Annotated in this window: 58 protein-coding genes, 12 tRNA genes and 1 other RNA gene (1 of these 71 only partly in view); 28 read left to right on the top strand and 43 right to left on the bottom strand. The window is 44.7% G+C overall.

The window, feature by feature from the left end; translation table 11 throughout:
• Positions 1–637 precede the first annotated feature (637 nt).
• Positions 638–1,033: a DUF2391 family protein gene (locus tag ATB74_RS13230; protein ID WP_017060180.1), complete on the top strand. Its 396-nt coding sequence runs from the start codon at positions 638–640 to the stop codon at positions 1,031–1,033.
• Positions 1,034–1,377: 344 nt separating this feature from the next.
• Here ATB74_RS13230 and ATB74_RS13225 read toward each other — a convergent pair.
• The 16 genes from ATB74_RS13225 to mutY form a co-directional block, all read right to left on the bottom strand.
• Positions 1,378–1,453: transfer RNA gene (locus ATB74_RS13225), tRNA-Asn, on the bottom strand.
• Between the two features lie 29 nt (positions 1,454–1,482).
• Positions 1,483–1,558, bottom strand: a tRNA-Thr gene (locus ATB74_RS13220).
• 36 nt (positions 1,559–1,594) lie between these two features.
• Positions 1,595–1,670, bottom strand: a tRNA-Asn gene (locus ATB74_RS13215).
• Positions 1,671–1,694: 24 nt separating this feature from the next.
• Positions 1,695–1,770: transfer RNA gene (locus tag ATB74_RS13210), tRNA-Thr, on the bottom strand.
• 56 nt (positions 1,771–1,826) lie between these two features.
• A tRNA-Phe gene (locus ATB74_RS13205) sits at positions 1,827–1,902 on the bottom strand.
• Positions 1,903–2,137: 235 nt separating this feature from the next.
• Positions 2,138–3,763: a methyl-accepting chemotaxis protein gene (locus ATB74_RS13200; protein ID WP_061018839.1), complete on the bottom strand. Its 1,626-nt coding sequence runs from the start codon at positions 3,761–3,763 to the stop codon at positions 2,138–2,140.
• A gap of 382 nt (positions 3,764–4,145) precedes the next feature.
• Positions 4,146–4,221: transfer RNA gene (locus ATB74_RS13195), tRNA-Asn, on the bottom strand.
• Positions 4,222–4,277: 56 nt separating this feature from the next.
• Positions 4,278–4,353 (bottom strand) — tRNA-Phe (locus ATB74_RS13190).
• A gap of 7 nt (positions 4,354–4,360) precedes the next feature.
• A tRNA-Thr gene (locus ATB74_RS13185) sits at positions 4,361–4,436 on the bottom strand.
• A 71-nt stretch (positions 4,437–4,507) separates the two neighbouring features.
• Positions 4,508–4,583, bottom strand: a tRNA-Asn gene (locus ATB74_RS13180).
• A gap of 56 nt (positions 4,584–4,639) precedes the next feature.
• Positions 4,640–4,715, bottom strand: a tRNA-Phe gene (locus tag ATB74_RS13175).
• A 7-nt stretch (positions 4,716–4,722) separates the two neighbouring features.
• Positions 4,723–4,798, bottom strand: a tRNA-Thr gene (locus ATB74_RS13170).
• Positions 4,799–4,872: 74 nt separating this feature from the next.
• Positions 4,873–4,948, bottom strand: a tRNA-Phe gene (locus ATB74_RS13165).
• A 103-nt stretch (positions 4,949–5,051) separates the two neighbouring features.
• A complete protein-coding gene (gene mltC, locus ATB74_RS13160; RefSeq protein WP_048615689.1) occupies positions 5,052–6,185 on the bottom strand; it encodes a membrane-bound lytic murein transglycosylase MltC in 1,134 nt (377 codons plus the stop codon).
• 69 nt (positions 6,186–6,254) lie between these two features.
• On the bottom strand, positions 6,255–6,527 hold the full coding sequence (locus ATB74_RS13155) for an oxidative damage protection protein (RefSeq protein ID WP_010435637.1): 273 nt from the start codon (positions 6,525–6,527) through the stop codon (positions 6,255–6,257).
• Positions 6,528–6,555: 28 nt separating this feature from the next.
• Positions 6,556–7,617, bottom strand: a complete 1,062-nt coding sequence (gene mutY, locus ATB74_RS13150) for an A/G-specific adenine glycosylase (protein ID WP_061018837.1) — start codon at positions 7,615–7,617, stop codon at positions 6,556–6,558.
• Between the two features lie 165 nt (positions 7,618–7,782).
• On the opposite strand from mutY, the gene trmB reads away from it, so the two are divergent.
• Positions 7,783–8,502, top strand: coding sequence for a tRNA (guanosine(46)-N7)-methyltransferase TrmB (gene trmB, locus ATB74_RS13145; RefSeq protein ID WP_061018835.1), 720 nt, complete (start codon positions 7,783–7,785; stop codon positions 8,500–8,502).
• Positions 8,503–8,851: 349 nt separating this feature from the next.
• Entirely contained in the window at positions 8,852–9,772 is a 921-nt protein-coding gene (glsB, locus tag ATB74_RS13140) for a glutaminase B (RefSeq protein WP_048611451.1), read from the top strand.
• Positions 9,773–10,084: 312 nt separating this feature from the next.
• Here glsB and hemW read toward each other — a convergent pair whose 3' ends face one another.
• The 7 genes from hemW to ATB74_RS13105 form a co-directional block, all read right to left on the bottom strand.
• Positions 10,085–11,272 (bottom strand): radical SAM family heme chaperone HemW, encoded by a 1,188-nt coding sequence (hemW, locus tag ATB74_RS13135; protein WP_061018833.1) that lies wholly within the window; start codon positions 11,270–11,272, stop codon positions 10,085–10,087.
• Positions 11,272–11,871 (bottom strand): XTP/dITP diphosphatase, encoded by a 600-nt coding sequence (locus ATB74_RS13130; protein WP_060982718.1) that lies wholly within the window; start codon positions 11,869–11,871, stop codon positions 11,272–11,274. Before ATB74_RS13130 ends, hemW begins: the two co-directional genes overlap by 1 nt.
• A gap of 46 nt (positions 11,872–11,917) precedes the next feature.
• The gene (locus ATB74_RS13125) at positions 11,918–12,349 is read right to left on the bottom strand and encodes a DUF4426 domain-containing protein (RefSeq protein WP_061018830.1); all 432 of its coding nucleotides are present in this window, start codon (positions 12,347–12,349) and stop codon (positions 11,918–11,920) included.
• A gap of 28 nt (positions 12,350–12,377) precedes the next feature.
• Positions 12,378–12,668, bottom strand: coding sequence for a DUF167 family protein YggU (yggU, locus tag ATB74_RS13120; RefSeq protein ID WP_009847703.1), 291 nt, complete (start codon positions 12,666–12,668; stop codon positions 12,378–12,380).
• A 29-nt stretch (positions 12,669–12,697) separates the two neighbouring features.
• Positions 12,698–13,255 (bottom strand): YggT family protein, encoded by a 558-nt coding sequence (locus ATB74_RS13115; protein ID WP_017067798.1) that lies wholly within the window; start codon positions 13,253–13,255, stop codon positions 12,698–12,700.
• 57 nt (positions 13,256–13,312) lie between these two features.
• On the bottom strand, positions 13,313–14,131 hold the full coding sequence (gene proC, locus ATB74_RS13110; RefSeq protein ID WP_061018828.1) for a pyrroline-5-carboxylate reductase: 819 nt from the start codon (positions 14,129–14,131) through the stop codon (positions 13,313–13,315).
• Positions 14,132–14,213: 82 nt separating this feature from the next.
• Positions 14,214–14,918: a YggS family pyridoxal phosphate-dependent enzyme gene (locus ATB74_RS13105; RefSeq protein ID WP_060982715.1), complete on the bottom strand. Its 705-nt coding sequence runs from the start codon at positions 14,916–14,918 to the stop codon at positions 14,214–14,216.
• Between the two features lie 26 nt (positions 14,919–14,944).
• Between ATB74_RS13105 and ATB74_RS13100 the strand changes: the two genes are divergently transcribed.
• Together ATB74_RS13100 and ATB74_RS13095 are read left to right on the top strand one after the other, a co-directional pair.
• Positions 14,945–15,982 (top strand): type IV pilus twitching motility protein PilT, encoded by a 1,038-nt coding sequence (locus ATB74_RS13100; protein WP_061018825.1) that lies wholly within the window; start codon positions 14,945–14,947, stop codon positions 15,980–15,982.
• Positions 15,983–15,996: 14 nt separating this feature from the next.
• Complete coding sequence (locus ATB74_RS13095; protein ID WP_060982713.1) at positions 15,997–17,106, top strand: PilT/PilU family type 4a pilus ATPase; 1,110 nt, start codon at positions 15,997–15,999, stop codon at positions 17,104–17,106.
• A 70-nt stretch (positions 17,107–17,176) separates the two neighbouring features.
• Here ATB74_RS13095 and ATB74_RS24285 read toward each other — a convergent pair whose 3' ends face one another.
• The 9 genes from ATB74_RS24285 to metK all read right to left on the bottom strand — a co-directional run bounded on the left by ATB74_RS24285 (position 17,177) and on the right by metK (position 24,226).
• Positions 17,177–17,335, bottom strand: coding sequence for a hypothetical protein (locus tag ATB74_RS24285; RefSeq protein WP_179946917.1), 159 nt, complete (start codon positions 17,333–17,335; stop codon positions 17,177–17,179).
• Positions 17,336–17,433: 98 nt separating this feature from the next.
• On the bottom strand, positions 17,434–17,856 hold the full coding sequence (gene ruvX, locus ATB74_RS13090) for a Holliday junction resolvase RuvX (protein ID WP_048659417.1): 423 nt from the start codon (positions 17,854–17,856) through the stop codon (positions 17,434–17,436).
• A gap of 60 nt (positions 17,857–17,916) precedes the next feature.
• Positions 17,917–18,480: a YqgE/AlgH family protein gene (locus ATB74_RS13085; RefSeq protein WP_048611435.1), complete on the bottom strand. Its 564-nt coding sequence runs from the start codon at positions 18,478–18,480 to the stop codon at positions 17,917–17,919.
• A 116-nt stretch (positions 18,481–18,596) separates the two neighbouring features.
• Complete coding sequence (gshB, locus tag ATB74_RS13080; RefSeq protein ID WP_061018824.1) at positions 18,597–19,547, bottom strand: glutathione synthase; 951 nt, start codon at positions 19,545–19,547, stop codon at positions 18,597–18,599.
• A gap of 9 nt (positions 19,548–19,556) precedes the next feature.
• The gene (gene rsmE / locus ATB74_RS13075) at positions 19,557–20,288 is read right to left on the bottom strand and encodes a 16S rRNA (uracil(1498)-N(3))-methyltransferase (protein ID WP_060982711.1); all 732 of its coding nucleotides are present in this window, start codon (positions 20,286–20,288) and stop codon (positions 19,557–19,559) included.
• Positions 20,289–20,441: 153 nt separating this feature from the next.
• Complete coding sequence (locus tag ATB74_RS13070) at positions 20,442–21,173, bottom strand: endonuclease (protein WP_061018822.1); 732 nt, start codon at positions 21,171–21,173, stop codon at positions 20,442–20,444.
• Positions 21,174–21,324: 151 nt separating this feature from the next.
• Entirely contained in the window at positions 21,325–21,825 is a 501-nt protein-coding gene (locus tag ATB74_RS13065; protein WP_061018820.1) for a SprT family zinc-dependent metalloprotease, read from the bottom strand.
• Between the two features lie 80 nt (positions 21,826–21,905).
• On the bottom strand, positions 21,906–22,703 hold the full coding sequence (locus tag ATB74_RS13060; protein WP_017067802.1) for a DUF2189 domain-containing protein: 798 nt from the start codon (positions 22,701–22,703) through the stop codon (positions 21,906–21,908).
• A 368-nt stretch (positions 22,704–23,071) separates the two neighbouring features.
• On the bottom strand, positions 23,072–24,226 hold the full coding sequence (metK, locus tag ATB74_RS13055; RefSeq protein ID WP_017062234.1) for a methionine adenosyltransferase: 1,155 nt from the start codon (positions 24,224–24,226) through the stop codon (positions 23,072–23,074).
• A gap of 357 nt (positions 24,227–24,583) precedes the next feature.
• On the opposite strand from metK, the gene tkt reads away from it, so the two are divergent.
• The 5 genes from tkt (at position 24,584) to mscS (ending at position 31,648) form a co-directional block, all read left to right on the top strand.
• Positions 24,584–26,578 (top strand): transketolase, encoded by a 1,995-nt coding sequence (gene tkt, locus ATB74_RS13050; RefSeq protein ID WP_061018818.1) that lies wholly within the window; start codon positions 24,584–24,586, stop codon positions 26,576–26,578.
• Between the two features lie 213 nt (positions 26,579–26,791).
• On the top strand, positions 26,792–27,841 hold the full coding sequence (gene epd, locus ATB74_RS13045) for an erythrose-4-phosphate dehydrogenase (RefSeq protein ID WP_061018816.1): 1,050 nt from the start codon (positions 26,792–26,794) through the stop codon (positions 27,839–27,841).
• Between the two features lie 166 nt (positions 27,842–28,007).
• Positions 28,008–29,171, top strand: coding sequence for a phosphoglycerate kinase (locus ATB74_RS13040; protein WP_048659410.1), 1,164 nt, complete (start codon positions 28,008–28,010; stop codon positions 29,169–29,171).
• Positions 29,172–29,326: 155 nt separating this feature from the next.
• A complete protein-coding gene (gene fbaA / locus ATB74_RS13035) occupies positions 29,327–30,403 on the top strand; it encodes a class II fructose-bisphosphate aldolase (RefSeq protein ID WP_060982706.1) in 1,077 nt (358 codons plus the stop codon).
• 378 nt (positions 30,404–30,781) lie between these two features.
• Positions 30,782–31,648, top strand: coding sequence for a small-conductance mechanosensitive channel MscS (gene mscS / locus ATB74_RS13030; RefSeq protein WP_061018814.1), 867 nt, complete (start codon positions 30,782–30,784; stop codon positions 31,646–31,648).
• Between the two features lie 95 nt (positions 31,649–31,743).
• Here the strand turns inward: mscS and ATB74_RS13025 are convergent, their stop codons facing one another.
• Positions 31,744–32,373 carry a LysE/ArgO family amino acid transporter gene (locus ATB74_RS13025; protein ID WP_061018813.1) on the bottom strand — a complete coding sequence of 210 codons (630 nt, stop codon included), beginning with the start codon at positions 32,371–32,373 and terminating at the stop codon, positions 31,744–31,746.
• Positions 32,374–32,515: 142 nt separating this feature from the next.
• On the opposite strand from ATB74_RS13025, the gene ATB74_RS13020 reads away from it, so the two are divergent.
• A complete protein-coding gene (locus ATB74_RS13020; protein ID WP_061018810.1) occupies positions 32,516–33,412 on the top strand; it encodes a LysR family transcriptional regulator ArgP in 897 nt (298 codons plus the stop codon).
• A 110-nt stretch (positions 33,413–33,522) separates the two neighbouring features.
• Positions 33,523–34,236, top strand: a complete 714-nt coding sequence (locus ATB74_RS13015; protein WP_061018808.1) for an oxidative stress defense protein — start codon at positions 33,523–33,525, stop codon at positions 34,234–34,236.
• Between the two features lie 111 nt (positions 34,237–34,347).
• Here the strand turns inward: ATB74_RS13015 and serA are convergent, their stop codons facing one another.
• From serA to zapA, 5 genes are all read right to left on the bottom strand, one after another.
• On the bottom strand, positions 34,348–35,577 hold the full coding sequence (serA, locus tag ATB74_RS13010; protein WP_017059058.1) for a phosphoglycerate dehydrogenase: 1,230 nt from the start codon (positions 35,575–35,577) through the stop codon (positions 34,348–34,350).
• 261 nt (positions 35,578–35,838) lie between these two features.
• Positions 35,839–36,495, bottom strand: coding sequence for a ribose-5-phosphate isomerase RpiA (gene rpiA, locus ATB74_RS13005; protein WP_048605825.1), 657 nt, complete (start codon positions 36,493–36,495; stop codon positions 35,839–35,841).
• 102 nt (positions 36,496–36,597) lie between these two features.
• Positions 36,598–37,197: a 5-formyltetrahydrofolate cyclo-ligase gene (locus tag ATB74_RS13000; RefSeq protein WP_060982701.1), complete on the bottom strand. Its 600-nt coding sequence runs from the start codon at positions 37,195–37,197 to the stop codon at positions 36,598–36,600.
• 6 nt (positions 37,198–37,203) lie between these two features.
• Positions 37,204–37,387: non-coding RNA, 6S RNA (gene ssrS, locus ATB74_RS12995), on the bottom strand.
• An 11-nt stretch (positions 37,388–37,398) separates the two neighbouring features.
• On the bottom strand, positions 37,399–37,707 hold the full coding sequence (gene zapA, locus ATB74_RS12990; RefSeq protein ID WP_004735366.1) for a cell division protein ZapA: 309 nt from the start codon (positions 37,705–37,707) through the stop codon (positions 37,399–37,401).
• Positions 37,708–38,015: 308 nt separating this feature from the next.
• Here zapA and ATB74_RS12985 point away from each other — a divergent pair, with 308 nt between their 5' ends.
• The 3 genes from ATB74_RS12985 to ATB74_RS12975 are packed head-to-tail and all read left to right on the top strand — an operon-like array spanning position 38,016 to position 41,029.
• Positions 38,016–38,591: a YecA family protein gene (locus ATB74_RS12985; protein ID WP_050052683.1), complete on the top strand. Its 576-nt coding sequence runs from the start codon at positions 38,016–38,018 to the stop codon at positions 38,589–38,591.
• A gap of 24 nt (positions 38,592–38,615) precedes the next feature.
• Positions 38,616–39,794, top strand: coding sequence for a 2-octaprenyl-6-methoxyphenyl hydroxylase (gene ubiH / locus ATB74_RS12980; protein ID WP_061018805.1), 1,179 nt, complete (start codon positions 38,616–38,618; stop codon positions 39,792–39,794).
• 11 nt (positions 39,795–39,805) lie between these two features.
• Positions 39,806–41,029, top strand: coding sequence for an FAD-dependent 2-octaprenylphenol hydroxylase (locus tag ATB74_RS12975; protein WP_048605817.1), 1,224 nt, complete (start codon positions 39,806–39,808; stop codon positions 41,027–41,029).
• A 111-nt stretch (positions 41,030–41,140) separates the two neighbouring features.
• Here ATB74_RS12975 and ATB74_RS12970 read toward each other — a convergent pair whose 3' ends face one another.
• From ATB74_RS12970 to ygfZ, 3 genes are all read right to left on the bottom strand, one after another.
• Entirely contained in the window at positions 41,141–41,347 is a 207-nt protein-coding gene (locus ATB74_RS12970) for a DUF1107 domain-containing protein (protein ID WP_009847660.1), read from the bottom strand.
• Between the two features lie 562 nt (positions 41,348–41,909).
• The gene (locus ATB74_RS12965; protein WP_061018848.1) at positions 41,910–42,371 is read right to left on the bottom strand and encodes an aminoacyl-tRNA deacylase; all 462 of its coding nucleotides are present in this window, start codon (positions 42,369–42,371) and stop codon (positions 41,910–41,912) included.
• A 4-nt stretch (positions 42,372–42,375) separates the two neighbouring features.
• Positions 42,376–43,347 (bottom strand): tRNA-modifying protein YgfZ, encoded by a 972-nt coding sequence (gene ygfZ / locus ATB74_RS12960; RefSeq protein ID WP_061018802.1) that lies wholly within the window; start codon positions 43,345–43,347, stop codon positions 42,376–42,378.
• A gap of 167 nt (positions 43,348–43,514) precedes the next feature.
• Here ygfZ and ATB74_RS12955 point away from each other — a divergent pair, with 167 nt between their 5' ends.
• Together ATB74_RS12955 and ATB74_RS24500 are read left to right on the top strand one after the other, a co-directional pair.
• Positions 43,515–43,775 (top strand): succinate dehydrogenase assembly factor 2, encoded by a 261-nt coding sequence (locus tag ATB74_RS12955; RefSeq protein ID WP_004735374.1) that lies wholly within the window; start codon positions 43,515–43,517, stop codon positions 43,773–43,775.
• Positions 43,723–44,142, top strand: coding sequence for a protein YgfX (locus ATB74_RS24500; protein WP_347876249.1), 420 nt, complete (start codon positions 43,723–43,725; stop codon positions 44,140–44,142). Before ATB74_RS12955 ends, ATB74_RS24500 begins: the two co-directional genes overlap by 53 nt.
• A gap of 135 nt (positions 44,143–44,277) precedes the next feature.
• Here ATB74_RS24500 and nadB read toward each other — a convergent pair whose 3' ends face one another.
• The gene (gene nadB, locus ATB74_RS12950) at positions 44,278–45,894 is read right to left on the bottom strand and encodes an L-aspartate oxidase (protein ID WP_017059049.1); all 1,617 of its coding nucleotides are present in this window, start codon (positions 45,892–45,894) and stop codon (positions 44,278–44,280) included.
• Between the two features lie 389 nt (positions 45,895–46,283).
• Here nadB and rpoE point away from each other — a divergent pair, with 389 nt between their 5' ends.
• The 11 genes from rpoE (at position 46,284) to acpS (ending at position 55,703) form a co-directional block, all read left to right on the top strand.
• Positions 46,284–46,862, top strand: coding sequence for an RNA polymerase sigma factor RpoE (gene rpoE, locus ATB74_RS12945; protein ID WP_008223963.1), 579 nt, complete (start codon positions 46,284–46,286; stop codon positions 46,860–46,862).
• 26 nt (positions 46,863–46,888) lie between these two features.
• The gene (locus ATB74_RS12940) at positions 46,889–47,512 is read left to right on the top strand and encodes an RseA family anti-sigma factor (protein ID WP_061018799.1); all 624 of its coding nucleotides are present in this window, start codon (positions 46,889–46,891) and stop codon (positions 47,510–47,512) included.
• Entirely contained in the window at positions 47,509–48,471 is a 963-nt protein-coding gene (gene rseB, locus ATB74_RS12935) for a sigma-E factor regulatory protein RseB (RefSeq protein WP_060982693.1), read from the top strand. The genes ATB74_RS12940 and rseB overlap by 4 nt, the downstream gene beginning before the upstream one ends.
• Positions 48,468–48,938, top strand: a complete 471-nt coding sequence (locus ATB74_RS12930) for a SoxR reducing system RseC family protein (protein ID WP_048605807.1) — start codon at positions 48,468–48,470, stop codon at positions 48,936–48,938. The genes rseB and ATB74_RS12930 overlap by 4 nt, the downstream gene beginning before the upstream one ends.
• A 137-nt stretch (positions 48,939–49,075) precedes the next feature.
• Positions 49,076–50,869: a translation elongation factor 4 gene (gene lepA, locus ATB74_RS12925; RefSeq protein ID WP_048615653.1), complete on the top strand. Its 1,794-nt coding sequence runs from the start codon at positions 49,076–49,078 to the stop codon at positions 50,867–50,869.
• 245 nt (positions 50,870–51,114) lie between these two features.
• The gene (gene lepB / locus ATB74_RS12920) at positions 51,115–52,011 is read left to right on the top strand and encodes a signal peptidase I (RefSeq protein ID WP_017066013.1); all 897 of its coding nucleotides are present in this window, start codon (positions 51,115–51,117) and stop codon (positions 52,009–52,011) included.
• A gap of 26 nt (positions 52,012–52,037) precedes the next feature.
• Complete coding sequence (gene rnc, locus ATB74_RS12915; protein ID WP_017059043.1) at positions 52,038–52,715, top strand: ribonuclease III; 678 nt, start codon at positions 52,038–52,040, stop codon at positions 52,713–52,715.
• Entirely contained in the window at positions 52,708–53,679 is a 972-nt protein-coding gene (era, locus tag ATB74_RS12910; RefSeq protein ID WP_017059042.1) for a GTPase Era, read from the top strand. The genes rnc and era overlap by 8 nt, the downstream gene beginning before the upstream one ends.
• Before the next feature lie 102 nt (positions 53,680–53,781).
• The gene (gene recO, locus ATB74_RS12905; RefSeq protein WP_048659398.1) at positions 53,782–54,510 is read left to right on the top strand and encodes a DNA repair protein RecO; all 729 of its coding nucleotides are present in this window, start codon (positions 53,782–53,784) and stop codon (positions 54,508–54,510) included.
• Entirely contained in the window at positions 54,507–55,244 is a 738-nt protein-coding gene (gene pdxJ / locus ATB74_RS12900) for a pyridoxine 5'-phosphate synthase (protein WP_048605801.1), read from the top strand. The genes recO and pdxJ overlap by 4 nt, the downstream gene beginning before the upstream one ends.
• A 78-nt stretch (positions 55,245–55,322) precedes the next feature.
• Complete coding sequence (gene acpS, locus ATB74_RS12895) at positions 55,323–55,703, top strand: holo-ACP synthase (RefSeq protein WP_048659396.1); 381 nt, start codon at positions 55,323–55,325, stop codon at positions 55,701–55,703.
• Positions 55,704–55,825: 122 nt separating this feature from the next.
• Here acpS and barA read toward each other — a convergent pair whose 3' ends face one another.
• On the bottom strand, positions 55,826–56,165 hold the final stretch of the coding sequence (gene barA, locus ATB74_RS12890; protein ID WP_060982691.1) for a two-component sensor histidine kinase BarA. Its footprint extends 2,474 nt past the window's final position; only the last 340 of its 2,814 coding nucleotides appear in the window; the start codon falls outside the window, past its right edge; it ends in the stop codon at positions 55,826–55,828.

Genomic DNA, 56,165 nt, shown 5'->3' with positions numbered 1-56,165 from the left:
TAGCTAACAGCCCTTCGCCGAGGAAACCTGACTTCTGTCCTGTCAGTGAATCTGGAGGATAGTTCTGATGTGTAATTAGGGTTCTATCTTGGAGCTTCCAGCTAAGAACGCTAGAGCCCTTAATAAGTCGACTTGATGCTTTTGTTGTGCATTATGCTAAAACCACTCTCAATAGCATCAAGCGCTTTGTTCGAAGCATTCCAAAGGGGAAGGTGTGCCTGATTCACTTTGAAGGTGAGAGTCGCAGGTTGTGCTCCAAAGTTGTGCTTAAGGGATATATAAGCTAAGAAATAAAGCATCCCTCGTATCCGTGCCTACACGTGCAGTGAGGTTCACCCCCCAACTGATTGCGATGTTCTCTGGTTCTAGAGGATGGTATTTTAGGATGTTTACCGGTCTGTCTTCGATTCTGATGTGCTTGTTGACTCGATATGAATTAGTTGTTTGACCACTTAGCTCTGAACATATTGATTTCTTGTTGGTTAGTTCAAGCTATGTTTTGGTTATTGCGACTAAGATGAGCTAGAAGGTCACTACTGTTTGCTTAGTAAGAATAGAAAATCCCCGAAACCATCGGCGGATAGTTTTGTGATTATTTTAAGAGCTGGATAAAGCCTTAAACCTAATGGGTCGAATTATGAAATTGAGTTTTAACTTTGAAGATGCGAGCCAGATCTTTGTGGGATCTTTTGCCTTGGCCGTGCCGATTTCTTTTTCTGAAGAGGCTTGGAAGTTAGGGGAGACTTTACCTACCGCTAATCTATTGCTGCTATTTTTACTGTCTGCGGTGTTCTTAGGCTTCTATACGTATGAGAGTGTCTTTCAAAAAGATGTTGTTGCTCGGTTGCCGGTGTTTATTTTCAGAATAGTGATTGCTTATGTTATGACGGCATTGGTCGTTGCTTTGGTACTGACTTGCCTAGACAAATTACCTCTATTGAGTGATCCCGTCGTATCGATCAAAAGAGTGATTGTTATTTCAATGCCAGCCTCTATGGGCGCTATTGTAGTGGATAGTTTTGATAAAGAGTAACCTGTGTGTCATTTAGATTGAAGTGCCTTACAGAGCTTTTCTAGCGCTTATTTGATTTGTTATTTAGCTTTCTCATTTCTAGGCTTAGCATTGATTTTTTTCAACCGATCTTCTCAATAATAAATGAGTAGTAACGTACTATGAGTGACTCTTACGTGAATGTCTCGTTTGTTGTTGGGCGATTTTGAAGAGAGTTAAGTCGCGAAGATTTGTAGCCTTGGATAGATATAAAAACGGTTGGTTTTTGAATTGAATATGATATTTGAAATGTGAGGGTAGTTGTATTGAGAAGTTATGATCTTTAGATGCAAAAAAGCCGCATCAATGATGCGGCTTCTTTTAATTGGCTCCCCTTGCAAGACTTGAACTTGCGACATACGGATTAACAGTCCGCCGTTCTACCAACTGAACTAAAGGGGAATTGATTGTTTAGTCTCTAATCAAGAGAATGGTGCCGACTACCGGAATCGAACTGGTGACCTACTGATTACAAGTCAGTTGCTCTACCTACTGAGCTAAGTCGGCATCATGAATCAAAAAGCTTATGCTTGATGATTAACTTGGCTCCCCTTGCAAGACTTGAACTTGCGACATACGGATTAACAGTCCGCCGTTCTACCAACTGAACTAAAGGGGAATTATTCTTAAAGCTTTAAAGAAATGGTGCCGACTACCGGAGTCGAACTGGTGACCTACTGATTACAAGTCAGTTGCTCTACCTACTGAGCTAAGTCGGCACATAATATTTCTTTGTGCTTTACTGTTGTTGTCTAGGACACCAACAAATAAATTGTGGTGCCCGGAGGCGGAATCGAACCACCGACACGAGGATTTTCAATCCTCTGCTCTACCGACTGAGCTATCCGGGCGACGAGGTGTATTAAACGTGTTTTCGCGTTCTGGGTCAACATTAAATTGCAAAAAAAGTATCGTTTGATGTTTTTCTATACTTAGTGGGTTGTTTTTGCTCATTTGGGGTGAAAAACCTAGGTCTAGCATGCCCTAATAGATAGTAAAACTACGGTTAACTACACTGAATGGGCGCCGAAATAAAAAAAGCACGTATGAAAACGTGCTTTTTTATTTAAAAAATTTCTAGAGAGTTTAGTGTTTTACTTCAAACCTATTAACCCAAGCTTCTAATTCATTAGAAAGGGAGGCGAGAGTTTGGGTACTGTTATGACTTTCTGTCACGACATTGCTCAGTTGGTTGCCGCTCTCTTCGATCATGTTGATACGCTTCGATATATCATCGCTCACCTGAGTCTGCTCAGCGGCCGCTGTTGCGATTTGATGACTCATTGATGAAATCGACTCTAATGCGACAACAATCTGTTGCAGTGCTTCAGAGGCGTTTTGAGACTCTGTTACGGTGCTTTCACTGGTCGCGGCACAAACTTCCATAGTTTGAATTGCGTTGCGAGATCCGTCTTGAAGGTTATTAATCATTAACTGAATTTCTTTAGTGCTTGATTGTGTTCGACCTGCAAGGTTACGAACCTCATCTGCTACAACCGCAAATCCACGGCCTTGTTCGCCAGCTCGAGCTGCTTCAATGGCTGCGTTAAGTGCCAACAGGTTAGTTTGCTCCGCTATATCACCAATCACATCTAATACTTTCGCAATGTTGTTTACATCGTTATCTAGGTTAGCGACAGCTTCGCTTGCTGTGCCTAGTTGGCCTGCTAGGCCTTGGATGTTGTCTACTGTGTTGTGAATCAGTTGTTGGGTATGCTGGCTCTGTTTATCGGCCTCGTCGGTGTTGCGGGCAGTATCGCTAGCTGAATCAGCAACGTTATTGGCTGAAGAGGCCATCTCGGTCATTGCTGTCGCAATCATCTCTGTTGATTGCTGTTGGGTCTCTGTTAGTTGAGCAATTGACCCAGCACGGTCTTCTACGCGCTGCAGTTCTCCCCTTAATGCCAGCATTGAAGCGTCCAGGTTTGATACCAACTCAGCCAGTGACTTACTCATTTGTTGTACGGCGTGGTAAATACTGCCGTCTGTCGCCTGAGTTTCGAAAGAGGTTTGAATTCGACCTTGTGCTACGGCTTGTACAGCTTCTCTTACATCTTTAGGTTCGCCACCAAGAAGCGCTAGCATGCGTTTAATAGATACAATTAGGCTCGATAGAATAAGACCAGCAATCACGACACAAAGGAACAGCTGCCATTGAGCGGTAGACCAGAAACGAGCGTTAACTTCATTGAACCCGATACCTGTGCCGACAACCCAGCCCCAATGTGGTGTTTTCTCTGCTATAGACAGTTTTTCTTCAATCGTTCCATCTGGCAGTTTTTGTGTCCAGGTGTACTCAATGATCTGCCCAGTACGATTACCAAGTACTCTTTGGATTAGCTGACCAACACTATTCCCGTTGCCATCTTTAAAGTCGTTAAAACTGGTTCCGTGTAGTTGAGGATCTAATGGTGTCGCGACAAACGTCATGTTCTCATCGGCTACGTAAACATATTCATTATCTTTATAGATGTTGTTGCGAAGAAGGCGAGTAGCCAGTTGCTTAGCTTGCTCTTCTTCTAGAGTGCCATCAATCGCCATCTTCTCGACTTCAGTAAGGATGCTGTATGCACTCTTAAATAGCTCGGTCACGCGAGCCTTGTTGTCCATATTGCTAGCGACTCTCAATGTCCATAAACCAGTGGCCGTCAGTGCTAGCAGGGCGATCAAGATGATGCCGGATAATAAGTAAGCTTGCGTTTTTAGTTTCATATTTCCCCGCGCAGCGATTCAATAATTAGTATTAGGTATAATTCATCGAATCTTAATCTAAGTGGTGTAAGGCAGATATTAGAAAGATATCAAAGTATGATAGAGATTAAATTTTCGAAGAAAAAAAAGTAACAAAACTTGGTTCTGTTTGTTTTAATGTGAAGATTAGCGGGTCATGAACTTTGGAAGGAGTTGGTTCTGTTGGAATGTATATGCTTTATAGAACTTAGAATCAACTGCTGTAGTAAGAGTACTAGAAGGAGATAACTCAATTTATCGAGACTGATTAAGAGTTAGTGAGGAGCTGATGTGTATATTGAATAGAGTTTGTTTTTATCCAAACGAAAAAAAGCCAAGTCTTTCGACTTGGCTTTCTTGAATGTGGCTCCCCTTGCAAGACTTGAACTTGCGACATACGGATTAACAGTCCGCCGTTCTACCAACTGAACTAAAGGGGAATTACTTGTCTCAACATCAGGTCTATAAAGACCATTATTTGTTAAGTACCAAATAATGGTGCCTCGAGGCGGAATCGAACCACCGACACGCGGATTTTCAATCCGCTGCTCTACCGACTGAGCTATCGAGGCAAAAGAATGGTGCCGACTACCGGAGTCGAACTGGTGACCTACTGATTACAAGTCAGTTGCTCTACCTACTGAGCTAAGTCGGCACACTAAATTCTTTGCTTAAAGAGTTAAACTCTTCAATTAAAACCTCATATAAAATGAAGTCCTTTAAAAATGGCTCCCCTTGCAAGACTTGAACTTGCGACATACGGATTAACAGTCCGCCGTTCTACCAACTGAACTAAAGGGGAATTACTTGTCTCAACATCAGGTCTATAAAGACCATTATTTGTTAAGTACCAAATAATGGTGCCTCGAGGCGGAATCGAACCACCGACACGCGGATTTTCAATCCGCTGCTCTACCGACTGAGCTATCGAGGCAAAAGAATGGTGCCGACTACCGGAGTCGAACTGGTGACCTACTGATTACAAGTCAGTTGCTCTACCTACTGAGCTAAGTCGGCACACTAAATTCTTTATGCTTTTGTCCGTGCTGCTACTCCCTGTTAAAGAGTGTTGACACCAACAAATCAAATTGTGGTGCCCGGAGGCGGAATCGAACCACCGACACGAGGATTTTCAATCCTCTGCTCTACCGACTGAGCTATCCGGGCAACGGAGCGCTATTAAACGGATTTTCTTCATAACCGTCAACACCTTTTTTGAAAATAATTAAAAAAAACGTTCGTTAGTTGTTTTTTTATTCAAAAGTGAGGCTTACGTTTTACCTTGGTTAAAATCTTTCTTGAATTTTGTTACTTTTTCTAAGTATCGGCGCGACTCTTTGTTTGGGTGCTTTTTAGTAAGTGCCCAGTACGCTTGGCTAGGTTGCAGCGAGTTTAGGTCTCGCATTGCTCGCTTTCTGTCCTTACTGAAGGTATTGAGTACGCCACCTGTGCCGCCGTTGTATGCTGAAATCATGCTGTACTCGAGCGTTGTCGGGTGTTTTACATCTTTCAAATAACGATTTTTGAGTATGTAAAAGTATGCGGTGCCAGCATCAATGTTGTTTTCTGGATTGAATAAATACTCAGGACTTGGCTCTCCAGGCTTGTTCTTTACTAACTTAAACACATCTCGACCAGCGGTTTTAGGCACCACCTGCATAAGACCGTATGCATTCGCCCAGCTCACCGCGTAGGGGTTGAAACTACTCTCTGTTTTGATAATAGCGTAGATCAAGTCTTCAGGAATGTCGTAACGCTGAGATGCTCGTCGAACGATATCGGCGTATTGATAACTACGCTGACTGGCGTGATCGGCCACCATTGGGATCTCAACGTAATAGGCTTTTTTAAAGTCGACTTCTTTGGTTTTTAGGTTATTAGCGATCAGGTAATCAGCGAACTGGTTAGCGCGCCAAGACCATTGGATAGGCTTCTTTTCTTGGTCTACAACTTGGTTGTAGAGGAAAGGCCTGCCTTCCAATTTGATGCTTTTGGAAGAGAATAGGTCGACATGCGCTGGATCATCTGGCGTCAAAAGCGTTGTCATGATTGCGTTTTTGAGGTGTTTTTTAGGTTCAGTCGAGGAGACCGTTTCTACCGTTATGAGGCCTTCGCTAAAGTTCACTTCGGAGCGGCTTAGGTAATTATCTATGTATTTCACATAGTTACTCTTACCTGCCATCTTTACTTCACTACTGCCCCAGCGTTTTTGGATATTACCAGAAAAGCTATTAATCAAAGCATCTAGTGCTCCGGTGTCTTTTTCAAACTGACCAGGTAGCTCTGCCAAATTGCTTACAAATCGGTTGGTCGGCTCGTAATTGACATCATAAATGCTTTCGACAAATTCACGGCTGCAGCCAGTTAATAACATGGCTGTTAGGAAGTAACTTAGCTTTTTCATAGTTCCTCATACAAAAATGACATCGCAGCGTTAACCATGATGTCATTAAAAATTGCTTAAATAAATGTCTTATTCGCTTGGTGGAGTATAGCCATCAATTACGACATCTTTACCTTCGAAAAGGAAGTTAACCATCTCAGTTTCAAGAAGTTTACGATGCTCAGGATCCATCATGTTTAGCTTCTTTTCATTGATAAGCATAGTTTGCTTGCTTTGCCATTGTCCCCAAGCTTCTTTAGACACGTTGTCAAAGATACGCTTACCTAAGTCACCTGGGTAAAGTTGAAAATCTAGGCCTTCAGCATCTTTTTGAAGGCGAGCACAAAATACAGTGCGGCTCATAGTGGTTCCTCTTATCGCGTTCGTTGATTCAAACGTCGTCGTTCAGTTCAAAGGGTAGGCTCTCAATAAGCTGCTTTACTGGAGCTGCTAGGCCAATTTCTTCCGGTTTTGATAAGTTATACCAGAGACCTTTAGTCCCTTCCATTATCAAATCTGGTTGTTTATCTAATTTCACTAATACTGGCGTGATATCTAAGTGGTAGTGGCTGAAAGTGTGCCTAAACGCAATCATGGTCTTGATCGAATCGGTTTCAGTGTCTTTGATCGAACGAAGATCTAGTTGATGTTCGATCTCTGCGTTTTCATTTTGAGGGAAACAAAACAATCCGCCCCAGATACCAGATTGAGGGCGCTGTTCGAGCCACACTTGGTTGTCGTGATACAGAATCACAAACCATGTTTCTTTTACTGGCTTTTCTTTTTTAGGCTTTTTGCCTGGGAAGTCGAGCTGTCTATCGAGCTTCTTGGCCTCACACATGCTTTCAATCGGGCACAAGGTGCACTTAGGCTTGCTACGAGTACAAACCATGGCACCCATGTCCATCATAGCTTGATTGTACTTATCGACATCTTTCTTCGGAGTATGAGCTTCGGCATGTTCCCATAGCTGGTTCTCGACTTTCTTTTGCCCCGGCCAACCTTCAACGGCAAAGCTTCTCGCAAGCGTTCGTTTTACATTGCCATCAAGAATCGCATGAGGAAGCTTATGAACCGATGATAAGACGGCTGCTGCTGTTGAGCGACCAATCCCCGGTAGCGCGTTCATCTCTTCGATAGACAGCGGAAATTCACCACCATACTGCTCAGCAACGATCTTAGCTGCTTTGTGTAGATTACGAGCTCGTGCGTAATAACCAAGCCCTGTCCATAAGTGGAGCACCTCATCTTGTTCGGCGTTCGCTAGGTCGATAACCGTAGGAAACCGTTCCAAGAAGCGTTGGTAGTATGGGATCACCGTGGCGACTTGAGTTTGCTGAAGCATAATTTCAGATAGCCAAACGGTATAGGCGGTTTTGTTGTGTTGCCAAGGTAATTCTTTACGCCCGTAGGCGTCATACCACTTTAATATGGCGGTTGCGAAAGGAGTCACGACATGCTCTATGCTTTGCTATTATTAGAAGCGAAATTGCACCACACTTAACGTTGGATGTAAAACAGACAAATTGTGTGGGAATTTATCCACGGAAAGACTTGCTTCGAAGGCAATTCTTTGGATAATCCCCGCTTTGATTAATCAATGTGCAGGCAAAAATCAATGAGTGAAGTGACCACTAACGAATATACTGAAGACGGCAAACTGGTTCGTAAGATCCGTAGTTTTGTTCGCCGCGAAGGCCGCTTAACAAAAGGCCAAGAAAACGCGATGAATGAATGTTGGCCAACAATGGGTATCGACTACAACCCAGAGCTTCTTAACTGGAAAGAAGTATTTGGCAACGATAACCCGGTTGTACTAGAGATTGGCTTCGGTATGGGTGCATCACTGGTTGAAATGGCAAAGAACGCACCTGAGAAAAACTTCTTAGGTATTGAAGTTCATAGCCCAGGTGTTGGTGCGTGTTTAGGTACCGCTCGCGATGCTGGCGTAACTAACCTGCGTGTAATGTGTCACGATGCAGTAGAAGTATTCGAACACATGATTCCAGATAGCAGCCTGCATACACTGCAACTGTTCTTCCCTGACCCATGGCACAAAGCTCGTCACCATAAACGTCGTATCGTTAAGGCTGAGTTTGCAGAGATGGTTCGCGGCAAGCTTCAACTTGATACTGGTATTTTCCACATGGCAACAGACTGGGAAAACTACGCAGAACATATGATTGAAGTGATGAACTTAGCTCCAGGCTTCGAAAACATCGCTGAAGATGGTGATTACATTCCTCGCCCGGATGAGCGCCCGCTAACTAAGTTTGAAGCTCGTGGCCACCGTTTGGGTCATGGTGTTTGGGACATTAAGTTCAAGCGTACTAAGTAACTTCGAATCAAATTAAGTGAAGGGCAATCCGACTTAGGATTTAACCCCTACACTTTATGGGATTGATTAAAGCCAACATTATTGTAATGTTGGCTTTTTTGTCCTTAGGCTTTTATTTCAGTAAAGGCTTAAGGACAGAAAGTAATACCAGTCACAGTAAGTAAGTGATCAGAAATAGCGTAGGAAAAAGGCTTGAGAACAAGGCAGTATTTTTCGATAAGTAGTTACTCTACAATCAAAAATTCTAACGCAGTTATCGAGCATTTTAACAAGCTAGAGTGAGCAGTTATTTACTACGATTGGTATATGTTACACCCCTACAAAAATAACAATATAGAAGTAAGCGCACATGAAACCAACTCAAGCTATTTTAGCCGAGATCTTAGACGAAGTTCGTCCTTTAATTGGACAGGGAAAGGTCGCTGATTATATCCCAGCACTGGCTCGCGTATCGAACCAGAAACTGGCGATCGCGGTATACACCAATGAAGGTGAGGTGATTAAAGCAGGCGATGCTGAAGAAGCATTTTCTGTGCAATCTATCTCTAAAGCCCTGAGCCTTACGTTAGCTATGGTGTTATACAAGCCTGAAGAGATTTGGCAACGTGTTGGCAAAGAGCCTTCTGGTCAAGCCTTTAACTCGATGATTCAGCTTGAGATGGAGCAGGGGATTCCCCGTAACCCGTTTATCAATGCGGGTGCTATTGTCGTAGCGGATCTATTACAAAGTCGCCTGTCAGCGCCTAGACATCGTTTGCTGGAGTTTGTGCGCCAGTTATCGGGCGACACTCATATCGTCTATGACAAGATAGTAGCGGCTTCAGAAATGATGCACAGCGATCGTAATGCGGCTATCGCTTACTTGATGCGTTCATTTGGTAACTTTGAAAATGATGTTATCCCGGTTCTGAATAACTACTTTCATGCCTGTGCGCTTAAAATGACGTGTGTGGACTTGGCAAAAACCTTTAGCTATTTGGCAAACAAAGGAGTCTCGGTTCAAACCAAGAAAGAGATCATCACGCCAGTTCAAACCAAGCAGTTGAATGCTTTGCTTGCGACGTGCGGTTTGTATGATGGGGCTGGTGAGTTTGCTTACCGTGTTGGTATGCCAGGAAAATCGGGGGTAGGTGGCGGTATTATTGCTATCGTTCCTGGCGAAATGACGATTGCGGTGTGGTCTCCAGAGCTTGATCCGTCGGGTAACTCTTTAGCAGGTACTAAAGCACTAGAACTGCTTTCAGAGCGTATAGGTCGTTCTATTTTTTAAAAGCGCTTTTTAGTTGGGGTTCTACATTTGCAAGAGATCCCCAACTCACTCGTCCCTCGTTCTTGAGGATGACGGTGTTGTTTGTAACTTTCGACGTACTGGCCCCTAACTTCTTGGGGGATAAGACTTGTTTGATACCCGTCATTCCCGATAGCGACGAAGGAGCGTAATCGGGAATCTATTATTTGTCGGCGTGCAAATTAGAAAAGGGTTGACCCTAAAGCCAACCCTTACGCAATACTTCTCGAATCTCGAATCTCGAATCTCGAATCTCGAATCTCGAATCTCGAATCTCGAATCTCGAATCTCGAACTATTCGTTTTCTTCTGCCATAAAGGCTTCCAGCAAATCGTTGAGGAATAGCTTCCCTTTTTCTGTGATCTGCCAGTGCGTGTCGGTTTCATTCAAGTAGCCTAGCTCTTTTGCCCATTCAATAGTTTCTTGAATCGAGTCAAAACCAAGCCCAGTCGTATCGATAAAATCTTGCTTTGGACATGCTTCCACTAGCCTGAAGCGGTTCATGAAGAATTCAAAAGGGCGGTCTTCATTAGGCACTTCAAATTCGTCTGATAGATAAGGCTTCACCATGTTCTGGTACGCTGCTAGGTAGCCTCTAGGATGCTTAACCTTAGTAGTGCGAACAATGCGCCCATCAGCAAAGCTCAGCTTGCCATGAGAGCCACAGCCAATACCTAAGTAGTCACCGAAGCGCCAGTAGTTGAGGTTATGTTGGCATTGATATCCTGGCTTGCTGTAGCCTGAGATTTCGTACTGTACATAACCCGCGTCAGCAAGCTTCTTATGGCCTAAGTCGAAGATATCCCACAAGTCATCATCATCAGGCAGTTTTGGCGTTTTGTAATAGAACATGGTGTTAGGTTCTATTGTTAGCTGATACCAAGATAAATGCGGAGGATCGAGCTCGATCGCTTTGTCTAAATCAGACAGTGCCTGATCAATGCTCTGATCGGGTAAGCCGTGCATTAAGTCTAGATTGAAGCTATTCAATCCAATTTTATGCGCTAAATGAGCGGCATTCACAGCTTCGTCTTGACCATGAATACGCCCAAGTCTTTCAAGCTTATCTTGCTCAAAACTTTGCACACCCACCGAGATTCGACTCACTCCTGCCTTTTGGTAACCTGCAAAACGCTCAGCTTCGATAGTTCCCGGGTTGGCTTCCATGGTGATTTCTATTTCAGGTTTGAACGGAATACGTTGCTCAATACCTTGTAGTAACCGCCCGATTCCTTCAGGAGAGAATAAACTCGGAGTTCCTCCACCTATAAAGATTGAGTGCAATGGACGAGGCATACCATTGAGCTGATATTTTTCGATATCGGTATCGAGATCCTCAAGCAGCGCATCAATGTACTCTTTTTCAGGGATCTCGGCTTTGAGGGCGTGAGAGTTAAAATCACAATACGGACACTTTTGTACACACCATGGGATGTGGACATAGAGGCTAAGTGCGGGTGGTATTAGCGCTGCATCGTGCATTACAGAGCTTGCTCCTTGAGAGTCTTGAATAGTGACGCAAGCGCTTTACCACGGTGTGATAGTTGCTTTTTGCGTGACGGTTCAAGCTCAGCTGATGCGCAGTTATCTTCAGGTACAAAGAATACAGGATCGTAGCCAAAGCCATTTTCACCGTGTTCTTCAGTAAGAATACGACCTTCCCATTTACCGTGACATACTAGAGGTGTTGGATCATTCTCGTGACGCATTAGCACCAACACACAGTGGAAACGCGCAGTACGCTTTTCAGTTTCGACACCTTGCATCGCGTTTAGCAATTTTTCGATGTTCTGCTTATCGGTTGCCCCTTCACCTGAGTAACGTGCAGAGTAGATACCTGGCGCACCATTTAAATAATCAACCTCTAAACCTGAGTCGTCAGCAATGGCAGGCAACCCGGTTTCTTTCGCTGCGTGGCGAGCTTTGATGATGGCATTTTCAATGAAAGTTGTCCCCGTTTCAGCGACTTCTGAAACGTTAAATTCACTTTGTGCGACCACGTCAAAACCAAACTCAGACAGAATATCTGCCATCTCGCGAACTTTACCTTGGTTGCCTGTTGCTAAAACAATCTTGCTCATGGGAATGTGACTCTAATAAGTGAATAAATGAAAAGTAAGGGATAGCTTACTCTTCTATATAGAATTTCTGTGTGAAGCGCAGTGGGCCAGTGCCTTTCAAGCCTGCGTTAACATCGATGTTAAAGGTGATGTTCTCTTCGTGAGTTACAGGGAACTCAGCAAGGTAATAGATCGCATCACCTTCTTTGATTTCTCGAAACTTCAAAGTTCGGGTGTTTCCAACGAGGTTCTTCGCTGTTCCCGTAATTTTAGCCGTTGTAGCAGGCTTGCCTAGGGAAGCCTTGTCTAACACGCTGATGTTGAGGATTGCTGAGTATCCATTTCGTTTAAGTTTGTATTGCTTAGCGACTTGCGCAGTTAAAAACGTAGAATTAAAAGCCGAGTAATGAACCTCGACATCCTTAATGTTCTTAAACTGTCCTGCTGAGCTCGGTAAGGCAACAAGAGCGGTGAGTAGTGCTGTAATCCATAGACGCATAATGACTCCAATAAATAGCAAAAAGCCATCATAGGATGGCTTTGACTTCAGTTGGGATTTGGCTTGGCGAGCATATTCGAACTTGCTTATGCCTACCTAGCTCTCCCTTCTCTATCTTAATTTGCCCTTTGGCGACCTTAAACTGTTTCGCAAGGTATTTCGCTAAATGGGCATTGGCTTTGCCATCAACCGGTGGTGCAGTAATGGCAATTTTCAGTTCTTCACCGTGCAAGCCGACAATTTTGTCTCGGCTTGCTTTGGGTTGGATATAGAGCCTAAGAAGAATATCGTCTTCCTCGGCCCAAACCGCTTTTGGCATCGTCAAAGTACCTAATGTTCGTACTTGAATTATAGCTGATACCAAATAGGACCAATCATGTCGCCCATTAGGAAGTTCGCAAATTGCAGAACAATGAACAGAACTAACACGCTTAGGTCGAAACCACCCATGTCTGGAAGGATACGGCGGATAGGTACTAACATTGGCTCAGTCAGTTGATGAAACACGTACTCGATTGGGCTACGACCTTGGCTTACCCAACTTAGGATTGCACGGATAAGTAGAACCCAGAAAATTAAACCACCAGCCGCTTTGAGCAGAGACAGTGCGCCAAAGATAAGGAAGCTAATATCGAAAACGGCAGCGCCGCCAGAGATAATAAGGTTTAAAGCAACGAACTTAAGTACACACAGCACATAAGCAAAAACAACCGTCGCCAGATCTAGGCTGCCAATTGATGGAATAACTCGGCGTAGTGGGGCAACAACCGGTTGTGTCGCTTTTACGATGAATTGTGAGAATGGGTTGTAGAAATCTGCACGTGATGCTTGTAGCCAGATACGCAAGATCACAACCATGATGTAAAGATCAAAAACGGTCGAGATCAGAAAGCTCATCGAGTTCATATTGTTTCCTTTTTCGGATTTACTTGTCGCTTAGATATAAATTGAGCGACAAAATGCTTAAAACAGTTTTTCCATCTCTTCAGCTCGAGCAACCGCCGCTTGCATGGCTTTGGCTACGATGTCTGATAGTTGATGTTCGTTAAACGTGCGTAGTGCTTCTGCGGTCGTGCCGCCTTTTGATGTCACTTGTTCACGCAGTGTAGATAATTCAGTATTTGGATTCGCTACCACCATCTCTGCCGCGCCTAATGCAGACTGCTGAACTAACTTACGAGCGGTTTCTTGGTCGAAGCCTTGGTTGACTGCTTCTGCTTGCATCGCTTCCATAAACAGGAAGAAGTAAGCTGGAGCACTGCCCGCCGCCGCAATGATGTTGTTGATGCCAGACTCTTGTTCAACCCAGCTTACCTCACCAACAGCTTGCATTAGCTGAGAAGCGAAGTCTTTATCATCTTGGCTGACCGTTGAATCAGCATAAAGACCACTCATCCCTTTACCAAGCAGTGATGGCGTGTTTGGCATCACACGTACAAGGTTCAGTTGGCAGTTTAACATCTCATTGAGTCGATTCGCACTAATACCCGCGGCAATGGAGATAACCAGTTTGTTGCTGAAGTCGATATCTTGTAAGGGGCTACATACATCAGCCATCATTTGTGGCTTCACTGATAACACCACAACGTCTGCTTGCTCTGCTGCTGCAATATTATCGCTGGTGGTATTGATGCCGTATTCTTGTTCTAACGGCAGCCTTCTGGTTTCTGAAGGGGCTGTAGCAGTAACCTTTTGCGCTGGGTAACCACTCGCTACCAAGCCCGCTACAATTGAGCGAACCATGTTTCCCGCCCCAATAAAGGCGATGTTCTTATGTTCCATATATAAAATCCTGAGCGTGTCGCTGCGCGGATAAGGCGAAGCGGTATCAATACTTGTACTTATCGTTGGTTACTTACAACGGCTATTTCGCGTAATCACGAGCGCCGAAAATAGCCGTTCCAATGCGAACCATTGTGCTACCAGCCTCAACTGCTGCATCCATATCACCACTCATCCCCATCGAAAGGGTATCAATGTCTGAATACTTCGCGGCTAGCTTGTCTTTAAGCTCTGCCAGTTGAGAAAATGCATTAAGCTGAGATTGATAGTCAGATACGTTTGCAGGAATCGACATCAATCCTCTTAAAGTGAGGTTGGGGAGCGATGAAATCAACTCCGCGAGTGCAAAAACTGTCTCTTCTGACGTTCCAGACTTGGACTCTTCACCACTGGTGTTTACCTGAATCAAAACTTGCAAAGGTGGAAGTTCGCTTGGGCGTTGATCATTAAGCCTTTGTGCGATCTTATCGCGATCTACGGAATGCACCCATTGGAAGCTTTCCGCGATTGGACGGGTTTTATTGGATTGAATTGGACCAATAAAATGCCACTCTAAATTTAGGTTAGAATGTTGTTCTGAAAAGTGTTTTACTTTATCAACACCTTCTTGAACATAGTTTTCACCAAAGGCAACTTGACCTCCAAGTGCGGCTTCTAGAATTGCATCAATAGGTTTAGTTTTGCTGACGGCTAAAAGTTGCACGGAGTCTGGAGCTCGTCCGCACTTTTGCTCAGCACTACGAATCTGTGAGGTGATTTGTTCGATATTTTGTTGAATACTACTCATAGCTGACTTTACTTAAGGGAAAATAAATGGATATCACTGAGTTACTAGATTTTAGTGTAAAGCATAACGCGTCAGATCTACATCTTTCTGCGGGTGTATCTCCAATGGTACGTATAGATGGTGAAGTAAGGAAGCTTGGAATCCCAGCTTTGAGTCATGCTGATGTGCATCGTTTGGTTTTTGAGATCATGAGCGATTCACAACGCGGTGAGTTTGAAGAAAAATTGGAAGTCGATTTCTCTTTTGAATTACCCAATGTTGGCCGTTTCCGTGTGAATGCTTTTAACCAAGCACGTGGTTGCTCAGCTGTCTTTCGAACTATCCCTGTAGAGATCCCAACTTTAGATGAGTTAGGTGCGCCTGAGATCTTTGAAAAGATTGCTAACTACGAAAAAGGTTTAGTGCTTGTCACTGGCCCTACTGGCTCTGGTAAATCGACGACTCTCGCGGCGATGGTTGATTACGTAAACCGCAACCACAATAAGCACATCCTGACGATCGAAGACCCAATTGAATTCGTTCATACCAACAATAAATGCCTTGTTAACCAGCGTGAAGTTCATCGTGATACTCACAGCTTTAAAGCGGCGCTGCGCAGCGCGTTACGTGAAGACCCAGACGTTATTCTTGTGGGTGAGCTTCGTGACCAAGAGACCATTAGCTTAGCGCTAACCGCAGCAGAAACTGGTCACTTGGTTTTTGGTACTCTGCATACCAGCTCCGCGGCTAAAACTATAGACCGTATTATCGATGTATTCCCGGGTAGCGACAAAGACATGGTGCGTTCAATGCTGTCCGAGTCGTTGCGCTCTGTGATTGCTCAGAAGCTGCTAAAGCGTGTTGGTGGCGGTCGTATCGCGTGTCATGAAATCATGATGGCGACACCTGCGATCAGAAACCTGATTCGTGAAGACAAGGTTGCGCAGATGTATTCGATCATTCAAACGGGTGCAGCACATGGTATGCAAACCATGGAGCAAAATGCGAAGCAGCTAATGGCTCAAGGCTTGGTTGATTCGGAAGAGGTCGAGAGAAAGATCGAAATTGAAACCTCAATGTTTTAATCAAGGTGAACAAAATGGAATTGAATCAAATCCTTGAAGGGATGCTGTCTCAAAAAGCATCGGATCTTTATATCACCGTTGATGCGCCTATCCTGTTTCGTGTTGATGGTGAATTGCGACCTCAAGGAGGTAAGCTGAATGCGGCTCAGGTTGCCCAATTACTTGATGCGATGATGGAACAAGACCGACGTGATGAGTATCAGCAAACGCGTGAGGCAAACTTTGCCATTGTGCGTGAATTTGGTCGCTTTCGTGTCAGTGCATTCTTTCAACGAGAGCTGCCTGGAGCGGTCATTCGACGTATTGAGACTAACATCCCAACCTTTGAGCAACTAAAGCTTCCTGATGTACTACAGGACCTTTCAATTGCTAAGCGCGGACTTGTGCTGGTGGTTGGTGCGACTGGCTCTGGTAAATCGACCTCGATGGCTGCGATGACAGGCTATCGCAATACCAATCGTTCAGGTCATATCTTAACGGTTGAAGACCCGATTGAATTCGTCCATGAGCATAAAAAATGTATCGTGACTCAGCGTGAGGTCGGGCTCGACACCGAGAGCTACGAAGTCGCACTTAAGAACTCGTTACGCCAAGCACCAGATATGATTTTGATTGGAGAAATCCGTAGCCGTGAAACCATGGAATATGCGATGACCTTTGCTGAGACTGGTCACCTGTGTATGGCAACTTTGCACGCGAATAACGCTAACCAAGCGCTAGAGCGTATTCTTCACTTGGTGCCAAAAGAGCAGAAAGAACAGTTCCTATTTGATCTGTCGATGAATCTGCGTGGTGTGGTCGCTCAGCAGTTAATCCGAGATAAGAATGGCAGCGGCCGTCATGGTGTGTTTGAAATTTTACTTAACAGCCCACGAGTGTCTGACTTAATTCGTCGCGGTGAGCTGCACGAGCTAAAAGCAACAATGGCGAAATCGAAAGAGATTGGGATGCAGACCTTTGACCAAGCTTTGTATGATTTAGTTGTAGCAGGCAAGATCAGCGAAGAGGATGCGTTTCACAGTGCTGACTCTGCTAATGACTTACGTTTGATGTTAAAAACCAGACGTGGAGATGATGACTACGGGACTGGTGCTTTGGCTGGGGTGAAGATAGACATGGGTTAGGTTGAATGCCTAGTGTCTGGTACAAATAAAAAACCCGCTTAAGATACGGGTTTTTTATGAAGTGAATAAATTAGTGATGAGCAAAACGGTTGTTGTCGTTCGAGTAGCCACGCTCTTTCTCTAATTTAATTTTAGTTGGATATTGTTCGCCAGTGTAACCCGCTGAATCACCCATTGAACTGCATGCTGAAATGGTTAGAGCGGCGAAGATTGCTAGAAAAATTTTCATGTGAACTCCCACGTTCTGATTTTGAATTGCATCGACATTACGACGTGAAATTCGCTCGGGATCACAAATTAGTTCAATTTTCGCTCACTTAATTTTCGTTAAGAATATTGTGCTTCAAACCAACTTTCTAGAATAACAACAGCGGACTGATTATCCACATTGCCCTTACTTAATGCTTTATAGCCACCCATGTCAAAAAGGTCAGCTCTTGCTTCTGCGGTTGATAATCTCTCATCATGCAATTCAACATCGACACCAAAGCGCCCTTTTAGGCGATTGGCAAACTTCTTTGCTCTAGGTGTGATGGTTGCTAGATCTTTACCATGAAGGTCGGTAGGAAGGCCAACCACAATAAGGTTCGGCTGCCACTCTTTTATTTGCTTTTCAATATCGTCCCAGTTGGGGATGCCATCTTTGGCTTTAAAGGCTTTTAGAGGGCTTGCGGTGCCCGTGATTTCTTGTCCTATCGCACTACCGATACTTTTTGTTCCGTAGTCAAATGCCATAATTGTTCGTGACATGGGGTTTCCAAATTAATCTGTGTTTGAGAGTGTCTGTTTATTTTATTTAGCTGATTTGAGCTAGGCGTGACCAGCGTCTGCTGAAAGCTGAGCCGCATTAATGCCTAACATCTGCACGGCAACTTTCCAGCGGTCAGAAATCGGTGTATCGAAGATGACCTTCGGATCGGCTTCAACAGTTAACCATGAGTTCTCGGTCAGTTCGGTTTCCAGTTGTCCCGGCTCCCATCCCGCATAACCAAGTGCGACTAAATAATTCATCGGCTCATCTTCTGTGCCCAACACCATCAAGATATCTTTTGAGGTTGTCACCGAGATTTGATCTGTCATGTTGATGCTGGATTGATAGCTGCCTTTAGGTTTATGCAAAATAAACCCACGGTCTTCTGCGACCGGTCCACCGTTCAATACTGGCTTATCAAGACTTGCTTGATTGGACTTCGGCTGCTCAGAATCAACCTCAACTTGCTTAAGCATGCTTCCGACAGTCACATCGATAGGGGCGTTGATCATTAAGCCCATCGCACCTTCGTCGTTGTGCTCACAAAGGTAAATTACCGAATTTTGAAAGTAAGGGTCTTTCATTCCGGGCATAGCAACCAGAAAGTGGTTCGTTAAATTCATAGAGCCTCCTGCCAGTGTGTTCCCAGTAAAGGAAAAAGAGCGGCGTTAAGCCGCTCATTGATTCTGTGCCTATTTACTTCGTGTTTGCGAATAGCTAAGGCTTTCTTTAGTTTAGGCTATTTAGCGTTAATGCGACGCTCGATAGCGTCCATTAATTTACCTGTTACCGAAATATCAAAAGCAGCTTCAATTTCACGGATACAAGTAGGACTAGTCACGTTAATTTCTGTTAGCTTGTCACCGATAACATCAAGTCCTACAAAGATTAAGCCTTTCTCTTTTAGTGAAGGAGCGACTGCTCGTGCGATAGCCCAGTCTGTTTCACTTAACGGACGAGCTTCACCTGTACCGCCAGCTGCTAGGTTGCCGCGAGTTTCCCCTTTCGCTGGAATACGAGCTAGGCAGTAAGGCATTGGCTCACCGTCAACCACAAGAATACGCTTATCACCATTGCTGATGTCAGGAACAAAGGTTTGTGCCATTGCGTAGTTTTGACCGTGGTTCGTCAGTGTTTCAATAATCACAGATACGTTTGGATCGCCTTCCTTCACGCGGAAGATAGATGCACCACCCATACCATCAAGTGGTTTTAGGATCACGTCACCATGCTTCTCACGAAACTCTTTAATCTTTTCAGCTTTACGAGTCACGATGGTAGTGGGTGTTAGCTCTGGAAACCAAGCCGTGAACAACTTTTCGTTACAGTCACGTAGGCTTTGTGGCTTGTTTACGATCAGTGCACCGTTTTCTTCAGCACGCTCAAGAATGTAGGTCGCGTAAATGTACTCAGTATCAAACGGAGGATCTTTACGCATCAATACTGCATCTAAATCAGATAGCGCGATTGTCTGCTCTGACTTGAATTCGTACCAACCATTTGGATCTTCTTTTAGTTCTACAACCTTAGTGTCAGCAATGGCTACGCCTTGATCTAAGTGTAGATCATCCATTTCCATGTAATGGATTTCGTAACCACGACGCTGAGCTTCAAGCATCATGGCAAAGCTAGAGTCTTTTTTGATGTTAATGGATGAAATTGGATCCATTACGATGCCAAGTTTGATCATTTCTTTCTCCTAGCCTAGATCGCCAAAACGGACTTGTAAGGCAGTAATTGCGGTTAGAGCAGCTGTCTCGGTACGAAGTACACGTGGGCCGAGTAGTGTTTCTTCAAATTTATATTGTTCTGTCATGCCGATTTCTTCAGCGGACAGTCCACCTTCAGGACCAATCAGTAGGCGCACCTTGTTGATGGGTTCCGGAAGGGTGTTAATCGAGTATTTTGCACGAGGGTGCAGGTTTAGCTTTAGTGCTTCACTTGGTTCGCTGCACCACTCTTCAAGTTGCATGATTGGGCGAATGACAGGAACCGTATTGCGGCCACACTGTTCACATGCCGCGATAGCAATCTTTTGCCACTGTGCGAGTTTTTTCTCGAAGCGTTTTGTATCAAGCTTAACACCACAGCGCTCAGAAATTAGAGGGGTAATGGTGTTCACACCAAGCTCAACCGATTTCTGAATCGTGAACTCCATTTTATCGCCACGTGAAATCACTTGGCCTAAATGTAAGTCTAACGGAGATTCGCTGCTGCGCTCGATGCGTTCAGAAACATTAACGGTGACATTTTTCTTTGATACTTCAGCTATCGTCGCAGGGAATTCAGCGCCACTGCCGTCAAATAGAAGGACTTCTTGGCCTTCTTTCATGCGAAGGACACGACCAACATGACCCGCGGCATCTTCGCCTAAAGCGAGTGAACCTAACTGATGAATGCGTTCTGGGTGATGGATACGAGGGATTCTCATGTTGGTAAACCTATAAATATGTTCATTTGGGTATTTTGTCTCTGCCTAACATGGATGCTTTTAGTTGAAAAAACAAGGGTAGAGCAAGAGTTTCAGGGGCAATTCTGAAACTCTTGTTTGAGATAGCTAGGAATGTTGATTGTACGAGCTATGTTATTTACAAGCAGGGTAAACAAATGGGTTGTGATTACCTTGGATGGCATAGATTCGCTCATCACGAGTACATTCCCACTTGTCGACAGGATATTGCTTGTTCCACGCCATCATCAGGCTGGTTTGTTGCTTCGATAGTTTGAAACCATACTCTTGGCTCATGTAAAGGTAGGTACGCGCGATAGAGCCTTTTGCTCTGTCTGGCGGCATAACCTTACGCTGTTTGAAGTTGACCTGCATTTCACACTGGCCATAGCTCACGCCATCCATTCCATTCCACTGGCTGAAGTTGTAGTTCGAACGGTCACCATTTACTTCACCGATGGCTGGCGTTAGGTTGTGGAGATCGGCTTCCATGGACTTGAATATTTTGTCATTGCGAGTGCAGTTCTTGCGCCCGCCATCTTGCCAGCACTGACGCTGGTGGCCGAATTGCCAAGCTGGAACCACGTGTTCCCACTCAATTCGACTCGCTCGCTTTTGTTGTTTTCGGACTTGATAACCACAGCCGTCAAGGTCGGGAATCCCTTTCTTTTTGTCCTTCCATGTAATGTCACAGCCACAATAAAATGAAGTTGGGTGGTCGAGATAAATCTTCACAGCTTCTCTTTTTGCTTTGGAGAATGAGCTCGGTGGTGCGGCGAAAGTGCTTTGGGTTACCAGTAGGCCAAATACTATTGATAAGTAAAAAGACACAGGTAGACCAAATGCTTTGAAGGTGAGTTTTTGCATAGAAAAAGACTGATAAAAGTATGATAAACATCAGTCTAGCACTCAAAGGATGAGTTTCTCCATTACATTTCTATCATCAACTTAATCGAGTGTAGCTTTCTGAAATAAAAAGGATGGGGTTACCAAATCGAATAGGTGCGAGTCTAGGACTTTAGCTGAGCTGTGTGCCTGTGAAGGATAAGGTTTGATTGCATTGCTGGCAGCGATAGGTCGATTGATTTCGAAGTACTTTATTGTGTCGTCTGATTGATAATGGGTAAGTGGTGCACTCACATCTATACTCAAAGGTTTTCCCTTGAACTGAAGCTATTTCAAAGCTGTGGGTCGTTCTGGCTGGCACGTTGAATACTTTTTCCATCACGTATTTCCACTCGTTTCCGTGAGGCCTAACACGTCCAAATACCTGATACGTGATCAGGTGTGCGAGTTCATGCGGCACGACCTCGTTGATGAAGGCGTCTTCATTTTCAGAGAATAGTACGTGATTGAGCTTAATTTCGTTGAGCTGAAGGTAGGCCTTTCCCGCCGCTTTGCCTCTTAACTTGAAGGTAATAATTGGGTGTGGAAATTCACGAGAGAAATGTTTATTTGCGATAGCTAGGCACTCGGCCAATTTTTTATTTGCTCGATGCTGTTGCGGGGTGTAAGACAAACGTTGTTAACTCCAAATAAAAGGCCTCAGCGTTTAAGCTAAGGCCTCATCATAACATTGCTTGTTGATCTAGCGATGCTTTACACGTGATGTTTTTTCTTAATTATCTCGTGATAAGCGTGCCATGTACCATAACCAAGTAGCGGCATGGTGACGATCATTCCAATGCCGTAGGTGGCAAAACCCACCAGAATACCGGCACAAATAATACTTGCCCAAACCACCATTGCAGGAATGTTCGATTTCACGGCATTAAAGCTAGTGAAAATCGCACTCATCACATCAACGCGTCTCTCCATCATTAACGGAATTGAAAATGCTGAGATGCTAAATATGAGGCTTGCGATAACAAAACCAATCACAGAACCCGTAATTAAGAAGGGAGCGAACTCAGCCAATGGTGCACCTTGCACTGAAGGGTAGAGTGCGTGCAATAACGCAGCGATACGCATCCAGAATATCATCGCAACCATCAATACAATCGCAAAGGCCCATTGGTGGGTGGAGTTGCGAGTAATGGCTTTCATCGAGTGCAGTAGGCTGGCGTTGTGGCCTTTTTCTCTTTCCCAGGCTGCGTCATATAAGCCCAGAGCAAGAAATGGCCCTATCAGCATGTACACGATCAGGCTTGGCATTACGACCAAGTGCGTTCCTTGCCATTGGACAAGTTGAACAATCGCAATTGCCGCTCCCATAAAGCACAATCCGTAAAATGCGCTGATTAATGGCATTCTCACTAAGTCATGCAGAGCAAGCGACAACCAATGAAAGGGTGCGGAAATACTGATTTGGTTGCAAGGAATGGTGCGAGCGTAATCCTTATCGCTGACCTTGTGTTTTTTATCGTTCAGTTCGGATGGGTGCGCGGTACGAGGCATAGATCCCCCTAGTTAAATAACGTCCTAGTTATAATCCCATAAGGCTCATCGATGTGGCTTGTGTGAGAGTTATGGTGTTGAGCTAAATTGCTCTCTGTCATCCCAGTTATTGCTCTAGCGTGCATTTAACGAGCGTTATCAGACTGAATTAATTTAAGTTAAATGTGAGCTTGATCGCCTAGGAGTTACCTTAACTATTGTCAGTAGTGCTAGAAAACACAAATTATCAGCGGCTTTTTATACTAAGTGGTTAACGGTAAAGAAGGGCGTTGGAGAAGGGTATTGTGAGTGAAAGTTCGGTAAGTACATAAAAATAAAGCCCTTACTAAGAAGTAAGGGCTTTAAAGAAACAAATCGCAGTGGCTAAATTATTTTAGGCCAGCGAAGTCCGCAAGGATTGCTGCTTTGTCAGTCGCTTCCCAAGGGAACTCTTCACGACCGAAGTGACCGTATGCCGCTGTCTGCTTGTAGATAGGCTGAAGAAGGTTCAGCATCTCTTGAAGACCGTATGGACGTAGGTCGAAGTTTTGACGAACTGCTTCAATGATGATTTCGTGAGCTACTTTTTCAGTACCAAACGTTTCAACCATGATAGATGTTGGATCAGCAACACCGATAGCGTAAGACAGTTGAATCTCACAACGGTCGGCCATGCCAGCAGCAACGATGTTTTTAGCAACGTAACGAGCCGCGTAAGCTGCAGAACGGTCAACTTTTGATGGATCTTTACCAGAGAATGCACCGCCACCGTGACGAGCTGCGCCGCCGTAGGTATCAACGATGATCTTACGACCAGTTAGACCACAGTCACCCATTGGGCCACCGATTACGAAACGGCCTGTTGGGTTGATGAAGAAGTTAGTGTCTTTGTTGATCCACTCAGCAGGAAGTACTGGCTTGATGATCTCTTCCATTACTGCTTCACGTAGGTCAGGTGTTGTTACTGAATCGCAGTGTTGAGTCGAAAGAACAACAGCGTCGATACCAACGATCTTACCCTGGTCGTATTGGAACGTAACTTGAGATTTCGCATCTGGGCGAAGGAAGTCAAGCTTACCGCTCTTACGTACTTCAGCTTGCTTCTTAACAAGAAGGTGAGAGTAAGTAATTGGAGCTGGCATTAGGATAGGTGTTTCGTTAGTCGCGTAACCAAACATGATACCTTGGTCGCCTGCGCCTTGCTCTTTAGGGTCTTCTTTATCAACACCTTGGTTGATGTCTGGAGACTGCTTACCAATTGTGTTTAGAACAGCACAAGAGTCAGCGTCAAAGCCCATATCAGAATGAACGTAACCAATTTCACGTACTGTTTCACGAGTGATTTCTTCGATATCAACCCATGCAGACGTTGTCACTTCACCGCCAACCATAACCATGCCGGTTTTAACGTAAGTCTCACAAGCAACACGTGCTTTTGGATCTTGTTCCAAGATGGCATCAAGAACAGCATCAGAGATTTGGTCTGCAATTTTATCTGGATGGCCTTCTGAAACAGATTCAGAAGTGAATAGGTGCTTAGCCATGAGAGCTCCACTTTTAGTTTTTGGTGTAAATAGTTTATGGCGTCGCAAGCCAGGAAGCGCCGCCATTAAATACAGTATATTTTGTAGGTGTTTCTACATCTAGACGGCTATTCTAAATTCCAGCGGTCGAATTACAAGCTCTTTTTTATGATATGTCATAACTAAACGTTTGCGTCTTGATCAGGGTAAGCCATTGCTAGGTGATGTAAATGTTCGAAAATTGCGAAAAATGACTGTTAAAATGCCAGTAAAACGTTTGCAGTAGCAATAGTCGTTTGAGAGAATACCCGCGCTAATAAAAATGAAAACTTTAGCAATTATCTCTTTTTTAAATCGCTTATGTACTCAGGAGCAGACATGCCTTCTCGTAAAGATCTAGCCAATGCAATCCGCGCACTTAGCATGGACGGTGTTCAACAAGCAAATTCAGGCCACCCAGGCGCACCTATGGGTATGGCTGACATCGCTGAAGTTCTTTGGCGTGGCCACTTGAACCACAACCCAGCAAACCCAGAGTGGGCTGACCGCGACCGTTTTATTCTGTCTAACGGCCACGGCTCAATGTTGATTTACTCTCTGCTTCACCTTGCAGGTTACGAGCTTTCAATTGAAGACCTGAAAAACTTCCGTCAACTGCACTCTAAGACTCCAGGTCACCCAGAGTACGGTTACGCTCCTGGTATCGAGACAACGACTGGTCCTCTAGGTCAAGGCATCACTAACGCTGTTGGTATGGCAATGGCTGAGAAAGCACTGGCTGCGCAGTTCAACAAAGAAGGCCACGACATCGTAGACCACTACACTTATGCATTCATGGGTGATGGCTGTCTGATGGAAGGTATCTCTCACGAAGCATGTTCTCTAGCAGGTACGCTTGGTCTTGGTAAGCTGGTTGCTTTCTGGGATGACAACGGTATCTCTATTGATGGTGAAGTTGAAGGTTGGTTCTCTGACGATACACCTAAGCGTTTTGAAGCTTACGGCTGGCATGTAATCCCAGCAGTAGATGGTCACGACTCTGATGCTATCAACGCTGCTATTGAAGCGGCTAAAGCAGATCCTCGCCCAACACTTATCTGTACTAAAACTATTATCGGTTTTGGTTCGCCAAACAAAGCGGGTACGCACGACTGTCACGGTGCTCCACTAGGTGCTGATGAAATCACCGCAACTAAAGCTGCGTTGGGTTGGGAACACGGTCCTTTCGAAATTCCAGCAGATATCGCAGCTGAGTGGAATGCGAAAGAAGCAGGCGCGGCTAAAGAAGCAGCGTGGAATGCTAAGTTTGACGCATACGCAGCGGCTTACCCTGAGCTAGCAGCTGAATTCAAACGTCGTACTAACGGCGAACTACCAGCTGATTGGGAAGAGAAAGCAAGCGCAATCATTGCTGATCTTCAAGCTAACCCAGCAAACATCGCTTCACGTAAAGCATCTCAAAACGCACTAGAAGCGTTTGGTCAAATGCTTCCAGAATTCATGGGCGGTTCTGCTGACCTTGCGCCTTCGAATCTAACCATGTGGTCTGGTTCTAAGTCTCTTGAAGCAACTGACTTCTCTGGTAACTACATTCACTACGGTGTACGTGAGTTCGGTATGACGGCGATCATGAACGGTATCGCTCTGCATGGTGGTTTCGTACCATACGGCGCAACATTCCTAATGTTCATGGAATACGCGCGTAACGCAATGCGTATGGCTGCTCTGATGAAAGTTCAGAATATCCAAGTTTACACACACGACTCAATCGGCCTAGGCGAAGATGGTCCTACTCACCAACCTGTAGAGCAGATCGCTTCTCTACGTTTGACTCCAAACATGAGCACATGGCGCCCATGTGACCAAGTTGAGTCTGCAGTGGCTTGGAAACTGGCAATCGAGCGTAAAGATGGCCCTACATCTCTTATCTTCTCTCGTCAAAATCTTGCACAACAAGATCGTGACGCTGAGCAAGTAGCAAACATCGCTAAGGGTGGTTACATCCTGAAAGATTGTGCTGGTAAGCCAGAGCTAATCATCATTGCAACAGGTTCAGAAGTTGAGCTTGCAGTTGAAGCAGCTGCGCAACTAACCGCTGAAGGTAAAGCAGTACGCGTAGTATCTATGCCTGCAACTGACGCGTTCGACAAGCAAGATGCTGAATACCGTGAGTCTGTACTTCCATCTGACGTTACTGCTCGTATCGCAGTAGAAGCTGGCATCGCTGACTTCTGGTACAAGTACGTTGGTTTCGGTGGCAAGATCATCGGTATGACAACGTTCGGCGAATCTGCACCAGCAGGTGAGCTATTCAAGATGTTTGGTTTCACTACTGAAAACGTAGTAAACACAGCAAAAGAGCTTCTTGCTTAATCATTAATTGCTAGCCTAGTGCGAATAATGTAATGAATGAAAAAACCGAGCGCTTCGCTCGGTTTTTTGTATCTGGGATTTGTTTCTTCTAGGCTTATCTCTACAAGCAACAGATTAACCTGTCCTAACTAAACGGGGTTATTCAAGTAATGCCTTTTGGGTAGGATTCAGTTATCATCTGTTGCACGAAATTTTGGTTAGATGTACGGAACTATGCTAAAAGTCGCGATAAACGGATTTGGAAGAATAGGGCGTAATGTATTGCGCGCTGTTTATGAAAGTGGCAAAAGCCAACAAATCAAAGTAGTAGCGGTCAATGAGCTTGCTCAGCCTGACGCTATGGCTCACCTATTACAGTACGACACCAGTCACGGCCGCTTCGGCAAGAAGATCTCCAACGACCAAGAGCACATCTATGTTCATCATGGTATTGGTGCTGAAGACAAGGGAGAGTTTGATACCATTCGTATCTTACACTTGGCTGATATTGAGCTGTTGCCTTGGCGTGACCTTGAGGTGGACATTGTCCTCGATTGCACGGGTGTTTATGGTTGCCGAGATGACGGTCTAGCGCACATCGCTGCTGGAGCTAAAAAGGTGCTGTTTTCACACCCAGGTGCTAATGACCTTGATAACACCATTATCTATGGTGTGAATCACGAGACCATCGAAGCCGACCATCGAATCGTTTCCAATGGTTCATGCACCACCAACTGTATTGTCCCTATCATTAAGGTTCTTGATGACGCCTTTGGCATCGAGTCCGGTACTATTACGACCATTCACTCTTCAATGAATGATCAACAAGTTATCGATGCGTACCACAGCGATTTGCGCCGTACTCGAGCAGCAAGTCAATCTATCATTCCTGTCGATACCAAGTTGCATAAAGGTATTGAAAGAATCTTCCCGAAATTTTCCAACAAATTTGAAGCGATATCTGTGCGCGTGCCGACGGTAAACGTCACTGCGATGGATTTAAGTGTCACAATTAATGCAAATGTGAAAGTTAATGACGTAAATCAAACCATTGTTAATGCATCCCAGTGTACATTACACAATATAGTTGACTATACTGAAGCGCCGCTCGTTTCCATCGACTTTAATCACGATCCCCATAGCGCAATCGTTGATGGTTCACAAACTCGAGTGAGCAACGGCCACTTAGTGAAAATGCTAGTGTGGTGTGACAATGAATGGGGCTTTGCGAACCGAATGCTGGATACGGTTCTTGCAATGCAAGCTTCTGAAGGCAAGAGGTAAGACCTAGAAGCAAATGTGCGGATTATTTATTTTTTAGCTTGAAATAAATACTAAGAGTCCACATATTATTAGTAGTGAAAGAATTACCAGTTGAATAATTTATAGGCTTAGCAGGGTTGCTGAGTTTCCAAAACTTTATATTTATTTAAATTTGAGAGGACAAATCATGTCTGTGATCAAGATGACTGACCTGGAACTTGCAGGTAAACGCGTATTTATCCGTGCTGACCTAAACGTACCAGTAAAAGACGGTAAAGTAACTTCAGATGCACGTATCCTTGCATCTCTACCAACTATCAAACTTTGCCTAGAAGCTGGCGCAAAGGTAATGGTTACTTCTCACCTTGGTCGTCCTACTGAAGGCGAATACAACGAAGAGTTCTCTCTAGCTCCTGTAGTTAACTACCTAAACGACGCACTAGACTGCGACGTTAAACTAGCGAAAGATTACGTAAACGGCCTAGAGCTAAACGCTGGTGAACTAGTTGTTCTTGAAAACGTTCGCTTTAACAAAGGCGAGAAGAAGAACGAAGAAGCGCTTTCTAAGCAATACGCTGCACTATGTGACATCTTCGTAATGGATGCATTCGGTACAGCTCACCGTGCTCAAGCTTCTACACACGGCGTTGGTACTTACGCTCCTGTAGCATGTGCTGGCCCTCTTCTAGCTGCTGAGCTTGAAGCTCTTGGTAAAGCAATGGACAACCCAGCTCGCCCACTAGTGGCTATCGTTGGTGGTTCTAAGGTTTCTACTAAACTAACCGTTCTAGAATCTCTTTCTAAAATTGCTGACCAGCTTGTTGTTGGTGGTGGTATCGCGAACACATTCATCGCTGCTGAAGGCCACAACGTAGGTAAGTCTCTGTACGAAGCTGACCTAGTTGAAACGGCTCAAAAGCTAATGAAAGAGTGTGCTATCCCAGTTGCGACTGACGTTGCATGTGCTAAAGCATTCGACGAAAACGCAGAAGCTGAAATCAAGCACGTTTCTGAAGTTCAAGACGACGATATGATCTTCGACCTTGGTCCAGATTCAACTGCGGCACTAGCTGAGATCATCGGCAACGCTAAAACTATCCTTTGGAACGGCCCTGTAGGCGTATTCGAATTCAAGAACTTCGAAGCGGGTACAGCTGGTATCTCTAAAGCAATCGCTGAGTCTGCAGGTTTCTCTGTAGCAGGTGGTGGTGACACGCTAGCAGCTATCGACAAGTTCGGTATCAAAGCGGACGTTTCTTACATCTCTACTGGCGGTGGCGCTTTCCTTGAATTCGTTGAAGGTAAAGTACTTCCTGCAGTAGCAATGCTTGAAGAGCGTGCTAAAGCATAATTGATTTAGAAAGGCGAGATGTGAATCTCGCCTTTTAACGTTTGCTGCATATCACAGTTTTTTGCTAGAATGGCACAAGTTGTGAGCAAACGATTGCAAGTTTTTGAACTTAAGTTTTTTAATCTTAAAACGATAGAATAAATAGGACTATTTCCATGTCTAAGATCTTCGATTTTGTAAAACCTGGTGTAATTTCTGGCGATGACGTACAGAAAGTATTTGAAATCGCAAAAGAGAACAAGTTTGCACTTCCTGCTGTAAACGTTGTTAACACTGATTCAATCAACGGTGTTCTAGAAGCAGCAGCTAAAGTTAAAGCTCCTGTTGTTGTTCAGTTCTCTAACGGCGGTGCTGGTTTCTTCGCTGGTAAAGGCGTTAAACTTGAAGGTCAAGGCGCACAAATCCTTGGCGCTGTTGCTGGTGCAAAATACGTACACGCTGTTGCTGAGTCTTACGGTGTTCCAGTTATCCTGCACACTGACCACGCTGCTAAGAAACTTCTTCCATGGATCGACGGTCTACTAGACGCTGGTGAAGAGTTCTTCGCACAAACTGGTAAGCCTCTTTTCTCTTCTCACATGATCGATCTTTCTGAAGAGTCTCTAGAAGAGAACATCGAAACATGTGCTAAGTACCTAGAGCGCATGGCTAAAATGAACATGACTCTAGAAATCGAACTAGGTTGTACTGGTGGTGAAGAAGATGGCGTTGATAACTCTGATATGGACGCATCTGAGCTTTACACTTCTCCTGAAGATGTAGCTTACGCTTACGAAATCCTAAACGCAGTTAGCCCTCGTTTCACTATCGCGGCTTCTTTCGGTAACGTACACGGTGTTTACCAAGCAGGTAACGTTGTACTAACTCCAACTATCCTACGTGATTCTCAAGCATACTGTGCAGAGAAGTTCGGTATCGCACCTAACGCTCTAAACTTCGTATTCCACGGTGGTTCTGGTTCTTCTGAAGCAGAAATCCAAGAGTCTATCGGTTACGGTGTTATCAAAATGAACATCGATACTGATACACAGTGGGCAACTTGGGATGGTATCCGTACTTACTCTGCTGAAAACTTCGATTACCTACAAGGTCAAATCGGTAACCCTAAAGGCGAAGACCAACCAAACAAGAAGTTCTACGATCCACGCGTATGGCTACGTGCTGGTCAAGCTTCAATGGTTACTCGTCTTGAGAAAGCATTTGCTGACCTTAACGCTATCGACGTACTATAATTCTTTGAATTAAGTACTCTTTAAGTTTTAAAAACCCGCTCATTGAGCGGGTTTTTTTATATCTGATAAAAACTTGTATTAAATATGTGAAAACCCTAGCCTACTGTGAATAAATTTCGTAGTCTTTTAATTATCGGTATTTGTGTTTATTGGTAAGTTTTATTAATTAAAAAGCTTACATAAATATGACTTTGCAATCTGTCAAAGATAGGATATCGTGCCAGAAAATCTGAACTTGGTTCAGTTTATAAAAAGGACTTGGCTTTAATTTACTTTTAACACAATGACTTAATGTAAGTTTGTCAGTTGGTTTTGTTGCGGAGTAAATTAGGCTTAAGGCAGTTTAGCTCATAGCATATTATATAGAGGATGCACATTATGGCTGATAGTTCGACAGCGCTTGAGACCCCAATTGTGGATGGTTTATCTCAAGCCGAGCAGTGGTTAACAAATAATTCTGATCTATTTATCCAATATGGCGTAAATATCATTTCAGCACTGATAATTCTATTTATTGGTAACCTGATTGTTAAAGCAGTAGCGAATAGTGTGGCTAAGGTTCTTCAGAAGAAGAAAATGGATCGAGCAGTTGTGGAATTTATCCACGGCTTAGTTCGTTACCTATTGTTCGTAATTGTTCTTATTGCTGCTCTTGGTCGCCTAGGTGTTCAAACTGCATCTGTCGTTGCTGTAATTGGTGCGGCTGGTTTAGCTGTTGGTCTTGCACTTCAAGGCTCACTATCTAACTTTGCTGCTGGTGTACTTATCGTTGCATTCCGTCCATTTAAGTCTGGTGACTATGTGGAAATTGGGGGGGTAGCGGGTTCAGTGGATTCAATTCAGATCTTCCAAACTGTTCTAACAACACCTGACAACAAAATGGTTGTAGTACCTAACGGCAGCGTTATTGGTAGTCCAATCACAAACTACTCTCGTCATGAGACGCGCCGTATTGATTTAATGATTGGTGTTTCTTACAACGCTGATCTTCAGAAGACAAAAGCGCTACTGACTAAGATTTGTGAATCTGATGAGCGTGTACTGAAAGAGCCTGGTGTTCAAGTTGGTGTTCACACGCTAGCGGACTCTTCTGTAAACTTCGTGGTTCGCCCATGGGTTAGTACTGCAGAGTACTGGAATGTTTACTTCGACCTGATGCAAGCAATCAAAGAAGGCTTGGATAAAGAAGGTATCGAAATTCCATTCCCGCAAATGGATGTACACATGAATAAAGTAGAAGCTTAATTTCTAGTTAATTTTTATAACTATAAGCTTTTGTAAGGAAAGGCGGATAACTTAGGTTATCCGCCTTTTTTGTTGGTTTTCTAAGAAAAACAGATTTACCAATATTGCTCAATCAGTCCATTGGTAAGCACAGCAGCAATGGCGAACATCATGGTTGCTACTGCGATATCGATGCCTTTCTTAACCTTAGGTTTAGATAGCGTCGGGCCTAGCTTTGCAGCGCCTAATGACAAGGAGTAAAACCAGACGAACGAAGCTAATATGGTCCCTATAGCAAACGCAATTCTGTCGTTGCCTTCAAATTGCCCACCAATGGATCCAAGTATCACCACGGTATCCAAATAGAGGTGTGGGTTTAATACTGTTACTGCCAATGCACCCAAAATAACGGTGCGCTTACCGCGAGCCAGTATCTCTCCTTTTGACTCTTCGCTTGAGGGTGCTTTAAAGGCACTACGTAGTGATAATAAGCCATACACGGTTAGAAAAGCGATACCACCGAGTGTCACTGAAGTCAGCAGTACTTCATTTTGCGACAAAATAGCGCCGCCACCAAAGATACCTAAGGAGATAAATAGGGTATCGAGCAGGCTACAAATTGTTGCAGTCGTTAAGTGATGGTTGCGTTTTATCCCTTGATTTAGGACGTACGCATTCTGAGCGCCAATAGGGATAATCATGCTTGCCCCTAGACCAAAACCTTGTAATAAAACCCAAAAACTCATTTTAACCTCCACTTATTTAACGATATTTACGTGCTATATGGCGAAGATACTCCGACCCTTAAAATAAGTATAATTAATGATTTTAATCTATTATTAGAGTTGCTAATGTGGTTCTGGGTTAGCTTAAAAAGGAAGCAAATTGATGCGTGGATTGGATTATAAATGGATAGAAGCACTGGACGCCGTGGTGAAACAACGTAGCTTCGAAAGGGCTGCGGAGCAGTTATATATTTCACAGTCAGCGGTGTCTCAACGCATCAAACAGCTAGAAAAGTGGTTAGCTCAGCCTGCTTTGGTGAGAGAAAGCCCACCGAGGCCAACGCCAGCAGGTAAAAAGTTATTGGGTTTGTATCGCCGTGTCCGTTTACTAGAACATGAATTGGTGCCAGAGTTGATGAATGAAGATAGTGCGCAACCTTTATCTATCTCGATTGCCACCAATGCTGATAGTTTGGCGACATGGTTGCTACCGGCTTTGTCGGATGTGATGAAGTCTCGCCAAGTTGAGTTGAACCTTGCGATTCATGGTGAGTCTAGAACCATTGAAAGGATAAAAAGTGGCGAGGTGGCTGGTGCAATCAGTTTGGAGTCTCAAGCGATTCCTGGCTGCAGTGCTGACTATCTAGGTAGGATGGATTATGTGTGCGTGGCTAGCCCTGACTTTCATCAGCGTTACTTCTCAGAGGGCGTAAACTACGCCACTTTAAGCAAGGCGCCTGCGGTTTCTTATGATCAATACGATGATCTGCATAAGAAGTTTCTGCATGATCATTTTAACGTACCGAGAGACAGTGTGATCAATCATACAGTCGGCAGTTCAGAAGCGTTTGTGCGCTTAGCGTTGTCGGGTGTCGCCTATTGCTTGATTCCTCGATTACAGATCATCGATGAGCTAGAGTCTGGTGCTTTGATTGATATTACACCTGGCTTTCTGCTGTCTTATCGCATCTATTGGCACCATTGGCAGCTTGAGAGTGGGGTATTAAAAGAGGTATCCCAAGCGATATTAAGTTTTGCTCACAATCACTTACCTCAGTAAAGTGTTGGTTTTTTCAGCGTCAAAGTTCTGTTAGAAGTGTGGCATCAGGATTGGTTAAACGACAAATTGCTCTATGATGAAAGTACATTTGTTTAGCATAGGTCTACCTAATGAAGTTTGTACCAAAGATGTTAGCAACGTCTCTTACTCTTACTGCTGCGTTGAGTGCTGTGAGTTTTCCATCATTGGCCGATTCTCCATCCTTTCCGCATATTTCAACGACAGGCTATGGTGAAGTAATCGCGACCCCTGATATGGCGACATTCTCTGTGAGAGTCGTGGAATCGACAATGACTGCTGAACAGGCTAAAAATACCGTTGATAAAGTGGTGACGGGCTTTTTAAATAAGCTGCACCAAGCGGGTGTCGATGAGGCGAGTGTACACAGCTCAAACCTGTATTTATCTCCTCAATATCACTACCCGAAAGATGGCAAACCGGAACTGGTTGGCTACCGCGCCTCACGTAATGTGACCGTTCAGGTCAATGAGCTTGCCAATCTGAACGAGTACATGGATATTGCTATCGGGCAGGGCATTAATCAGATTGACAACATCCAGCTGCAAGTTCGCGACCAAGCTAAGTATCAAGAGCAAGCGCGTTTAGAAGCAATTAAAGATGCGACATCAAAAGCTAAATCATTAGCGAGCGGTTTTGAACGTGAGTTGGGTGATGTATGGCGCGTGGACTACAACGTCCAATCTTCTCAACCTGTACTCATGCGTTCAATGGCAATGGATGCAAGAACAGAATCGAACTCTTATGAAGATTCAACGATCACCATTCGTGATCGCGTGAATGTGATCTACCAGCTCGAAGAGTAATGACAGTGCTATAGAGGGTTTTGGATCATGATGATCTAATTACCCACGATAGGCCAAATACTAAAAAGGCTCTCATGATGAGAGCCTTTTTTATGCATTTTGGTGCGATGATTAGTGAAGAAGACGAGCACGGATTGTGCCTTCGATCTCTTTCAGTTTAAGCAGTGCTTCTTCAGAGCGATCGGCTTCTACATCGATAACTACATAACCCATATCAGCCGCAGTCTGTAAGTACTGACCCGCGATGTTGATCCCCTCTTCAGCGAAGATTGTGTTGATCTGAGTTAGGATACCTGGGCGGTTTTCGTGAATGTGTAATAAACGAGACGTTCCAGTATGCAGTGGTAGTGATACCTCTGGGAAGTTAACACTTGATAGCGTAGAGCCGTTATCAGAGTATTTCGCTAGCTTACCAGCAACTTCAACACCAATGTTCTCTTGTGCTTCTTGAGTTGAACCACCCACGTGAGGCGTTAGAATCACGTTATCGAACTGCATTAATGGAGACTCAAACGGGTCTGCATTGGTTTTGGGTTCGGTTGGAAAAACGTCAATAGCCGCACCTGCAAGGTGACCAGACTCTAGAGCGCCACACAAAGCAGGAATATCGACTACCGTGCCACGAGCTGCGTTGATAAAGATAGAACCAGGCTTCATGCGCTCGAACTCTTCTTTACCCATCATGTCTTTTGTTTCGTTGGTTTCAGGCACATGCAAAGAGATTACGTCACACTTGTTCAGTAATTCCGTCATGGTATGAACTTGCGTTGCATTACCCAGAGACAGCTTGTTTTCAATGTCATAGAAGTAAACACGCATGCCAAGGTTTTCAGCAATAATACCCAGCTGAGTACCGATGTGACCGTAGCCAATAATACCTAAACGTTTACCACGAGCTTCGTAAGAGTTGTCTGCACTCTTTTTCCAGATGCCACGGTGTGCAAGAGCGTTCTTTTCTGGAATGCCACGTAGTAGCAATAGAACCTGACCAAGAACAAGCTCAGCAACGCTTCGAGTGTTTGAGAACGGTGCGTTGAATACAGGGATACCGCGTTTTGCTGCTGCTTGAAGGTTGACTTGGTTAGTACCAATACAGAAACAACCAACGGCAACCAGCTTTTCAGCGGCATCAATAACTTCTTGGGAGATGTTAGTGCGAGAACGAATACCAATGAAGTGAGCATCTTTAACTGCTTCAAGTAGTTCATCTTCCGGTAGCGAGCCTTTGTGGTACTCAATGTTTGTGTAACCAGCGGCTTGCAGTACTTCTACAGAAGAAGGGTGAAGACCTTCTAGAAGTAGAATTTTTATTTTTTCTTTTTCCAGTGAAACTTTGGCCATTGTTCTCGTCCTTAAAATGGAAAGGTTGGGCAAATGCGGCGCACGTGCTACAAAATGGCTGAAAGGGGAACAAATTCACCACTTTGTTAGGAGACAAACGTTTTCCCTGTGCGTCTTCTGAACAATAAAGTAACAAAAAAAAAATGTTTTGGGTAAGAAAATTACGGAATAAGACATAATTTTACAGCGATAAAGCAAAAAAAACGGCACCCTAGGGCACCGTATGTAATGAAGTAACAGAAAAACTCAATCTTCTATTATTTATTCTTCGATTTTTGCACCTTCAGGCGTGCCAGTGATCACCACATCAGCGCCACGGTGAGCGAACAGACCAACCGTCACCACACCAGCAATACCATTGATGATATCTTCTAGTTGTTTCGGGTTTTCGATCGCCATGCCGTACACATCTAGGATCACGTTGCCGTTATCGGTTGTGCAGCCTTCACGGTAAACTGGATCACCACCAAGTTTAACCAGTTCACGTGCCACGTATGAACGTGCCATTGGGATTACTTCAACCGGTAGTGGGAATTTGCCCAACACATCAACTGCTTTAGTACCGTCAACAATACACACAAACTTATCAGAGATAGCTGCTACGATTTTTTCACGAGTCAAAGCAGCACCGCCGCCTTTGATCATATCGCGCGAAGCGTTAATTTCGTCTGCACCATCAACATAGATGTCTAACTTGAATACGTCATTGCACTCAAATACTTTGATTTCCAGTGCTTCTAGTTTTTCAGTAGAGGCTACAGAACTTGAAACCGCACCTTTGATTTTGTCTTTCATTGTGCCAAGTGCGTCGATGAAGTGATTTACTGTTGAGCCAGTACCTACACCTACAATGCTGCCTTCTTCAACATATTGAAGTGCTGCCCAGCCAGCTGCTTTTTTCATTTCATCTTGAGTCATGCCATTCTCCTGAATAAGGTCTTGCGCTTTGAATTAATCGTTCGCGTATTGAAGTTAACGTCTATATCTTGAGGTTAACGTTTGCGGCGCGATTATAGCGCTTTAATGGTCGTTTTCCCATTGCCAAGTTTTACTCGGAGTCACGATTTTAGGTAACGGAATGTCCCAACCTTCAACTGGTAAGCGATCGACATGTTGGCAATCGTGAGCAAGGCCAATAGGTGTTGCGCCATTGCCCGTCTCGAACCACCGAGCCAAGGTGCGATCGTAATATCCACCGCCCATACCTAAGCGATGCCCTTGAGAGTCAAAGCCCACCAGTGGTGTGAAAATGAGGTCAAGTTGCTGACATGGCTTGACGAGCATCTGATTGAGCTGAGGTTCGACAATGCCGTACTTATTTAAGACCGTCGGTGTGGTTGGAGAATAATGTAGAAATAACAGGTGTCCGGCAGAGAAGGGGTGCAATACTGGTAAATAAGTTTGCTTACCTTGCGCCCATAACCATTCGATCAAAGGCTGGGTATCGAGTTCACCATCGATAGATATGTAGAGGGCAATATGTTGAGCTGACTGAATCTCATTGAGCTGAGAACACTGCTTAACTAAGTCTATACCGGATTGAGTTTGTTGGTCGCCAGATAAAGCATTGCGTTTGATGCGGATTTGTTTGCGAAATTCGCTGCGTGTGAGCGTCTTCATAAGAAGGGATACCCCAAAGTGCCGTTGAGAATAGATGGCCCTTGAACCAGCGAGTTCAAGGCGGATCAGCAATGATTACCGTAGGCTTCTCGGTCGGGCCGAGCATGCTCAATAGCACTCAAGTACTAACCCTTAGGGATTGCTTATCGGCTCGGGGACGTGAATCCTCTGACAAACACTCCAGGGTAAATTTTGTGTACGCTATTGCTGTCCGTGCTTAACTTTACTGAGGACATCTGAAAGTGATGTCGTGAGCTGTTCCATTCGCTCGGTCAGTGCGTTTTGTTCATCATTTGCTTCAAACTTCTTGGTTTGTAATTCGTAGCAAATATTCAGAGCTGCGATAGTCAGCAGCTTCACTTCATTGGTTACCTTAGTACGTTCAGCCATCTCTTTCAATCGATTATCAAGATCGGCCGCCGCTGCAATCAATGACTCTTCTTGCCCTGGTGGACAATTCACTCGAGTCAGTTTTCCTAATATTTCAACGTCTACCGCTTGATTACTCATGATGGATGAACTCTTTAACGCGCTATTTTAAGGCTGTTGCCCTTCGCCATTTTTTGAGAAAGAAAAAGTGCAAGTACCGATGAGGAAGCAATCTCCTCTGAGGGAGAAACTATAGGTAAACCGCTATTAAGATTCAAGCTTTTCAGAGTGACTGTTTGTAAATGAGAGCTTGAGCACACAGTAATTCAGCAAATTGAACAATTGATAGTCAGTCATCCTTCAATTGCTGGGGATCGATGCTTACCAGAATTGGGGTGAAGTGGTACGATTATACTATCGATATAAAGAATAACTGAGCGAGCTATCTGATGAGCGAAACTACTTTACCTGACTACCTAACGGTTGCGACTGAACTTCAATCGGCAAGTCTAGCCGTAACCCCTGCTGAGATGCACGGTTTATTAACGGGTATGTTAAGCGGAGGCTTAAGCCTTGCAGATAAAAGCTGGCAACCACTGATCTTCGATTACACCAATGAGGGCATGGGTTGGCCAGATCGCGCATTAACGCTAGCGGAAGCGACACTGAAAGTAACGACCAGTGAAATCACAGGTTCAGGCATGGAACTGTCTATGTTGCTGCCTGACGAAGACGCAAGCGCAAGCCTGTTTGACTTGGCTGATGGTGTGTCTGATTGGATTAACCATTTCATTTCTGGTTTAGGCTTGGTTGGCGCTCAATTGAACAAAGCGTCAGACAGCACCAAAGAAGCATTAGCTGATCTTGAAGAGATGGCTAAGCTAGGCATTGACGAAGAAGATGATATGGAAGAGCAAGCGCAGCTTCTAGAACACGTTATTGAGCACGTAAAAGCGTGTGCACTAACGATTCATGCTGAATTTGGTGCTCGCCCATCTGAAGATGCGGCGCCTACCATTCATTAATTCGTTGGCCGGTTTGAGGTTATGATGGCTCAGTATGATGTTGTAATTGCTGGTGGCGCAATGGCAGGGGCAACCTTAGCCCTTGCTTTGAATCACCTAAGCCAAGGTTCACTGTCGATTGCGGTAGTGGAGCCTTATCAGGTTGATCATCAAGCTCACCCTGGGTTTGATTCTCGTTCGATTGCTTTGTCCTATGGCACGGTGCAGATCCTGGATTCTTTGCGCTTATGGCAATCTATAGCTCCGGTCGCGACCCCGATTAAAGATATCCATGTTTCGGATCGCGGGCATGCCGGAATGACAGACATCTACAGTAAAGAGCTTGCTGTCGATGCGCTTGGCTACGTGGTCGAGTTAGCAGATGTGGGTCGAATCTATCAGCAGAAACTTGAATCAGAAGCGGCAATTACCATGCTTTGTCCTGAGTCTGTTAGTAAAGTTGAACGTGAAGAAGCGTTGACGACGATTGAACTGACAAGTGGGCAAACAGTAACCACTAAGTTATTGGTTGCTGCTGACGGTGCAATCTCAACCTGTTGCCAACAGCTCAATATCTCATTGAGTGAGCACGACTTTGAGCAAGTCGCTGTGATTGCCAATATCGTGGCGAGTGAACCTCACCAAGGTCGCGCATTTGAGCGTTTTACCCATCATGGGCCAGTTGCTCTATTACCAATGAGTGACAACCGTTTATCTCTGGTTTGGTGTTTAACACCAGAGCAAGCACAAAAAGTGATGACGCTAAACGACAATGAATTTCTTGAGCAGCTGCAGAGTGACTTTGGCTGGCGACTTGGCCGATTAGAGAAAGTCGGCAAGCGTGCGAGCTACCCTCTCATTCTTCGTCACCGACAACAAAATATCTCTCATCGATTTGCCATTGTTGGTAATGCCGCTCAAACGCTTCACCCAATTGCGGGGCAAGGCTTTAACCTAGGTATTCGAGATGTGGCTTCCTTGGCAGAAGAGTTGTGTACCCAGTTAGATGATGTGGGTCGTTACCGTGGTCTTGTTAACTTTAGAAAGCGTAGAGAACAAGACAGAGACGCAACGATCACATTGACTTCAAGCCTAGTTCACCTGTTCTCAAACGATTATATGACCGCTCGCATTGGGCGTAATCTTGGGTTAGCCGTAATAGATAACCTTCCACCACTTAAAGGTCCACTTTTGCGTCATACGCTTGGCCTAGTAGAAAGATAAGGTAATAAATAATGATGCAAAGTGTTGATATCGCGATTGTTGGTGGTGGCATGGTTGGCCTAGCGCTTGCTGCTGCCCTGAAAGACAGTGACCTAAGAATTGCTGTCATTGAAGGCAGAGCGCCTAGTGAAGGGCTGAGTGAGCTGCCTGATGTACGTGTATCCGCGTTGAGCCGTTCAAGTGAAGTGATTCTTCGTAACCTAGGCGCATGGCAAGGTATCGAACAAAGACGCGCTGCACCGTATCAAGCGATGGAAGTGTGGGAGCAAGACAGTTTCGCTCGTATTGAGTTTGACTCGACACGCTTGGCTCAGCCTAATCTTGGTCATATCGTTGAAAACCGCGTGATTCAATTAGCGCTGCTTGATCAGGTTAAGAAGCAAGACAATGTCAGCCTGTATATGCCTGCAACGTGTAAAACGATGGCGATCGGTGAAAGTGAAGCCTGGTTAACATTAGACAATGGTCAAGCATTGACAGCTAAGTTAGTTGTTGGAGCAGACGGCGCAAACTCTTGGGTTCGTAAGCAGCAAGATATCCCATTAACACATTGGGATTACGGACACAGTGCGATTGTCGCGAACATCAAAACCACAGAGCCGCACCACAGCGTTGCTCGTCAAATATTCACGCCTCAAGGCCCATTGGCATTCCTACCAATGCAACCAAGCAACATGAGCTCGATTGTTTGGTCTACCGAACCAAACCGTGCCGAGAAGCTGGTATCCATGTCGGATGCTGATTTTAATAAGCAGCTAACGGCAGAGTTCGACTCGAAGCTTGGATTGTGCGAAGTGGTTGGTGACCGTTTTGCCTTCCCATTGCGCATGCGTTATGCACGTGACTTTGCGGTAGAGCGTGTGGCTTTGGTTGGTGATGCTGCTCATACCATTCACCCATTAGCAGGGCAGGGCGTGAACCTTGGCCTATTAGACGCAGCAAGCTTAGCGCAAGAGCTGTTAAAGCTATGGTCTGCGGGTGAAGACATTGGCACCAAGCGTAATCTTCGCGGCTACGAGCGCTGGAGAAAAGCAGAGGCGGCGAAAATGATTGCTTCAATGCAGGGCTTTAAAGATCTGTTTGAAGGCGATAACCCAGCTAAGAAGCTGATTCGTGGCATTGGTATGAAGCTTGCGGGTCAATTGCCGGGTGCGAAAGATGAGATCATGAAGCGCGCACTGGGTTTGTCAGGCAATCTTCCTGACTTAGCTAAGCGTCCAGTGACTCATCGATAGTGACATAGTGTTCTGGTGATTTATCGAATCATCATTGATACGAAAATTGGTACGAAAAAAGGGTTGGCATTATGCCAACCCTTTTTGTTTTTAATTCTGTAGATAATCAGGTCATGCGTACGCGCAGCGCAGTTTCATGATTTCACTATTTATTTCTTTCACTGTTTGAAAGTGACGTTTTTCTGCTCGGTCTGGTAGCACTAGCTTACCGTTATCAAACTCAAATTTCCCTACGCCGTAAATGTAGATTCGTCCTTTGAAAAGTCGACTTACATGTTTAGCAATCATACTCGGTGTATAGCGCTTAAACAGTCTCATTCTTAATTATCCTTATATTTACCTAGCCTGCATATTATAGAAAAACTCCGAGATAATAATTGTGATAAGCATGGAGTTATATGCAGTAGCGTTGACGTTAATTAGATATTTGTGCTGTTCTAAGCACTTTCTTCAGTAAATATCTATTTTTACGTGAGCTCCTCCCCAAAATAATACTGAGTAGTGAACTGCCGTGAACTTTCCTGTTCGGTATTAAGCAGTGATAATGTTACAAGTATAAGAATAGGCGGGATTTTTTTGTTTGTGTAATCAAATTGTAAATTTCGGACAAAAAAAAGCCCGTCTAAAACGGGCGAATAGTCACAGATGCATTACACAAAAGTGGATACTGATGTTACTCAGTGGATTCACTTGCACTGATTTGCTTAATAGCTAGTCAGTAAATTTACAATAACGCAAATTTAACTTTGTGACTACTTATGCTTTTATTTTGAGTAACTATTTATTGGTGGTGTGTTCTTCTTATGACGAAGTTCACACTAAAAATGTACTCAATGAAATATTCAAATGAAGTTTGCGAAGCATGATCTGATCGAAACGATCATCGACTGATGTCCGCGACGGTGGGTGCACATAGCGCCATAAGATCATTGAGATCCAACGCAACGCCAGCCATTCGGTCGCCGGAGCTAATGGTCACGGTCGAGTTGTTTTGAATGGAAGGATCAAAAATGATCGGCATGTTTCTCTTGAGAGCGAGCGGACCAACACAACCCACTTTAAATCCGGTGATTGTTTCAACATCAGCGAGCGACACGCAGGTCATTCGACGGCAATTCAGTACCGAGCGTACTTTCTTGGGGTCGACAGAGCGATCGCCAGCAGTACAGGCTAACGCATACTGGTTGCCCATATCCTTGAGCAGGATGCACTTCACCATTTGAGAGGCGTCGATGCCTCGCTCTTGTGCGGTTTCTTCAATGCTGGTGGTTGGCTTGCTTTGCATCAGCAGGCGATAGTTCACCTGCTGTTGATCCAGCCATTGTGTAATCAGCGTTTCCACGTGGTTACTCGTCGTCAAGGCTGTACGGCAGTGGCAGGATATTCCATGTTTGATCAGGCTGTGCGGTCAGTCGCAGCTGAACATCGTCATCAAGGTTGTTTGGCAGTACCATCAAACCAATCGCTTGGTTATCAGCAAATTGATAGACGTTTAATAGTCGGCCTGCGCCACGCCAGTTCTCACCCACGCTACGCTCTAGTTCAATTGGGTTCTCTAGAGACAATACTTCTGCTGTCGTTCCTGAAACAATACGCATCTCACGCTTGTTCATGCCACGGTACTTGGCACGAGCTACCGTTTCTTGACCTGTGTAGCAGCCTTTTGAAAAGCTGATACCACCAATCGCTTGCAGGTTAAGCGCTTGAGGAATGTGCTCGTTTTGCTCTGCTTTCGATAGGTTAGGCTGAGCATCTAGAATTTCATGATATTGCCAAAGTGCTTCTGATACTTTTTCTGCTGAGCCACTTGATACTAAGGTTGCAGCAACATCTTCCGTAATAAGCAGTGCCCAACGATTGTCAGAGACTTTAACCGCTGTGCCACCAGAGATAGCACGCACGTTACCTTGGCTTTCTGAAATTGAATCAATGTATTGATCCGCAGATGTGCCCATCATACCGATAACAACATCTGTCGTTTGCTCGATATCAACCTTAGAGAACACGGCGTATTTTTTGATTTCGACCAGTTCTACTTCAATCGCAGATTTAGGCTGCATGAGCGCGTAACCGCCATTGTGATGGAACAGGCGGAAGATACTCCATACCTTTCCTTTTGCATCACAATGCGCGCCTAACGTGGATTCATCATTAGGAAGAGTGACGACATCGCACGTTACTTGACCCTGTAGGTACGACTTTTTGTCATCGCCTATCATGGTAATTGCGCTCCAGTCTGACACGTGTGTCATCATCAGTTCTGGAAGCGATTCATTTTGCGTATGAGCGAGTGGCTGAAATGTGTTTTTCCAATCCATTTTATCTTTCCAAAGAATTTTATTTGGCTCTATGTTAATCCGGTTCTGTTTCTTTGTCAGCCTAGGTTTTTTTGTGAGCTTAGATAGGGACTGTGACTCACATAGTAGTTGCAGGGCGTATGACTTGTTACACTCCGAGAAAGAAAAATTATAGGTGAGGATAGCCAATGTACACTGCAGAGCAGAAAGCACGAATTAAATGGGGTTGCCGTCGCGGCATGTTAGAACTTGATGTAGTCATCATGCCATTTTTCGAAGAGTGTTTTGATTCATTGCAAGAGCAGGAACAGCGCGAGTTTGTTTCTCTGTTAGAGTGTGATGACCCAGATTTGTTTACTTGGGTAATGGGACACGGACGCAGTGAAAACCTAGGCCATGCATCAATGGTTGATAAAATTGTCGCACACAACCTCAGCAAGGTTCGTTAAGCTTCAGCTTAACCCTCCGTATTCCGCATTATTTGCAAAAGGCACTATTTTTGGGTGCCTTTTGTTTTTCATCGTCCTGTCTTCTATTCCACTTGCCGCCAGCCTTTATTGCTTAGCTTTAATGATCCGCTTATTCAGATATAACCATGTGATTCTAAATAGTGTCTATGGGCGTTTTGATTACAGAGAGGATGGTGATATTCGACTCAATGACCGAACTTACCGACTCAAGTCCGTTGATAAGATCTGGGCGCAGTTCTTCGTTAAATTGCAGTTTGAATGTGGGCACTCGGCACTGCTTTGGCGGGACAGCTGTTGCGAGCGAGAATATCGTCATTTTCTGGCGAACTTACAACGAGCACGCTAGAGAAGCCAAACTATTCGATGAAAGAAAGTATTAGATAAAAGAAAGCGTTAGACAAAAGAAAAGGGAGCACTCGGCTCCCTTTCGTTTAATCATTTTCCGCTGACGGCTAATTCGCTAAGCACGTTTAACCAATTATTATGATTGGCGTTTCTCTGGCGTCAGAATCGTTGGGCCACTGTCTTCTGCAAGTTCAGGGTAATCCAACGTGTAGTGAAGGCCGCGGCTCTCTTTGCGCTGCATTGCACAACGAACCATTAGCTCTGCCACTTGTAGCAAATTACGCAGTTCTAATAGGTTATTCGAAACCTTGAAGTAGCTGTAGTACTCATGAGTTTCTTGTTGCAGCATCTGAATACGGCGTAATGCACGCTCTAGTCGTTTATCCGTTCGAACAATGCCCATGTAATCCCACATGAACAGGCGCAGTTCGTGCCAGTTGTGTTGAATGATAACTTCTTCATCACTGTTGGTGACTTGGCTTTCATCCCATGCTGGCAGTTCAGCGCACAATTGAGATTGGTCGATGTTCTCAACGATATCTTTTGCTGCTGCCCATGCGTAAACCACACACTCAAGCAGTGAGTTAGAAGCCATACGGTTTGCACCGTGTAAGCCGGTATAGCTCACTTCGCCAATCGCATACAAGTTCGTCAGGTCGGTTTGACCCTGCTTATTCACCATGACACCACCACACGTGTAGTGAGCGGCTGGCACGATAGGGATCGGCTCTTTGGTCATATCGATACCCAAGTCCATCAAGCGAGTGTGGATCATCGGGAAGTGCGCTGTGATGAATTCTTCAGGCTTGTGGCTGATATCAACATACATGCAGTCGGCACCCAAGCGCTTCATTTCGAAGTCAATTGCACGAGCAACCACATCACGTGGCGCCAGTTCACCGCGCTCATCGAAGTCCTTCATAAAGCGAGAACCATCTGGACGACGCAAGTAAGCACCTTCACCACGCAGTGCTTCCGTTAGTAGGAAGTTACGCGCTTCTGGGTGGAATAAACAAGTTGGGTGGAACTGGTTGAACTCAAGGTTTGCCACACGACAACCCGCACGCCAAGCGATAGCAATACCATCACCTGAAGAAACATCTGGGTTAGAGGTGTATTGGTAAACCTTTGAAGCGCCGCCTGTTGCTAATACAACAAACTTAGCGCGCACGGTTTCAACGTGTTCTTGGTTACGGTTCCAAATGTAGGCGCCGATCACCTTGTCTTTTGAACCACCAATCTTATCTTCGGTGATCAAATCCAGCGCATTGTGGCGCTCGAAGATCTCGATATTTGGGTGGTTGTTGACGTTATCTTGTAGTGAGGTTTGCATCGCCATGCCAGTTGCATCGGCAGCGTGCAGAATTCTGCGGTGACTGTGGCCACCCTCACGAGTGAGGTGATATTTTGGTTGGCCTTCTGTGCTGTTTTCATCTTTATCAAATGGAACACCACCATCAATCAGCCATTGCACACACTCTTTCGCATTTTCAGCAATGAATTGAACTGTATCTTCTTCGCATAACCCAGCCCCAGCAATTTGAGTGTCCTCTACATGAGACTCAATACTGTCCGACTCATCGAACACCGCGGCGATACCACCTTGTGCGTAATACGTCGATCCTTCGCTGCGTGGTCCTTTGCTTAATACAATTACTTTTGCATGTTCTGCTACGCGTAAGGCTAATGACAAGCCTGCCGCACCACTTCCTACCACTAATACATCACACTGATGTTCACGGTTTGCGTTCATAAAACTTATTAAATCCCGGGCTATAGTCGAGTTGTCCACTCTCAATTGACTTTGTCTTGTTTTAGGAGTTTGGGTAAGACTGTTATAATCTCTCCAGAGTCATCCTTAAACGCCATGCAAAATCAATATATAGACAGCTATCTAGAAATATTTAATTGCTCAATACCATTGCTTTTGCTCAAGTTTCCCCAAATTGATAGGGATAGCTATTTTTATTACATCACATTGTGAAACAATAATGGCAAATAATTTTAAGAAAGTTGGAACTTTCGGTATTTGGCTTAGTCACAATAGTGCTCTTGTAGACGGTGGTGTCAATACTACATTTCGCATAATTAGTACCCATATCTGTGAAGGTGAGGGTTATAACAATAGGAGTACCCGCTCGAATGAACGAGCAGCTAACCGATCAAGTGTTGATTGAGCGAGTTCAGAGTGGAGATAAGCAGGCATTTAACTTACTAGTGGTTAAGTATCAAAACAAAGTTTGTAATCTTATCTCTCGATACGTGAATAATTCCGGTGATGTACCTGATGTAGCACAAGAAGCTTTTATTAAAGCTTACCGCGCGATACCTAACTTTCGTGGCGAGAGTGCCTTCTATACATGGTTATACCGAATTGCCGTGAACACCGCTAAAAATCATATCGTTGCCCAAAGCCGTAGGCCGCCAGCAACCGATGTAGATGCAGAAGATGCAGAATATTACGAAACAGGCAGCGCGTTAAAAGAAATATCGAACCCTGAGAACTTAACGCTGTCAAAAGAATTGAAACAAGTCGTTTTTGGAGCGATTGAAGCGCTACCAGAAGACTTAAAAACTGCAATGACGTTGCGAGAGCTCGAAGGTTTGAGCTACGAAGAGATTGCAGAAGTAATGGATTGCCCTGTAGGAACCGTACGTTCGCGTATTTTCCGAGCTCGTGAAGCGGTGGAAAAGAAAATTAAACCTCTTTTGCAACGCTAGAACTTGTAATAATTATGGTGAAAATAATGGCTGATAAAGAAAAGCTTTCGGCACTCATGGATGGTGAAACGATCGATAAAGCTCTCATTATAGATCTCGAATCTGATCAAGAAAGCATGGATACCTGGCAGAGTTACCATTTAATTGGTGATGTTATGCGTGGGGATGCGCCAGAAACTCAAGATTGGAACATTGCTAACAATGTGGCAGCAGCGCTTGAAGCTGAGCCTGCACATAGTGCAATGCCGAACCTGCACCAAGTGAATGTTGAACCTACTGTTGCTCCAATTGAAGAGCAGCCTAAACCTCAGCAAGCGAAGCGTCAGCTTCCGGCTTGGTTACAACAGTTTGGACAAGTTGCCGTGGCAGCGTGTGTTTCATTAGTGGTTGTATTAGGTGTTCAACAATATGGTGGCAGCGACCCTGCAGCACCAGAGCAGTTGCCTGTACTCCAGACGATTCCATTTGCCGGTTCTGCGGAACCAGTAAGCTTAACGCGTGACTCTGTTGAAAAGCCGGCATCGGAAGCTAACTTGCAAGAGCAGCGTAAACGCGTTCATGCAATGCTAGAAGATTATGAGCTGCAGCTAAGACTTAACAGTGATGCATCGTCAATGCAAGATGCACATCTAGAATCGGACATTGAATGAAGAAAATCCTGGTCAGTGCACTGACACTGTTCAGCTTGATGTCGCCAACAGCCTTTGCAGAGGAAACCACTGCAAAGGACTTGTTGCATCAAATGAACGAGGCCAGTCAGCATCTAAATTACGAACTCTCCTACATTTTGATAAAGAAGAGCAGTATTGAACCTCTTGTTTATCGTCATGCAGTTAACGACGACCAACAACTTGCACACCTTGTTTATCTGAGCGGCCCGGTTCGTGAAGTCATTCGACGTGGCAATGAAGTTAGTTACATCGAACCGGGTACTGAGCCATTTACTATTCAATCTGGCAGTATGGTTGCACCTGTCATTCCGATGATTCATCGAGATATCGACTCTCTGAACCAGTACTACGATTTTGTAAAAGTTGGGCGCTCTCGTGAAGCGGGCAGCACTACTCAAGTATTGCGTGTAGTGCCAAAAGATGGCCTTCGTTACTCCTACGTAGTTTGGGTCGATGAAAAAACCAGTCTTCCTTTGCGTGCTGATCTTTTGGATCGCGATGGTGAAGTGCTTGAACAGTACCGCACTATTTCTTACGTGGTGAACGATAAGATTGCAGAGGCAATGGGGGGATTGAACCAAGCTCAATTGCCGAAAGTCTTGTCATTACCAGAAGGTCTGGTGAGTGAGACCAATTGGCAAGCCTCTTGGATCCCTGAAGGGTTTAAGTCAAAAGAGCTTAGCCGCTATCAAATGGCTGCGACCGATAAAATGGTTGAAAGCCAGCTTTTCAGTGATGGATTGTTTAGCTTTTCGGTTTATATCGCCGATAGAGACGAACATTCATTGAAAGGGCAACTGGTACGTCAAGGGCGTAGAACCTTGCATAGCTTAGTGATTGGCGACAAAGAAATCTCTGTGGTTGGTGACATTCCGCCAGCAACTGCAAAACGTATTGCTCAGTCAGTTACATTCAATAAACCGGTACAAGCGCAATGATGACCGCGTTGGCGACCGTTAGCTCGGTTGAACAAAAAGGTAAGCAATATTTTGTTCAACTGAGCTGCGAACAACAAACCAGTTGCAGCAGCTGTTCTTCTCAAAAAAGCTGCGGAACGGGTATTGTGACTAAGGCTGTTGGTAATAAATCTTTGTTTTGGCAGCTTAAAACCAAAAGCTTAGTTAAAGCAGGCCAAATCGTAGAAATTGGCTTTCCAGAAAAAAGCCTACTTCAATCGGCAGCCATTGTTTATCTCATCCCACTTTTCATGCTGATGATTGGTGCTGGTTTTGGACAACTCTTGTTGCAACCCTTACTCCAAGGGGGCGAGGGTATTGTTATCTTAAGTGCAGCACTGTTTACTGCTGGTGGAATTGCCTTAGCGAAGCGGTTAGCCAAACCCATGGAAGACAAATCCAAGCAAGAAGTCGTCTTGATTCGAATCCTAGGTGAGTCTCTCGTCTAATTTATGATGCTTCTTGCCCTTAAATTGGGTAGAATCTGCCAACTTGATTGAAATGCCGCCACCAATGCTGACTGTAGATTGGACGCGTCGCGGCTTTCTTATTATCCCTATTCAAAGAGTTTAGTCACACCAAGCCTATGAAGCACATTCGTAATTTTTCGATTATCGCCCACATCGACCACGGTAAGTCGACCCTTTCTGACCGCTTAATCCAAGTTTGTGGAGGATTAAGTGAACGTGAGATGGCAGCTCAAGTCCTCGATTCTATGGATATAGAACGCGAGCGTGGTATTACAATTAAAGCGCAGAGTGTGACTTTAGATTACAAAGCTAAAGATGGTGAAACTTACCAACTTAACTTTATCGACACTCCTGGACACGTAGACTTCTCTTACGAAGTATCTCGTTCTCTAGCGGCTTGTGAAGGCGCACTACTTGTAGTGGATGCTGGCCAAGGTGTTGAAGCACAAACTCTAGCAAACTGTTACACAGCAATTGAAATGGAACTGGAAGTAGTGCCAATCTTGAACAAGATTGACTTACCTGCAGCTGAACCAGAACGTGTTGCTGAAGAAATCGAAGAGATCGTTGGCATCGATGCGATGGAAGCGACTCGCTGTTCTGCGAAAACAGGTTTGGGTGTTGATGATGTTCTAGAAAACATCGTAACGGCAATCCCGCCACCGGAAGGTGATCCTGAAGCGCCTCTACAAGCGTTGATCATTGACTCTTGGTTCGATAACTACCTTGGCGTAGTTTCTTTGGTTCGTATTAAAAACGGTAAGCTGAAGAAGAACGACAAGATTCGAGTAATGTCGACAGACCAAGTTTGGGGTGTTGACCGTCTAGGTATCTTCACGCCTAAGCAAATCGACACGACAGAGCTAAATACTGGCGAAGTAGGTTGGGTTGTTTGTGGTATTAAAGACATCCTAGGTGCACCAGTTGGTGATACGTTGACGCTTGCAAAAGGCGGCAGCACTGAACGTCTGCCTGGTTTCCAAAAAGTGAAGCCTCAGGTATACGCAGGTCTATTCCCTGTATCATCTGATGACTACGAAAACTTCCGTGACGCGTTAGGCAAACTAAGCCTGAACGATGCATCACTGTTCTTTGAACCAGAAAGTTCAGCAGCACTTGGTTTTGGTTTCCGTTGTGGCTTCTTAGGAATGCTTCACATGGAGATCATCCAAGAGCGTCTAGAGCGTGAATACGACCTAGACCTAATCACGACTGCACCAACAGTAGTGTATGAAGTTGTAAAAACAGATAAAACGGTTCTTTACGTTGATAGCCCGGCTAAACTGCCAGCGGTTAATGACCTAGAAGAAATTCGTGAACCAATTGCACGCTGTAATATCCTGGTACCTTCGGATTACCTAGGTAACGTAATCACACTGTGTGTTGAGAAGCGTGGCGTACAAGTAGACATGGTTTATCACGGTAACCAAGTTGCTGTGACGTACGATCTTCCTATGGCAGAAGTAGTTCTCGACTTCTTCGACCGTCTGAAGTCAACGTCTCGCGGTTACGCATCATTGGATTACAACTTCCAACGCTACGAGCCATCAAACATGGTACGTGTAGACGTATTGCTGAATGGCGAAACGGTTGATGCATTAGCGATCATTACACACAAAGATATTGCTCAGTCTCGTGGCCGTCTACTGGTAGAGAAGATGAAAGAGTTCATCCCTCGTCAGATGTTCGATATCGCGATTCAAGCAGCGATTGGTAACCACATTATTGCTCGTTCTACAGTGAAACAACTGCGTAAGAACGTAATCGCAAAATGTTACGGTGGTGATATCAGTCGTAAGAAGAAACTTCTTAAGAAACAAAAAGAAGGTAAGAAGCGTATGAAGCAGATCGGTAACGTTGAACTGCCTCAAGAAGCTTTCCTTGCAATCCTTCACGTTGGAAAAGACTAGTATCAATCGTACTAACTAACTGCTAAATATTACTGGTTAAAATCGCTTATTTCTTTGTTGCAAAGGTTTGTAATTAGGTCCACTAGTCACAGCACTTTGCGCCTCGAACTAAGCGATTTTTCCTGCGTAATTTTTTAAGCATCTAGTCAGTGTGATTGATAACAATTAGAAATATTAAGCAGAGTGAAAGGGTTATACTCTTTCACTTTCGTTATTTTTAAAGAAATGAAATTTAAGGGATATCAATGGCTAATACATTTTCGCTTATCTTAGTGATCGTAACTCTAGTGACCGGCATTGTATGGGCGTTGGAAAAGTTTGTGTGGGCGAAGAAGCGCCAGCAAAAGCTTGCTGACGTTGAAGCACAATCGAATGGCCTAGACGCTGAAACCAGCGCAAAAGTTACGGCTCAGCCTTGGTGGGTTGAGAACAGTGTGTCCATTTTCCCGGTAATTGCATTTGTTTTGATCTTGCGTTCATTCATCTATGAACCGTTTCAAATCCCTTCTGGCTCGATGATGCCAACCCTTTTGGTTGGTGATTTCATCTTGGTAGAGAAGTACGCGTACGGTCTAAAAGACCCAGTATGGCGCACTCAATTGGTAGAAACAGGCAAGCCAGAACGCGGTGATTCAATCGTATTTAAGTACCCACCTCAGCCAAATATCGACTACATTAAGCGTGTTGTTGGTATGCCAGGTGACACTATTCGCTACAGCAGTCGTAAAGAGATCTGCATTCAGGCGAAGGGTACAAGTAGCTGTGAACCAGTGAAACTAAGTAATGTTGAAGAGAGCCAATTTATTCAAGATGGTGTGCCTCTGATTCAGCTGAACGAACAGCTTGGAGACGTAGAGCACCAGATTTTAGTTAACCCATTACGCCGTGATCGTGTGCAAGCATATCAGCCTCGCAATGGTGTTAACGAATGGGTCGTTCCAGAAGGCCAGTACTTTGTGATGGGTGATAACCGTGACAACAGTGCCGATAGCCGTTACTGGGGCTTTGTCCCTGAAGCAAACCTTGTTGGTAAGGCCGTTGCTATTTGGATCAGCTTCGAATTCGAACGCGGTTCAGACAGTGTACTTCCAACATGGATTCCTACTGGTGTGCGTTTTAATCGCATCGGTGGGATTCATTAATCGATCACATAACACATCGAGAGAGCATGAATTCTCCAATTGATAAACTAGAGAGAAAGATTGGCTATCAGTTTAATGATGCCGATCTTATCCACTTGGCGCTGACTCACCGCAGCGCCGCAGGTAAACATAACGAACGTCTTGAGTTTCTGGGCGATTCAATTTTAAGTTTTGTTATCGCTGATGATCTTTACCACCGTTTTCCTAAGGTAAACGAAGGTGATATGAGCCGCATGCGCGCAACATTAGTACGTGGTCATACATTGGCAGAACTAGGTCGTGAATTCGAACTAGGAGATTACTTAAAATTAGGTCCAGGTGAGTTGAAGAGTGGCGGTTTCCGTCGTGATTCTATTCTAGCGGATGCGGTTGAAGCGATCATCGGTGCTGTCTATTTAGATAGTGATACCGAGACGGTTCGCGGCATTATTTTAAGCTGGTACCAATCTCGCCTAGATGCTATTCAGCCTGGAGTATCTCAAAAAGATCCGAAAACTCGCCTACAAGAGTTTTTGCAAGGTCGAAGAAATCCTCTACCTGTCTACACAGTGACTAATATTAAAGGTGAAGCACACAACCAAGAGTTTACGGTTGAGTGTGAAGTGGCAGGTGTGGATAAACCTGTTATCGGTAAAGGCACTAGCCGCCGCAAGGCAGAACAAGCGGCTGCTGAAACAGCATTAGAGCAACTAAGCAATGTCTGATAACAACCAAGATTTCGATATCGATGCATTCTTTTCATCTGATAGCAAAAAAACAGGCCTACCGGAAAACCAACACTGTGGCTTCATCGCTATTGTCGGTCGCCCAAACGTAGGTAAGTCGACGCTTCTGAACCATATTCTGGGTCAGAAGATTTCTATTACATCACGTAAACCACAGACGACACGTCACCGTATTATGGGCGTTGAAACTGAGGGTGATTACCAAGCGATCTTTGTTGATACTCCTGGACTTCATATTGAAGAAAAGCGTGCGATCAACCGCTTGATGAACCGTGCGGCGAACAGCTCACTGAGTGATGTGAACCTAGTATTCTTCCTTGTCGATGGTACCCACTGGACTGACGACGATGAGATGGTTCTGAACAAACTGAAGAAGACTGACTTCCCAGTTGTACTTTGCATCAACAAAGTAGATAACGTGCAAGACCGTACTAACGTGATGCAGCACATGATGGAAGTCTCTAAGAAGATGGACTTCATTGACGTTGTGCCAATCTCAGCGAAGCAAGGTAAAAACATTGATGTACTGCGTAAGCACGTACGTGAACATTTACCTAAAGCGACACACCACTTCCCTGAAGAATACGTGACAGATCGCTCGCAACGTTTTATGGCCTCTGAAATTATCCGTGAAAAGCTGATGCGCTTTACGGGTGACGAGCTACCATACTCAGTAACGGTTGAAATCGAACGTTTCGATTACAACCCAGATAACGATGGCTTCCACATTAATGCACTGATTCTTGTTGAGCGTACAGGTCAGAAGAAAATGGTGATTGGTAAAGCGGGCGAGAAGATCAAAACGATTGGTCGTGAAGCGCGTATCGATATGGAAGAGCTATTCGGCCGTAAAGTTTACCTAGAGACTTGGGTCAAGGTTAAATCTGGCTGGGCTGATGATGAGCGTGCACTTCGCTCGTTAGGCTACATCGACGATCTATAATATATTGAACGTCACTTTCTGAGATTAAGAAAGTTGAACTGAAGATAAATCCAAGAGAGAGTGCGAACTCTCTCTTTTTGTATCTGTAATAAGGGTAAGTGATTGAGCGAAGGGTTACAGCGATGCTTTGTGTTGCACCGTCGACCATACAGTGAGTCGAGCCTGATCTTGGACGTCTTTAGCGAAGAGTTCGGTCGGGTGACGTTGATGTCTAAAGGCGCTCGCAGCAAGCGTTCCAATTTGAAAGGTGCATTACAACCTTTTACACCGCTACTGCTTAAGTGGTCTGGTAATGGTTCGATGAAAACCTTACGCCAAGCTGAGCCGATTAGCCTGGGGCTTCCTCTCGCCGGTATCAATCTGTATTCAGCCATGTATGTGAACGAGCTAATCGGTCGTGTATTGATGGCGGAAGTGCCGATGCCAGCACTTTTTCACGACTACCTTCATGCTTTAACAGAGCTGGCGCATAATGAAAACCCTGAGCCAGCACTGCGTCGCTTTGAGTTAGCTCTACTATCCGCTATGGGTTACGGCGTCGACTTTTTACACTGCGCGGGTACTGGCGAAGCGATTGATCCGAGCATGACTTATCGCTATCGAGAGCAGAAAGGTTTCATCGCTTCGGTGCGTCGAGACAACCTAACTTTTATGGGCGATGAACTAATCGCAATCAGTGAACGTAGGTTTATCACTAAAGAGCAGTTAAAAGCGGCAAAACGCTTTACACGCATAGCCTTAAAGCCGTATCTTGGCGGCAAACCATTAAAAAGTAGAGAGCTATTTATGCCAACAATAGCCCTCTCTAGAGCACGGAGTATTGGAAAATGAGCTCAATCCTTTTAGGCGTTAATATCGACCATATTGCAACACTACGTAATGCACGTGGTACTAAATACCCAGATCCAGTACACGCAGCTGAAATTGCTGAACGTGCGGGTGCTGACGGCATTACGGTTCACCTGCGTGAAGACCGTCGTCATATCGTTGATCGCGATGTACGTATTCTGGCTGAAACACTTCAAACTCGTATGAATTTGGAGATGGCAGTAACGGACGAGATGGTTCAAATTGCCCTCGATACTAATCCTGAGTTTGTTTGTCTGGTTCCAGAGAAGCGTGAAGAACTGACCACTGAAGGTGGCTTGGACGTGGTTGGTCAACTTGAAAAGATCAAAGCGGCGACGGAAAAACTGTCTGCTGCTGGCATTAAAGTATCTCTATTTATCGATGCTGACCGTGAGCAAATCGACGCAGCAAAAGCGTGTGGCGCACCGTTCATTGAGCTACACACAGGTCATTATGCCGATGCTAAAACAGAAGAAGATCAACAAGACGAGCTAAAAAAGATTGCTGCAGGCGCAAGCTACGCGGACGATCTTGGTATCACAGTCAATGCGGGTCATGGTCTGACTTACCACAACGTAGCACCGATTGCGGCTCTTCCAGAGATCTACGAGTTGAACATCGGTCACTCAATCATGGGACGTGCAGTGTTTGATGGTTTGAACAAAGCCGTTGCAGACATGAAAGCCGTGATGGAAACAGCACGCAATAACGCTTAGTTTTCTAAACAGTAAGCGTTAAGTCGTAAGCGACTAATTAGTAGAATTAATAGATAGAAGTTTGGTAGTAGGGTAAACATGGCTGTTGTTGGATTAGGTACAGATATCGCAGAAATTGAACGTGTTGAAAAGGCATTGTCACGAAGTGGTGACGCTTTTGCTCAACGTATTTTGACCGATTCTGAATTTGAAGTATTCCAGCAACTTAAGCAAAAAGGGCGTTACCTTGCAAAACGTTTTGCTGCAAAAGAAGCGGCATCTAAGGCGTTAGGCACGGGAATTGCGCTTGGTGTGACCTTCCACGACTTTGAGATTTCAAACGATGAGCATGGCAAGCCAGTTCTGAGGCTGCATAAAAAAGCACGTGAAATCGCAGAGGCGAATGGTACAACATCGATTCATCTGACTATCTCGGATGAGCGTCACTATGCTGTGGCAACGGTGTTGCTCGAATCATAATTGATTACCGATAACTACCTATTAAGGTTAATCGAAACCTAGCGTTCGACTCGCTGCTAAATAAAAAAGCAGAGCTTATATGCTCTGCTTTTTTATTGCTTTGAGTTTGAGGTTAAATCAATCTAATCACTGGCTGGTTTCAAGTAGTGAATAGCCGTCGCTTGAACCTTATCCAGCTCATCCTGAAGTTCAAAAAGTTCCGGCTCAATGTCTTCAACAGAAGTACCGGAACGCAGCTCTTTCTCTATCGTCGCACACACCGATTTTAGCCTTGGTACGCCGCTGTACGAGCTGCTGCCATGCATTTTGTGAATGATGTGTATCAGCTCTTCAACTGGGTAGTCACTGTCTTCTATCGCTTTGTCTGCTGCTTCATAAACCTCTGGGATAAAGTCGACGAGCATTTGCAGCATATCACGTGCGAGGTCTTCTTTATTGGCGGCCTGTTTCATCGCCGCTTGC

Source organism: Vibrio splendidus (genome assembly GCF_001557875.1).
Lineage (GTDB): Bacteria > Pseudomonadota > Gammaproteobacteria > Enterobacterales > Vibrionaceae > Vibrio > Vibrio splendidus_F.
The sequence above is the reverse complement of the archived record's forward strand: the minus strand, read 5'-3'. Positions and strand labels throughout refer to the sequence as shown.

Excerpts from the sequence above, each read along its gene's own strand:
- ruvX (WP_048659417.1), bottom strand. The coding sequence starts at position 17,856 with ATGTCACGAACAATTATGGCATTTGACTACGGAACAAAAAGTATCGGT.
- ATB74_RS13125 (WP_061018830.1), bottom strand. The coding sequence starts at position 12,349 with ATGCGTCTATGGATTACAGCACTACTCACCGCTCTTGTTGCCTTACCG.
- rsmE (WP_060982711.1), bottom strand. The coding sequence starts at position 20,288 with ATGAGAATCCCTCGTATCCATCACCCAGAACGCATTCATCAGTTAGGT.
- rseB (WP_060982693.1), top strand. The coding sequence starts at position 47,509 with ATGAAGAAAATCCTGGTCAGTGCACTGACACTGTTCAGCTTGATGTCG.
- ATB74_RS13060 (WP_017067802.1), bottom strand. The coding sequence starts at position 22,703 with ATGCCTCGTACCGCGCACCCATCCGAACTGAACGATAAAAAACACAAG.
- epd (WP_061018816.1), top strand. The coding sequence starts at position 26,792 with ATGCTAAAAGTCGCGATAAACGGATTTGGAAGAATAGGGCGTAATGTA.
- ATB74_RS13105 (WP_060982715.1), bottom strand. The coding sequence starts at position 14,918 with ATGAGTAGTATTCAACAAAATATCGAACAAATCACCTCACAGATTCGT.
- gshB (WP_061018824.1), bottom strand. The coding sequence starts at position 19,547 with ATGATCAAACTTGGCATCGTAATGGATCCAATTTCATCCATTAACATC.
- ATB74_RS13100 (WP_061018825.1), top strand. The coding sequence starts at position 14,945 with ATGGATATCACTGAGTTACTAGATTTTAGTGTAAAGCATAACGCGTCA.
- ATB74_RS12970 (WP_009847660.1), bottom strand. The coding sequence starts at position 41,347 with ATGAGACTGTTTAAGCGCTATACACCGAGTATGATTGCTAAACATGTA.
- mltC (WP_048615689.1), bottom strand. The coding sequence starts at position 6,185 with ATGAAAAAGCTAAGTTACTTCCTAACAGCCATGTTATTAACTGGCTGC.
- ATB74_RS13015 (WP_061018808.1), top strand. The coding sequence starts at position 33,523 with ATGAAGTTTGTACCAAAGATGTTAGCAACGTCTCTTACTCTTACTGCT.
- serA (WP_017059058.1), bottom strand. The coding sequence starts at position 35,577 with ATGGCCAAAGTTTCACTGGAAAAAGAAAAAATAAAAATTCTACTTCTA.
- pdxJ (WP_048605801.1), top strand. The coding sequence starts at position 54,507 with ATGAGCTCAATCCTTTTAGGCGTTAATATCGACCATATTGCAACACTA.
- ATB74_RS13000 (WP_060982701.1), bottom strand. The coding sequence starts at position 37,197 with ATGAAGACGCTCACACGCAGCGAATTTCGCAAACAAATCCGCATCAAA.
- proC (WP_061018828.1), bottom strand. The coding sequence starts at position 14,131 with ATGGAACATAAGAACATCGCCTTTATTGGGGCGGGAAACATGGTTCGC.
- ATB74_RS13200 (WP_061018839.1), bottom strand. The coding sequence starts at position 3,763 with ATGAAACTAAAAACGCAAGCTTACTTATTATCCGGCATCATCTTGATC.
- ygfZ (WP_061018802.1), bottom strand. The coding sequence starts at position 43,347 with ATGGATTGGAAAAACACATTTCAGCCACTCGCTCATACGCAAAATGAA.
- era (WP_017059042.1), top strand. The coding sequence starts at position 52,708 with ATGTCTGATAACAACCAAGATTTCGATATCGATGCATTCTTTTCATCT.
- hemW (WP_061018833.1), bottom strand. The coding sequence starts at position 11,272 with ATGCACGATGCAGCGCTAATACCACCCGCACTTAGCCTCTATGTCCAC.
- rnc (WP_017059043.1), top strand. The coding sequence starts at position 52,038 with ATGAATTCTCCAATTGATAAACTAGAGAGAAAGATTGGCTATCAGTTT.
- ATB74_RS13095 (WP_060982713.1), top strand. The coding sequence starts at position 15,997 with ATGGAATTGAATCAAATCCTTGAAGGGATGCTGTCTCAAAAAGCATCG.
- yggU (WP_009847703.1), bottom strand. The coding sequence starts at position 12,668 with ATGCCAAAAGCGGTTTGGGCCGAGGAAGACGATATTCTTCTTAGGCTC.
- ATB74_RS13115 (WP_017067798.1), bottom strand. The coding sequence starts at position 13,255 with ATGAACTCGATGAGCTTTCTGATCTCGACCGTTTTTGATCTTTACATC.
- mscS (WP_061018814.1), top strand. The coding sequence starts at position 30,782 with ATGGCTGATAGTTCGACAGCGCTTGAGACCCCAATTGTGGATGGTTTA.
- ATB74_RS12975 (WP_048605817.1), top strand. The coding sequence starts at position 39,806 with ATGATGCAAAGTGTTGATATCGCGATTGTTGGTGGTGGCATGGTTGGC.
- lepA (WP_048615653.1), top strand. The coding sequence starts at position 49,076 with ATGAAGCACATTCGTAATTTTTCGATTATCGCCCACATCGACCACGGT.
- ATB74_RS13130 (WP_060982718.1), bottom strand. The coding sequence starts at position 11,871 with ATGAGCAAGATTGTTTTAGCAACAGGCAACCAAGGTAAAGTTCGCGAG.
- ATB74_RS13230 (WP_017060180.1), top strand. The coding sequence starts at position 638 with ATGAAATTGAGTTTTAACTTTGAAGATGCGAGCCAGATCTTTGTGGGA.
- glsB (WP_048611451.1), top strand. The coding sequence starts at position 8,852 with ATGAAACCAACTCAAGCTATTTTAGCCGAGATCTTAGACGAAGTTCGT.
- ATB74_RS24285 (WP_179946917.1), bottom strand. The coding sequence starts at position 17,335 with ATGAAAATTTTTCTAGCAATCTTCGCCGCTCTAACCATTTCAGCATGC.
- ATB74_RS12940 (WP_061018799.1), top strand. The coding sequence starts at position 46,889 with ATGGCTGATAAAGAAAAGCTTTCGGCACTCATGGATGGTGAAACGATC.
- ATB74_RS12955 (WP_004735374.1), top strand. The coding sequence starts at position 43,515 with ATGTACACTGCAGAGCAGAAAGCACGAATTAAATGGGGTTGCCGTCGC.
- lepB (WP_017066013.1), top strand. The coding sequence starts at position 51,115 with ATGGCTAATACATTTTCGCTTATCTTAGTGATCGTAACTCTAGTGACC.
- ATB74_RS13020 (WP_061018810.1), top strand. The coding sequence starts at position 32,516 with ATGCGTGGATTGGATTATAAATGGATAGAAGCACTGGACGCCGTGGTG.
- ATB74_RS13085 (WP_048611435.1), bottom strand. The coding sequence starts at position 18,480 with ATGAATTTAACGAACCACTTTCTGGTTGCTATGCCCGGAATGAAAGAC.
- trmB (WP_061018835.1), top strand. The coding sequence starts at position 7,783 with ATGAGTGAAGTGACCACTAACGAATATACTGAAGACGGCAAACTGGTT.
- metK (WP_017062234.1), bottom strand. The coding sequence starts at position 24,226 with ATGGCTAAGCACCTATTCACTTCTGAATCTGTTTCAGAAGGCCATCCA.
- tkt (WP_061018818.1), top strand. The coding sequence starts at position 24,584 with ATGCCTTCTCGTAAAGATCTAGCCAATGCAATCCGCGCACTTAGCATG.
- rpiA (WP_048605825.1), bottom strand. The coding sequence starts at position 36,495 with ATGACTCAAGATGAAATGAAAAAAGCAGCTGGCTGGGCAGCACTTCAA.
- acpS (WP_048659396.1), top strand. The coding sequence starts at position 55,323 with ATGGCTGTTGTTGGATTAGGTACAGATATCGCAGAAATTGAACGTGTT.
- ATB74_RS12985 (WP_050052683.1), top strand. The coding sequence starts at position 38,016 with ATGAGCGAAACTACTTTACCTGACTACCTAACGGTTGCGACTGAACTT.
- rpoE (WP_008223963.1), top strand. The coding sequence starts at position 46,284 with ATGAACGAGCAGCTAACCGATCAAGTGTTGATTGAGCGAGTTCAGAGT.
- ATB74_RS24500 (WP_347876249.1), top strand. The coding sequence starts at position 43,723 with ATGCATCAATGGTTGATAAAATTGTCGCACACAACCTCAGCAAGGTTC.
- ATB74_RS13025 (WP_061018813.1), bottom strand. The coding sequence starts at position 32,373 with ATGAGTTTTTGGGTTTTATTACAAGGTTTTGGTCTAGGGGCAAGCATG.
- ATB74_RS13040 (WP_048659410.1), top strand. The coding sequence starts at position 28,008 with ATGTCTGTGATCAAGATGACTGACCTGGAACTTGCAGGTAAACGCGTA.
- ubiH (WP_061018805.1), top strand. The coding sequence starts at position 38,616 with ATGGCTCAGTATGATGTTGTAATTGCTGGTGGCGCAATGGCAGGGGCA.
- ATB74_RS13155 (WP_010435637.1), bottom strand. The coding sequence starts at position 6,527 with ATGAGCCGCACTGTATTTTGTGCTCGCCTTCAAAAAGATGCTGAAGGC.
- zapA (WP_004735366.1), bottom strand. The coding sequence starts at position 37,707 with ATGAGTAATCAAGCGGTAGACGTTGAAATATTAGGAAAACTGACTCGA.
- ATB74_RS12930 (WP_048605807.1), top strand. The coding sequence starts at position 48,468 with ATGATGACCGCGTTGGCGACCGTTAGCTCGGTTGAACAAAAAGGTAAG.
- fbaA (WP_060982706.1), top strand. The coding sequence starts at position 29,327 with ATGTCTAAGATCTTCGATTTTGTAAAACCTGGTGTAATTTCTGGCGAT.
- ATB74_RS13070 (WP_061018822.1), bottom strand. The coding sequence starts at position 21,173 with ATGCAAAAACTCACCTTCAAAGCATTTGGTCTACCTGTGTCTTTTTAC.
- nadB (WP_017059049.1), bottom strand. The coding sequence starts at position 45,894 with ATGAACGCAAACCGTGAACATCAGTGTGATGTATTAGTGGTAGGAAGT.